At 39.9% G+C, this 57,671-nt stretch carries 42 protein-coding genes, 1 tRNA gene, 1 other RNA gene and 1 pseudogene (1 of these 45 running past the window's edge); 29 read left to right on the top strand and 16 right to left on the bottom strand.

Annotated elements, in window-relative coordinates:
* The 16 genes from FHK88_RS03965 to FHK88_RS03890 all read left to right on the top strand — a co-directional run.
* On the top strand, nucleotides 1–187 hold the 3' end of the coding sequence (locus FHK88_RS03965) for a DUF2799 domain-containing protein (RefSeq protein ID WP_227429470.1). 392 nt of this gene lie to the left of the window's left edge; 187 of the gene's 579 nt are visible here — the last part of the coding sequence; the start codon falls outside the window, past its left edge; it ends in the stop codon at nucleotides 185–187.
* A gap of 92 nt (nucleotides 188–279) precedes the next feature.
* An RNA gene (gene rnpB / locus FHK88_RS03960) (RNase P RNA component class A) lies at nucleotides 280–645 on the top strand.
* Nucleotides 646–745: 100 nt separating this feature from the next.
* Nucleotides 746–822, top strand: a tRNA-Met gene (locus tag FHK88_RS03955).
* 188 nt (nucleotides 823–1,010) lie between these two features.
* Complete coding sequence (locus FHK88_RS03950) at nucleotides 1,011–1,823, top strand: ABC transporter permease (protein WP_227429469.1); 813 nt, start codon at nucleotides 1,011–1,013, stop codon at nucleotides 1,821–1,823.
* Nucleotides 1,824–1,866: 43 nt separating this feature from the next.
* On the top strand, nucleotides 1,867–2,538 hold the full coding sequence (locus FHK88_RS03945; RefSeq protein ID WP_227429468.1) for an ABC transporter ATP-binding protein: 672 nt from the start codon (nucleotides 1,867–1,869) through the stop codon (nucleotides 2,536–2,538).
* A complete protein-coding gene (locus FHK88_RS03940) occupies nucleotides 2,516–3,622 on the top strand; it encodes a capsule biosynthesis protein (RefSeq protein ID WP_227429467.1) in 1,107 nt (368 codons plus the stop codon). The genes FHK88_RS03945 and FHK88_RS03940 overlap by 23 nt, the downstream gene beginning before the upstream one ends.
* A 99-nt stretch (nucleotides 3,623–3,721) precedes the next feature.
* Nucleotides 3,722–5,506 (top strand): polysaccharide biosynthesis/export family protein, encoded by a 1,785-nt coding sequence (locus FHK88_RS03935; RefSeq protein WP_227429466.1) that lies wholly within the window; start codon nucleotides 3,722–3,724, stop codon nucleotides 5,504–5,506.
* A gap of 47 nt (nucleotides 5,507–5,553) precedes the next feature.
* Complete coding sequence (locus FHK88_RS03930; protein WP_227429465.1) at nucleotides 5,554–7,935, top strand: capsular polysaccharide biosynthesis protein; 2,382 nt, start codon at nucleotides 5,554–5,556, stop codon at nucleotides 7,933–7,935.
* Nucleotides 7,936–8,139: 204 nt separating this feature from the next.
* Nucleotides 8,140–9,363, top strand: coding sequence for a capsule biosynthesis protein (locus FHK88_RS03925; protein ID WP_227429464.1), 1,224 nt, complete (start codon nucleotides 8,140–8,142; stop codon nucleotides 9,361–9,363).
* 171 nt (nucleotides 9,364–9,534) lie between these two features.
* A complete protein-coding gene (gene lepA / locus FHK88_RS03920) occupies nucleotides 9,535–11,337 on the top strand; it encodes a translation elongation factor 4 (RefSeq protein WP_227429463.1) in 1,803 nt (600 codons plus the stop codon).
* A 9-nt stretch (nucleotides 11,338–11,346) separates the two neighbouring features.
* Nucleotides 11,347–12,249, top strand: coding sequence for a signal peptidase I (gene lepB, locus FHK88_RS03915; RefSeq protein ID WP_227429462.1), 903 nt, complete (start codon nucleotides 11,347–11,349; stop codon nucleotides 12,247–12,249).
* A 183-nt stretch (nucleotides 12,250–12,432) separates the two neighbouring features.
* Nucleotides 12,433–12,855, top strand: coding sequence for a DUF4845 domain-containing protein (locus FHK88_RS03910; protein ID WP_227429461.1), 423 nt, complete (start codon nucleotides 12,433–12,435; stop codon nucleotides 12,853–12,855).
* Nucleotides 12,856–13,115: 260 nt separating this feature from the next.
* Nucleotides 13,116–13,862 carry a ribonuclease III gene (gene rnc / locus FHK88_RS03905; RefSeq protein WP_227429460.1) on the top strand — a complete coding sequence of 249 codons (747 nt, stop codon included), beginning with the start codon at nucleotides 13,116–13,118 and terminating at the stop codon, nucleotides 13,860–13,862.
* A 103-nt stretch (nucleotides 13,863–13,965) separates the two neighbouring features.
* Nucleotides 13,966–14,955, top strand: a complete 990-nt coding sequence (gene era / locus FHK88_RS03900) for a GTPase Era (RefSeq protein WP_227429459.1) — start codon at nucleotides 13,966–13,968, stop codon at nucleotides 14,953–14,955.
* Between the two features lie 54 nt (nucleotides 14,956–15,009).
* Nucleotides 15,010–15,774: a DNA repair protein RecO gene (gene recO / locus FHK88_RS03895; RefSeq protein ID WP_227429458.1), complete on the top strand. Its 765-nt coding sequence runs from the start codon at nucleotides 15,010–15,012 to the stop codon at nucleotides 15,772–15,774.
* 36 nt (nucleotides 15,775–15,810) lie between these two features.
* Entirely contained in the window at nucleotides 15,811–16,662 is an 852-nt protein-coding gene (locus FHK88_RS03890; RefSeq protein WP_227429457.1) for a pyridoxine 5'-phosphate synthase, read from the top strand.
* A 301-nt stretch (nucleotides 16,663–16,963) separates the two neighbouring features.
* Here FHK88_RS03890 and FHK88_RS03885 read toward each other — a convergent pair whose 3' ends face one another.
* Complete coding sequence (locus FHK88_RS03885; RefSeq protein ID WP_227429456.1) at nucleotides 16,964–17,551, bottom strand: Tfp pilus assembly protein FimT/FimU; 588 nt, start codon at nucleotides 17,549–17,551, stop codon at nucleotides 16,964–16,966.
* A 317-nt stretch (nucleotides 17,552–17,868) separates the two neighbouring features.
* On the opposite strand from FHK88_RS03885, the gene FHK88_RS03880 reads away from it, so the two are divergent.
* From FHK88_RS03880 to mscL, 3 genes are all read left to right on the top strand, one after another.
* A complete protein-coding gene (locus tag FHK88_RS03880; RefSeq protein WP_227429455.1) occupies nucleotides 17,869–19,185 on the top strand; it encodes an OmpA family protein in 1,317 nt (438 codons plus the stop codon).
* Nucleotides 19,186–19,767: 582 nt separating this feature from the next.
* A complete protein-coding gene (gene typA / locus FHK88_RS03875; RefSeq protein WP_227429454.1) occupies nucleotides 19,768–21,615 on the top strand; it encodes a translational GTPase TypA in 1,848 nt (615 codons plus the stop codon).
* 296 nt (nucleotides 21,616–21,911) lie between these two features.
* Entirely contained in the window at nucleotides 21,912–22,343 is a 432-nt protein-coding gene (mscL, locus tag FHK88_RS03870; protein ID WP_227429453.1) for a large conductance mechanosensitive channel protein MscL, read from the top strand.
* Between the two features lie 265 nt (nucleotides 22,344–22,608).
* On the opposite strand, the gene FHK88_RS03865 is transcribed toward mscL, so the two are convergent.
* The 6 genes and pseudogenes from FHK88_RS03865 to cysM form a co-directional block, all read right to left on the bottom strand.
* Nucleotides 22,609–23,034, bottom strand: coding sequence for a hypothetical protein (locus FHK88_RS03865; RefSeq protein ID WP_264480599.1), 426 nt, complete (start codon nucleotides 23,032–23,034; stop codon nucleotides 22,609–22,611).
* A 212-nt stretch (nucleotides 23,035–23,246) separates the two neighbouring features.
* Entirely contained in the window at nucleotides 23,247–24,179 is a 933-nt protein-coding gene (gene mutM / locus FHK88_RS03860) for a bifunctional DNA-formamidopyrimidine glycosylase/DNA-(apurinic or apyrimidinic site) lyase (RefSeq protein ID WP_227429452.1), read from the bottom strand.
* A 73-nt stretch (nucleotides 24,180–24,252) separates the two neighbouring features.
* Nucleotides 24,253–26,508: pseudogene (locus tag FHK88_RS03855) on the bottom strand (RelA/SpoT family protein); the annotation flags it as partial.
* Nucleotides 26,509–27,170: 662 nt separating this feature from the next.
* Nucleotides 27,171–28,673: a 23S rRNA (uracil(1939)-C(5))-methyltransferase RlmD gene (gene rlmD, locus FHK88_RS03850; RefSeq protein WP_227429484.1), complete on the bottom strand. Its 1,503-nt coding sequence runs from the start codon at nucleotides 28,671–28,673 to the stop codon at nucleotides 27,171–27,173.
* A 136-nt stretch (nucleotides 28,674–28,809) separates the two neighbouring features.
* The gene (locus FHK88_RS03845) at nucleotides 28,810–29,658 is read right to left on the bottom strand and encodes a 3'-5' exonuclease (RefSeq protein ID WP_413680431.1); all 849 of its coding nucleotides are present in this window, start codon (nucleotides 29,656–29,658) and stop codon (nucleotides 28,810–28,812) included.
* Complete coding sequence (gene cysM, locus FHK88_RS03840; RefSeq protein ID WP_227429450.1) at nucleotides 29,645–30,613, bottom strand: cysteine synthase CysM; 969 nt, start codon at nucleotides 30,611–30,613, stop codon at nucleotides 29,645–29,647. Before cysM ends, FHK88_RS03845 begins: the two co-directional genes overlap by 14 nt.
* 278 nt (nucleotides 30,614–30,891) lie before the next feature.
* Between cysM and FHK88_RS03835 the strand changes: the two genes are divergently transcribed.
* The 4 genes from FHK88_RS03835 (at nucleotide 30,892) to FHK88_RS03820 (ending at nucleotide 39,902) form a co-directional block, all read left to right on the top strand.
* Complete coding sequence (locus FHK88_RS03835) at nucleotides 30,892–34,365, top strand: AAA family ATPase (protein ID WP_227429449.1); 3,474 nt, start codon at nucleotides 30,892–30,894, stop codon at nucleotides 34,363–34,365.
* A gap of 18 nt (nucleotides 34,366–34,383) precedes the next feature.
* On the top strand, nucleotides 34,384–37,650 hold the full coding sequence (locus FHK88_RS03830) for a response regulator (protein ID WP_227429448.1): 3,267 nt from the start codon (nucleotides 34,384–34,386) through the stop codon (nucleotides 37,648–37,650).
* A gap of 66 nt (nucleotides 37,651–37,716) precedes the next feature.
* Entirely contained in the window at nucleotides 37,717–38,529 is an 813-nt protein-coding gene (locus FHK88_RS03825; protein WP_227429447.1) for a crotonase/enoyl-CoA hydratase family protein, read from the top strand.
* Between the two features lie 197 nt (nucleotides 38,530–38,726).
* Nucleotides 38,727–39,902, top strand: a complete 1,176-nt coding sequence (locus FHK88_RS03820) for a multidrug effflux MFS transporter (RefSeq protein ID WP_227429482.1) — start codon at nucleotides 38,727–38,729, stop codon at nucleotides 39,900–39,902.
* Nucleotides 39,903–39,912: 10 nt separating this feature from the next.
* Here the strand turns inward: FHK88_RS03820 and FHK88_RS03815 are convergent, their stop codons facing one another.
* The 4 genes from FHK88_RS03815 to FHK88_RS03800 form a co-directional block, all read right to left on the bottom strand.
* The gene (locus FHK88_RS03815) at nucleotides 39,913–40,701 is read right to left on the bottom strand and encodes an SGNH/GDSL hydrolase family protein (RefSeq protein ID WP_227429446.1); all 789 of its coding nucleotides are present in this window, start codon (nucleotides 40,699–40,701) and stop codon (nucleotides 39,913–39,915) included.
* A gap of 107 nt (nucleotides 40,702–40,808) precedes the next feature.
* Nucleotides 40,809–42,206, bottom strand: a complete 1,398-nt coding sequence (locus FHK88_RS03810) for a nicotinate phosphoribosyltransferase (protein WP_227429445.1) — start codon at nucleotides 42,204–42,206, stop codon at nucleotides 40,809–40,811.
* 118 nt (nucleotides 42,207–42,324) lie between these two features.
* A complete protein-coding gene (locus FHK88_RS03805) occupies nucleotides 42,325–43,269 on the bottom strand; it encodes a metallophosphoesterase family protein (protein ID WP_227429444.1) in 945 nt (314 codons plus the stop codon).
* A 37-nt stretch (nucleotides 43,270–43,306) separates the two neighbouring features.
* A complete protein-coding gene (locus tag FHK88_RS03800) occupies nucleotides 43,307–44,362 on the bottom strand; it encodes a bifunctional nicotinamide-nucleotide adenylyltransferase/Nudix hydroxylase (RefSeq protein ID WP_227429443.1) in 1,056 nt (351 codons plus the stop codon).
* Between the two features lie 188 nt (nucleotides 44,363–44,550).
* Between FHK88_RS03800 and nfuA the strand changes: the two genes are divergently transcribed.
* A complete protein-coding gene (gene nfuA / locus FHK88_RS03795; RefSeq protein ID WP_227429442.1) occupies nucleotides 44,551–45,219 on the top strand; it encodes a Fe-S biogenesis protein NfuA in 669 nt (222 codons plus the stop codon).
* Nucleotides 45,220–45,288: 69 nt separating this feature from the next.
* Here the strand turns inward: nfuA and FHK88_RS03790 are convergent, their stop codons facing one another.
* From FHK88_RS03790 to FHK88_RS03770, 5 genes are all read right to left on the bottom strand, one after another.
* The gene (locus tag FHK88_RS03790; protein ID WP_227429441.1) at nucleotides 45,289–46,611 is read right to left on the bottom strand and encodes a TrkH family potassium uptake protein; all 1,323 of its coding nucleotides are present in this window, start codon (nucleotides 46,609–46,611) and stop codon (nucleotides 45,289–45,291) included.
* Between the two features lie 7 nt (nucleotides 46,612–46,618).
* Nucleotides 46,619–47,290: a potassium channel family protein gene (locus tag FHK88_RS03785; RefSeq protein WP_227429440.1), complete on the bottom strand. Its 672-nt coding sequence runs from the start codon at nucleotides 47,288–47,290 to the stop codon at nucleotides 46,619–46,621.
* Nucleotides 47,291–47,437: 147 nt separating this feature from the next.
* Nucleotides 47,438–48,454, bottom strand: a complete 1,017-nt coding sequence (locus FHK88_RS03780; protein ID WP_227429439.1) for an adenosine kinase — start codon at nucleotides 48,452–48,454, stop codon at nucleotides 47,438–47,440.
* A gap of 175 nt (nucleotides 48,455–48,629) precedes the next feature.
* Nucleotides 48,630–49,088, bottom strand: coding sequence for a universal stress protein (locus FHK88_RS03775; RefSeq protein WP_227429438.1), 459 nt, complete (start codon nucleotides 49,086–49,088; stop codon nucleotides 48,630–48,632).
* 342 nt (nucleotides 49,089–49,430) lie between these two features.
* Nucleotides 49,431–51,125 carry an anthranilate synthase component I family protein gene (locus FHK88_RS03770; RefSeq protein WP_227429437.1) on the bottom strand — a complete coding sequence of 565 codons (1,695 nt, stop codon included), beginning with the start codon at nucleotides 51,123–51,125 and terminating at the stop codon, nucleotides 49,431–49,433.
* A gap of 471 nt (nucleotides 51,126–51,596) precedes the next feature.
* Between FHK88_RS03770 and FHK88_RS03765 the strand changes: the two genes are divergently transcribed.
* From FHK88_RS03765 to tuf, 5 genes are all read left to right on the top strand, one after another.
* Nucleotides 51,597–52,586 carry an EcsC family protein gene (locus FHK88_RS03765; protein ID WP_227429436.1) on the top strand — a complete coding sequence of 330 codons (990 nt, stop codon included), beginning with the start codon at nucleotides 51,597–51,599 and terminating at the stop codon, nucleotides 52,584–52,586.
* A 235-nt stretch (nucleotides 52,587–52,821) separates the two neighbouring features.
* Nucleotides 52,822–53,196, top strand: a complete 375-nt coding sequence (rpsL, locus tag FHK88_RS03760; RefSeq protein WP_025646352.1) for a 30S ribosomal protein S12 — start codon at nucleotides 52,822–52,824, stop codon at nucleotides 53,194–53,196.
* 222 nt (nucleotides 53,197–53,418) lie between these two features.
* A complete protein-coding gene (gene rpsG / locus FHK88_RS03755) occupies nucleotides 53,419–53,892 on the top strand; it encodes a 30S ribosomal protein S7 (protein WP_227429435.1) in 474 nt (157 codons plus the stop codon).
* A 137-nt stretch (nucleotides 53,893–54,029) separates the two neighbouring features.
* Nucleotides 54,030–56,156, top strand: coding sequence for an elongation factor G (fusA, locus tag FHK88_RS03750; protein WP_227429434.1), 2,127 nt, complete (start codon nucleotides 54,030–54,032; stop codon nucleotides 56,154–56,156).
* Between the two features lie 317 nt (nucleotides 56,157–56,473).
* Nucleotides 56,474–57,664: an elongation factor Tu gene (tuf, locus tag FHK88_RS03745; RefSeq protein ID WP_227429433.1), complete on the top strand. Its 1,191-nt coding sequence runs from the start codon at nucleotides 56,474–56,476 to the stop codon at nucleotides 57,662–57,664.
* Nucleotides 57,665–57,671 lie beyond the last annotated feature (7 nt).

Here is a 57,671-nt window from a genome sequence, read left to right as displayed (position 1 = left end):
GCAGGATTTAGAAAAGTATAGAGAAGAATATCGTAAATTACGTGATGGTGATAATCTCGGCTTTAAAACAGAAAAAGAGGCCAGAGCCTATCTGGTTGGACTTCCTGATAAAATACGTAGAAGTGAGCAGCGTATTTCTGAAATTCAAAGAAATCTCACTCAACTACAGCGTCGTTATGGCTACTAGACAGCATGGTTGTTGGGATAATACAGCCCTTAAATGTGTATTAATAGTAAAATGACGATGTGAGCAAGAAGATTTTCTGCTATACTTGCGCGCTGGTGAACCAGACGATCGCTGTTTTATTATCTAATGGATAATAAAAGGGAGGAAAGTCCGGGCTACATAGGGCAGTGTGCCAGCTAACGGCTGGGCGGGGAAACTCGACGACAAGTGCAGCAGAGAGAAGACCGCCATTTTTTTCTTTAGAATAAATGGTAAGGGTGAAAGGGTGCGGTAAGAGCGCACCGCATGGCTGGTAACAGTCCATGGCAAGGTAAACTCCACACGTAGCAAGACCAAATAGGCATCGATATGGCGTGGCCCGCGTTCGATGCGGGTAGGTTGCTTGAGTGTGCTGGTAACGGTACACCTAGATGAATGATCGTCCTCGACAGAACCCGGCTTATCGGTTTACCATTTCTTTACTTTGGTTTTATACTTTGAACCTCAATTTATTTGAAAAAAATATACTTTTGGGGTTGACGAAGTTAAGATGCTTCGGCATAATACTGAGCCTCAAATGGCGATGTAGCTCAGCTGGTTAGAGCGCACGACTCATAATCGTGAGGTCAAGAGTTCAAGTCTCTTCATCGCCACCATATTTCTATAGAAAAGTCAGTCACTTAGGTGACTGGCTTTTTTTATGCCTTCTCACCACTGAAGCATATTAGCATTGATGTTGGTCGTATGCTTGTAGCGGTTGAGTGTATTTTCAATGATAATCTCTTGTAACTTCTTCTGCTCCCGCTTATTATAGGAGCGACTTTTTTAACCTTAGAAAGATAATATGTCAATTAAGTTACCTCCTTATCGTCCTGTACAACGACGTAGTGGTCTTAAGGTCATGGGTGCTGCTTTTCATGCCTTATTGATGCGGGAGCTACAGACTCGGTTTGGTGGATATCGCTTAGGATATTTATGGGCGCCTTTAGAGGTGATGTTCCAAGTGGCGATTTACTTGGTCATCTTTGGTGCTGTGATGAAGCGTGCTTTGCCTGGCATGGAGTATACATTGTTTTTGGTAGCAGGATTGGTGCCATTTCAGATGTTAAGTCGCATTGCTAATCGTTCGTTAGGCGCTGTGGAAGCAAATAAAGGGCTGTTGATGTATCGCTCTGTACGTCATATTGATGTGATTATTGCCCGCTCATTTCTAGAGTTGATTATTTATTTTTTTACCTTTGTTCTCTTACTAGCCCTATTAAGTTTTTTTGGTATTTATCCGAGCTTGGCACATCTTGATGTTGTGTTATTTTGTTGGGCAACTTTATTTTTATTTAGTTTTGGTTTGGCTTTGATCATGATGGTTATTGGCTATTATGGTGGAGAAATTAGTAAGGTTGTTGGTCTGATTTTTACCGTTTTATATTTTGCTTCAGGGGTGATTTACTCAATTCATATTGTTCCTGAGCCATATCTTAGTTATCTTTTGTATAATCCTTTTATTCATAATCTAGAGCTAATGCGACATTCACTATCTCCAACCTATCCAGCATATCATATTGATATTGGCTATTTTTTGAAATGGATGGTTTCGGTGAATTTTATTGGACTATTATTGTATAAAGCGGTAGAAAAAGATTTAATTCGTTCAAAATAATTTCATATAAACTCAGTGGTTATTAGATAAAATAGGCATTTTAGTGATTGAATTAAGAAATGTAACTAAGTCGTTTATGACCAAAAAAGGTCGTCACTATTTGTTTAAAGACTTGAACCTAACCATTGGTGATAAGCAAAGTGTTGGATTGCTAGGACGTAATGGTGCTGGTAAATCTACTTTACTGCGCATTATTTGTGGGTTGGATGAGCCAGATTATGGTGATGTCATTACAAACTCAACGATTTCTTGGCCAGTAGGTGTGGCTGGCGGGTTTCAGGGTAGTCTCACTGGACGACAAAATGTGCGTTTTGTTTGTCGATTATATTCCAGTGGGGATTATATTGATGAAAAGATTCGCTTTGTTGAAGAGTTTGCTGATATTGGTAAGTATTTTGATATGCCAGTGAAAAGCTATTCATCTGGTATGAAAGCAAGGTTAACTTTTGGGCTAAGTCTGGCATTTGATTTTGACTATTATATGTTAGATGAAGCGGGTGCAGTTGGCGATGCTGCTTTTCGTAAACGTAGTGAGGCGATTTTGGCAGCTCGTCGTGCACAAGCTGGGTTTTTGGTGGTATCCCATAATTTAGGCGATATTGAACGCAACTGTGATATTGGTATTGTTTTAATGGATCAGACCGCACATGTGTTTGATGATACAAAAGAAGCGATAGAGGTGTATAAAGAGCATGTCCATAAAGCGAAAAAATAAAATTATTAACTTCTCGCTGTTTATCGGCTTGGTTATCATTCCATGGGTGTTGATCATTTTTTATGTCATGGTATTGGCACATCCACGATTCGTTTCTACCTCAGAGGTGGTAGTTAAGCAGGTTAGTGAAGCCAATGTGCCAGCAGCTGGTGGGCTGGGTGCACTATTAGGGGTGAATAATACCAGTGTTGAAGATGCCAACTACTTGACAGACTTTATTTTATCTAATGATATGATTAAGCAACTGGATCAGAAGTTTGACTTTCGTCAGGCCTATTATGTAGATGGTAAAGACCCATTGTATGAGATTCCAAAAGATGCGACTCAAGAAGAGTTGTTGAATTACTTTAAAAAGCGAGTGCATATTGCACTTGATGAGAAAACTCATGTTTTGACTGTGACTACCGAAGGGTTTACGCCAGATTATGCTTTTGAGTTAAATAAAGCGATATTGGCTGTGTCAGAGCAGTTTGTAAACCGTATTTCCCAACAAGTTGCTAAAGACCAGCTTGCTTTTGCTGAGCAACAGTTGCAGGACTCTGAAAACAGATTGAATGCCGCAAAAGAGCAACTACTGAGTTACCAAAATCAAAATGAGATTTTTGATCCTCAAGCCAATGCTCAACTGGTGAACCAGTTAATTGGTAGCTTGCAAGCTCAGTTGTCAACATTGCGTACTGAAGAGCGTCAGTTGCTTAGCTATCTGAATCCAGATGCACCACAAGTGGTGTCTTTGCGTAGTCAGATTAGTGCTGTTGAAAAGCAGATTCAAGAAGAGCAGAAGAAACTGACATCACCAAATACAACCAAATTAAACCGACAAGCAGTACAGTTTGATAGTTTAAAAGCCGATGTGGACTTTGCAACAGAGTTGTATAAGTTATCATTATCATCGCTAGAAAAATCTCGTTTAGAAGCACTGCGGAAGATGAAAAATCTTATTGTTATTGCGGCACCCTATGAGGCGGAAGAAGCTATTTATCCTCGTCGTGCTTATATTATCTGGACATCACTGGCACTATTATTGATTTTTTATGGCTTTGTACGTTTAGTGATGGCTGTGGTTCGAGATCATAGAAGCTAGTTTCATTAATAGTATCTCTCTTAATAATATTAGTGATTTTGTTAGACACCCACGATAAATACATTCAAAGTTATCGCAACACATAAAGGAAAGTCGCCCATGAAACGCCAACAACACCTATTGGTTGTCACTATTTGTACCATCATGGGTACAGTTTTGCCTTATAGCAGTACACAAGCTGCCACTGGCTATACCAATCAAATGGCTGGTGTAAACATTGATTCACAAAATAATCGTAATGGTCGTATACAAGCACCCAATGTTTCTACACGGGCGTTTGATTCACAAGTACCAGCACAGGCATCTATGAGTGAGGCAATTGATGCGGCAAGCTTACCGTCTTACTCTATTCTTAATGCTACCTCATCTTATCAAGGTAATCCTGCTCAGGGAAATAATGACAGTAGTCAGGTATTCGGGGCACAATTATTCCGTGGTGCATTTGCAACCACATCTGGCTCTACATTTAATAATAGTTATACCATCAAGCCAGGAGATAATATCTCAGTGCGTATGTGGGGTGCGTATCAATATGCAGCAACGATGACTGTAGATCCACAAGGAAATATCTTTTTGCCGAATATTGGTCCTTTAAAGGTATCAGGGGTAAAAAATGGCAACCTACAGAGTGTGGTAGAGAGTGCGGTAAACCGTATTTATCGCTCAAATGTCTACGTTTATGCATCGTTAGAAGAAGCACAGCCTGTGAAAGTGTTTGTGACAGGATTTGTTAATCAACCGGGTTATTATGGTGGGTTGGCTGCTGACTCAGTTTTATCCTATTTGGATCGGGCAGGTGGTGTTGACCCTGAGCGTGGTAGCTATATTGATATTAAGATCAATCGTAATGGTCAGTTGATGCAGCAGGTCAACTTATATGAGTTCTTGTTGGGAGGCAAGTTATATCCTTTTAATTTTGAAGATGGCGATGTCATCACAGTTGCACCACAAAAACAAACATTCGGTATTACCGGTCAAGTACAAAATCAAAATGTATTTGAATTTAATGTTCCTGATTTGACCATAGGTGATGCTCTGGCTGTTGCCAATCCCAAAGCTGATGCAACAAATGTCAGTATCACACGGAGTGCTGGACGGGCGCAAACATCTGAATATTATACATTGGCAGAAGCACAGAATGTGCCAGTATATAATGGAGATCAGCTGGTTGTGACATCAGACCGTTATGCTGCCACAATTGCTGTGCAGGTAAAAGGGGCTCATATGGGTAATGGTGCAGTTATTTTGCCATATGGAGCGAGATTAAAAGATGTTGTCGCACAGTTGCAACCCAGTCCAATGGCAAATTTATCACATTTAACTATTTATCGTGATTCGGTAGCAGACCAGCAAAAACAGATGATTAATCGTTCTTTAGATCAACTAGAAGCAATGATGTTGTCATCACAGTCATCGACTCGTGAAGAAGCTGCGTTACGTCAAGATGATGCAAATTTGATCAAGCAATTTATTGCAAAAGCGCGTAATGTAGAGACTTCTGGACAGATTGTGGTTGTATCCGACTCATGGCAAGATATCATTTTGCAACAAGGTGACGTGATTGAGATTCCTGAACAGACATCAGTAATTACAGTTAATGGTCAGGTACGTACACAAGGTGCATTGAGCTTTAACCCAGCATTGACAGTTGGTGATTATATTGCGAAGTCTGGTGGCTTTGATGATAATGCAAATACAGATTCTATTTTGGTTATTCATCAAAACGGTGCAAATGAGGTTGTCAATACAGCTTACCGCGTACAACAGGGTGACGAAATTATGGTGTTGCCAAAAATTAAAACCAGACAGATTGAAATTACGCGAGGCATTAGCCAAATTGTTTATCAGTTGGCTGTTGCTGCTAAAGTGATATTGAGTTTATAACTTGATGGTAGCGTAAATGTCAAAGATAAGAAAAAGAGGTAAGCCACTTGCAGCACAAGCAGCCAGCCCAAAATAGCAATGAACAACAGCAGTATATTGCTGTGTTGGGCAAAGGAATGATTCGTAATAATAAGCTATTGCCAATGTTGTTACGACAGCCAGTGTTGCGCTGGTATCCTTGGCATCTTGTAAGTAAGAAGCATCATTTACCAACTCAATTTGCTGGCTGGGGGATAAAAAAGAGTTATCAACGTGCTTCTAGAACAGCTGATAAGTTAGGTATATCAGCAGTAAGTGTAGAGGATGGTTTTTTACGTTCTTTGGATTCAGGCATTCAAAGTCGGTTTGGTTGTAGTGTGGTGGTTGATGATGTTGGCATATATTTTGATGTTCGACATCCTTCCACACTAGAGCATCATATTATGCATCGTCTTGATGTTTGGTCAAATGACATGCAACAAAGAGCCGAACAGTGTATTCAGAAAATTATCTGCAACCACCTGTCAAAATATAACCCACCTGTCCCAGTTAATTGCCCTATTATTGAGGCAATTGCAATACAAAGAACTGAAAATGTTGAGAATGTATTGGTGATTGATCAGGTCGCTAATGATGCTTCAGTTCTAGGTGCGGGTGCAAATAAACAGCAATTTATTCATATGTTGCTAAAGGCTTGTCATAATCATCCTAACGCAAAAATCTATATCAAAGCACATCCTGCTGCAAAAACAGGCTATTTAAATCAGCCAAAGTTACTTAAATTATTGAAGAAAAAAATACTGAAAAAGTATCGTCAGCGTATAGAAGTCATTACTGCGAATGTTAATCCTATTGCTTTATTAAAACAAATGACCCATGTTTATACGGTCAGCTCACATATGGGTTTTGAAGCACTAATGTTGGGTATAAAGGTTTATTGTTTTGGGGTAGCATGGTATACAGGATGGGGGTTAACAGAAGATAAATATGCACCAAAGAAGCTATTAAAACAGGTTCAAAAAAGGCGTATACAGTTATTTAAAGCTTCGGATTCTCTACAGGTTAAAACGCCCATTTCCCAACCTTCGTCATCACGACTTATTCATTCATCTTTAAGGCAACTTTTGAGCGTACCTTTGTGGTCACAAAAACACGATGATTTAAGTTTGCAACCATTAGTGGCAGTATCAATAGAGCAGTTATTTTATGCTGCATATATTGATTATAGTCGCTATGTAGATCCAGCAACAGGAACATCATGTGAAATCGAACAAAGTATTCAGTGGTTAATTAGCAATCGAGAAAAAGCAAAACAGTTAGCAGATTCACTCACTATTTATGAGTTTAGCCGTTGGAAATTACCATTTGTACGTGATTTTTTGACACCGGCTGTAAAAACCTTAAAAGTAAAACCCAAGCCTAGATTGAAAAATCTCCTTCACCCTAAACATTTTAATGTTGATTATGACAATGATTTATTAGTTTGGGGGCTTGCAAAAAAACGGCAATTAGAGACCAGATGTGCTAAGAAAAATAAAGGTAGGGGACATATTTGGTGTATGGAGGATGGTTTTATTCGCTCCAACGGTCTTGGAGCGACATTACTTGAGCCTTTGTCTGTTGTTTTGGATAAGCAGGGTATTTATTATGATGCAACGCAACCATCAGATTTGGAGACATTGTTGTTAACATGTCCTGCTCTTAGTGATGATGAGCTAAAGCGTGTTGAGAAACTGCATCAAAAATTATTGAGCCAGCGTGTTAGTAAATATAATGTAGGAGATAAAAACTCACTGTTACTAGCACATTTGTCAAAACAAGAACAGCAAGAAGTTATTTTAATTGTGGGACAGGTAGAAGATGATCTATCAGTCCAAAACTGTGGCTCTATGGTACGGACAAATGCTGAGTTAATAAAGCGGGTGCGTGCTGAAAACCCACAGGCATATTTGATTTATAAACCCCATCCAGATGTTGAAGCCGGATTAAGAGTCGGGAAAGTAGCAAAGTCGCTCTTATCTTTAGTGAATGAAGTGGCTTATCAGACAGCGATTCATGACTGCTTAGAAGTGGTTGATAGTGTTTACACGATTAGCTCGCAAGCTGGCTTTGAGGCATTGCTTAGACATAAAAAGGTGGTGTGTTATGGTCTACCATTTTATGCTGGTTGGGGATTGACGGTCGATAAAGATTATAAACAGTCACCAAAAGCTGAGTTTTTAGCGAGACGTCAACGTCAGGTACCATTAACACTAGCACAGATGATTTACTGTACTTTAGTGTGTTATCCTTTATATCGCTTACCAGATGGCTATGGATTGGCTCAAGTAGAGCAGGTCATAGACTACCTTTATAATCAATCAGCCCAGCCATTTGCACCCAGCAAAAAACGCCAGCTGATACGAACTTTTATGCAGGTACGTAAGCATTGGTTACAAGCTATGAAGTAATCAAGTCTAAAAAAAGTAACGATGGGTTATGCATTGAAGGAATAAAATAGATGCCATAACTATACATTCTGTTACTTATAGTTAACTAAAGCTTATGTATATCATGACAAACCATGATGGCAAACAACTTATAATGTGCGGTTTGTAGCTCAATATTGTGTGAATTTTCTTATTTTTCCTTTAAGTACGGTGGTATTCCCATTTATGGCAGCATCTATACAACGTCTGCTTACGCATCAACATGTACTGTTATTACAAGGAAAGATGGGGACTTTCTTCCATCGTTTTGCGTCATTTCTAATGAAGTGTGGCGTGAAGGTTAGTAAAGTAAATTTTAATGCAGGTGATGCTTTTTTTTATTGGCACAAGCCAGCTTTTTCTTATCATGGCACTCTAGATGATTTTGCCCCATGGCTCACTCAACTTATAGAAACTCAAAATATTGATGCTGTTGTTTGTTTTGGCGATTGCCGACCACATCATCGTCAAGCAGTGGGCGTCTGTGAGCAGATGGGTATTTCTTTTTTTGTTTTTGAAGAAGGTTATTTGCGACCAGACTATGTTACTTTACAAGAACATGGAATCAATGGTTATTCTCGTTTAGACATGGCAAATATTCAGGCATTAAAGCAAGCTAATGATCATCCTCAATATACTTATAATCGTTTTTATCGCTTAAGTATTGCTGCGACAGTTTATTATATTATTAGTCGGATGTTCCAGTATCGTTATCCTCATTATCAACATTATCGTGGTATGACAGCATGGCAAGAAGCGGCTGCGTGGTTAAAAGCACCTTGGCGTAAGGCAGTTGGTTATTTGCCAGATAAATTATTACAAAAAAAGTTGGTGCGACAATATAGTCAGCAATATTTTTTGGTGAGTTTGCAAGTACATAATGACTCTCAAATTACTCATCATAGTCCCTATCATGATGTCATTGAGTTTATAGATGAGGTGATTGCAAGTTTTGCCCAACATGCACAAAATCATCATTTATTGGTATTTAAACACCATCCTTTAGATCGTGGACATCGTGACTATAGACAAGTGATTACTCAACTGGCACATAACTATGGTATTGGTGGTAGGGTTATGTATGGTTGTGATATGCATTTACCAACATTAATAAAATATAGCCTTGGCATGGTGACGATAAATAGTACAACAGGGTTACAGTCTATCTATCATAGAAAACCAACTAAAATCATGGGCAATGCGATTTATAATATTGAAAAGTTGGTTGATTCCAAACCTTTAAATCAATTTTGGCAAAATCCAAAATATCCAGATCATAATTTTTATGGCAAGTTTCGTGAGTTTTTGATAGAGCAGACCCAGCTGAACGGCTCATTTTATGGTAAGTCACCATGGATGAGAAAGTATTTGGTTAGACAAAGAAGCAAAACTCAGTTTAACACTGACTGAGTGTCCTAAAGCTGATAGAATAAGCAACATCATATTTGTTGTATGATACAGTTTCTAGTATTAGCACTTTCATATAATATGGCTTTATAATGAAACAATCTATCATGAGTTATTGATAGATTGTCTTTCTTACTTTTTATTTACATCACTTTTAATAGGTAGTAGGTACACGTGACCGCATTAGCGAATATACGAAATTTTTCAATCATTGCCCATATTGACCATGGCAAATCTACCTTGGCGGACCGCTTTATCCAATCATGTGGCGCATTGCAAGACCGAGAAATGCAGGCGCAGGTGCTTGATTCAATGGATATTGAGCGTGAGCGTGGCATCACAATTAAAGCACAGTCTGTGACTCTTTATTATAACCACCCTAATGGTGAGCGTTATCAGTTGAACTTTATTGATACACCTGGTCATGTTGACTTCTCATATGAAGTTTCACGCTCGTTGGCAGCTTGTGAAGGGGCATTACTGGTTGTTGATGCAGCACAAGGGGTAGAAGCTCAGTCTGTAGCAAACTGTTATACAGCTGTAGATCAAGGTCTGGAAGTGCTACCTGTTTTGAATAAAATAGACCTACCTCAAGTTGAACCAGAGCGTGTGATACAAGAGATTGAGGATATTATTGGCATTGAGGCAATGGATGCGCCCCGAGTATCAGCAAAATCTGGTCTAGGTGTTGATGAGCTATTACAAACCCTGATTGAGCGTATTCCTGCACCGACTGGAGATCGTGAAGCACCATTACAGGCGTTAATTATTGATTCTTGGTTCGATAATTATTTGGGTGTGGTGTCTTTGGTACGTGTACGCCAAGGTACACTTAGAAAAAATGATAAAATTTATATTAAGTCGACCAAAGAGTCTCATCCAGTTTCCTCAACAGGGGTATTCACTCCTAAGCCCTTAGAAACAGAGGTGTTAGAAGCGGGCGAAGTTGGGTTTGTTATTGCAGGTATCAAAGACATTCAAGGTGCACCAGTGGGTGATACCATTACCCACGCTAAGACACCTGATGTTGACTGTATTCCGGGATTCAAACAAATTACACCTCAGGTTTATGCAGGTCTATTTCCTGTAGATTCTAGTGATTTTGAAAAGTTTCGTGAGGCATTGCAAAAGCTCCAAATCAATGATGCCGCATTGTTTTTTGAGCCAGATACTTCTGATGCACTGGGGTTTGGATTCCGTTGTGGCTTTTTAGGTATGCTACATATGGAGATTATCCAAGAGCGTCTTGAGCGTGAATATGATTTAGATTTGATTACCACTGCTCCTTCGGTTATTTATGAAATTAAGAAGAAAAACGGTGATGTTATCCAAGTAGATAACCCTTCTCGTTTACCTGATGTTGGTATGATTGATGAGTTTCGTGAGCCGATTGCACGTTGTCATATTTTAGTTCCACAAGACTACTTAGGTAATGTTATGACGCTGTGTATAGAGCGTCGAGGTGTCCAAGTAGACATGCGCTTTATGGGGAATCAAGTACAGTTGGTATTTGATATTCCGATGGGTGAGGTAGTAATGGACTTTTTTGACCGTCTAAAATCTGTGTCTCGTGGTTTTGCTTCATTAGATTATAACTTTGAGCGTTATCAAGTCGATAAGCTAGTAAAAGTAGATGTATTGATTAATGGTGATAAAGTAGATGCCTTAGCGATGATTTGTCACCAAGAGCAAGCTCGCTATCGTGGCAACCAGTTGGTCGAAAAAATGAAAGAGCTGATTCCACGGCAAATGTTTGATGTGGCCATTCAAGCAGCAATTGGTAGCCAAATTATTGCACGTAGTACTGTAAAAGCCATGCGTAAAGATGTTTTGGCAAAATGTTATGGTGGTGATGTGTCACGTAAGAAAAAACTACTGTCCAAGCAAAAAGAAGGTAAAAAACGTATGAAGCAAGTGGGCAGTGTTGAAATACCACAAGAGGCATTTTTAGCTGTATTAAAAGTAGACAATCAATAGGGCGGTATAATGGATTTTGATTTTAACCTCATTTTAGTGCCTGTTACCTTAATACTTGGGGTAGTTTGGTTGCTTGATAAGTTTGTATTCAAACAACATAAGAACCGCGATACAAAGAAAGAAAACTTTTTAGTTGGTTGGGCATATGACTTCTTTCCGGTATTGGCTGTCGTATTGATTGTACGTTCTTTTATTATTGAGCCTTTTAATATCCCATCATCATCTATGGTGCCAACCTTATATACAGGTGATTTTGTAGCAGTGAATAAGTATGCTTATGGATTACGTCTGCCATTAACTTATACTAAGTTTTTAGATACAGGACATCCAGAACATGGTGATGTTGCTGTCTTTAGGTATCCTGAAAATCCAAAAATTTATTATATTAAGCGTATTATTGGTTTGCCTGGTGATGTTGTCAGTAATCATGACGGACAGTTATCTGTCAATGGCAAAGTAGTTGCCACAACAAAGGTGAACTACCAACCTGATAATGCATTAACTGAGCAGTTATACTCACCAGAGAAAGATAGAGCTAACCCTAATAGAGAGTGGCGGTTATCTCCAGAGGATGCAAAAAGACAGGGACAGATAGAAGAGCAGTATGCCAGCTATTATCAGCAACAGCTTGGGCAACATACTTATTTACGACGTTATTTATCGGCTCCTGTGTTATCCAATGATTATTCACCTTTTTTACAAAAAAGCATTAATCATAATAGTGATTGGTCAGTAACAGTGCCTCAAGGTGAATATTTTGTTTTAGGTGATAACTCAGATCGGAGTGCTGATGGACGTTATTGGGGTTTTGTACCAGATGCAAACTTAGCAGGCAAGGCTGTATACATCTGGATGCATAAAAAGCCAGGACTTAACTTCCCAACTTTCTCTCGTAATGGTCAAATTGATTAATAGAGTGATTTAAACTGACGAAGTGTTAAACTGACGCATGAGATGTCAAAAATACTGGCAGTATTAGGTCAAATACTGCTAGTATGTCAAATATAATTTTAGTTAAATTTTTATCATGCTTATATATAATATCTTAAAGTTTATATATAACAGAACAGTTAAAGAGCTATGAGAGAGTATATTATGAATTATACTGTCAAGACAGTGGCACAAGCCACTACTTCTTCAGTTATTCAGTCACAGCGTGGTGCTAGTGTCAGTGGGATTGTATTTTTTGTCTTAGCACTGGGTGTCTTTGTCAAGCTGGCGATAGCCATCTTGCCAGCGCAGATAGGTAATTATCAGTTTAATAAAACAGTGGCAAATGAGCTTAAAAAAGCGAATGACAATAAAGAAAGCTCTCGAGAGTTTATGCAAAACTTATCACAGCAATTAAGTTTAAATGCAGATTATAGTAGTAAACCTGAAGAAATGTTGACGTTTACAAATAATAAGACTGGTAGTCTGGCTGTACGTTCTAAATATGAAGTGGTAAATAACTTCTTTGGGAATGTGGATATTGTTAATCGTTTTGAGAAAGACATTACCATGAATGATGCAAAATAGGGTAGATACATACAGTTATATTAGACTTGGTTATTTCAAATAGTATAGATATATCGTTTCGATTAAATTAATATCTCAAGTCATTAGAGTATGCTTTGTCTATTTTCATCTTATTGTTTATATAAACAATATATTAATCTTAATAATATAACATAATGATGAACCATGATGCTTCCTGTCTCACATTGATGAGGGGAGGCATCACTTTATTTCATGATTTGATTTATAGTTTTATTCTCTTTTACTTAAAGTTACATACTATGTCATTACATAAAAAACCGCCAGCTTCTGCGCCTAGCCAATCATTTTATGATTTTGCTCATAGTCTAGAGGTATTATCACATAACTTGGGCTATGTTTTTACAGACCAAAGTTTGCCTCGACTAGCATTAACGCATCGTTCATTTGATAGTAAGAAAAATTATGAGCGTTTGGAGTTTTTAGGAGATGCGCTGTTGGGGGTTATTATTGCAGAAGCGCTCTACTTTCAATATCCTAACCAAAATGAAGGACGACTGACTCGCATGCGAGCTACACTGGTACGTCAAGAGTCTTTAGTCATTGTTGCACAACAGCTAGCTTTATCAAATCATTTAATACTTGGTGTTGGTGAGCGTAAGGGTGGTGGACGACAGCGAGCCTCTATTTTAGCAGATGTAGTAGAGTCATTGATTGGTGCGATTTATTTGGATAGTCAGAGCATTGATGTAGTAAAAGCCTGTGTGCTACGATGGTTTGAGCCATTAATCAATAATGTGAATGATCAGCAAGTACTTAAAGATGCAAAAAGCCGATTACAAGAATGGTTGCAAGGTAAACAGATGCCATTGCCTGTATATCAGCTATTAGAAACACAGGGTAATGCCCCTCATCAGGTGTTTGTGGTGTCTTGTCATGTATCTTTAGAGAACTGTCCGGATGTTGTTGCCTCTGGTGAAAGTCGACGAATCGCTGAACAGAAAACAGCAGAATTAATGATTAACCAGTTAAATAAACTGACTAAATAGCTAAATGTGCAATATATCGGGGTTATGAGTCATAATAGCTTGTAATCCTATCCCATACAATGTTCAATTTATAACATTCAATTTAATATGAGTTTAAGATTATATGGATAACAATACAGTAAATGAGCAAGCCATTTCAGCATTCTTTGATGGCGAATCAGACAGTGCGTTACCAGATGGGTTTAAGTCAGGTTATGTGGCGATTGTGGGTCGACCAAATGTTGGTAAATCTACTTTAATGAATCATTTATTGGGGCAGAAACTATCTATTACCTCGCGTAAACCGCAAACGACTCGTCATCGTATCCACGGGATATTAAGTACTGATAACATGCAAGCGGTATTTGTGGATACACCAGGTATTCATGGTAATGAAGTACGTGCCATTAATGAGAGAATGAATAAAGCGGCTACCTCAGCATTGGTTGATGTGGATTTAGTATTGTTTGTTGTTGATGCTGATCAATGGCGAGAAGATGATTTATTAACATTAGAGAAAATAGGGCAGACAGATTTGCCTGTCGTATTGGTTATTAATAAGGCAGATACGATTAAAGATAAAGGTAGTATTTTACCTTTGATTGAAGACTTTCATGAGAGTTTTGACTTTGCGGATATTGTGCCAGTTTCTGCTTTAAAAAATCAAAATTTGGATAGATTGCGTTTGGTTATTGAGTCGCATCTGCCAGAAGGGATGCCTATTTATGATGTGAATCAGTTAACTGACCGTAGTGAACGCTTTTTAGCCAGTGAAATAATTCGTGAAAAGATTATGCGTCAAGCTGGTGATGAAGTGCCCTATGATTTGACGGTTCAAATCGATGAGTTTAAAGATGAGCCAGCCCATACTGACCCTAAAACAGGTAGAAAGCGCAAGGCTTGTACTTTTATTGATGCCACTATTTTTGTGGAGCGTAATGGACAAAAAGCAATTATCATTGGTGATAAAGGGCAACGTATCAAGCAGGTTGGAATGGAAGCGCGTCAAGATATGGAGCAATTGTTTGACAAAAAAGTCATGTTGACCTTATGGGTAAAAGTGAAGCGTGGTTGGTCAGATGATGAGCGTGCATTGAGTAGTTTAGGATATTAGCCCTTTTAAGATAGGTTATCTAAACCTTAATTAGGCAAAACGGATTATTCGTGCATGCGCAATGAGGCAATCAATGGTTATATTCTCCATCATAAACCATATCAAGAAAAGCGTGCCATCTATTATATATTTTCTCAGGAATATGGCCTGATTCATGGTATTGGAAAAAAGGGACTGCCATTATTTGTGCCACTTACCTTGTTTGCCTCTGGAAAAAAGTCACTAAAAACTCTACAACAAATTAATATTGCACAACTGACCCCGCCGTTGTTTGGGAGTAATCAATATGCTGGGCTATATGTCAATGAAATAACTCTACATCTATTAGCAGTAGAAGACATACAACCTCAGCTATATTGCGCTTATCAACATGTCTTAGCTTTGTTACGCACACCTCTAAACTCTTTTAGCCTGCGTTTGGCATTACGTCAGTATGAATGGTGTCTGTTTAGTGAACTCGGTTTTGCAATTGACTTTGTGCAAGATGCACAGGACGTATCTATTTGCGAAAATAGGAGATATACTTTTGAGCCAGAATCTGGATTTATTGGTATTGCTGAAACAGAAAAAAGCCTTGCTCAAAAGCCTTTAATAAAGCGATCACAAGTACCTATGCAGATTGTTGAAGGCAGTGATATTATTAAGATACAACAGGCTATCAATAACAGCATCCGCGGGGATGTTGATGCATCTATCATTGATGATGGTGCATTAGCTAGTTGGGGGATAGTACATCGGCAAATGATTGACCACTTATTTGATTATAAGCCTTTGCAAAGCCGAATTTTATGGCAACAATTGAGTCGTTATCAAATATAAGAAACCATAGAGTAGCAACCAAATAAAGGACATAAAATGTGTGCCTCAAATCATCAGCTAAAACAACAGCCTAAGACCTCCATTCACACTAAAGAAAAACTCACCCCAAGGCTTGGAGTAAACATTGACCATGTGGCTACTTTACGACAAGCAAGAGGAGTAGGTTATCCTGATCCTATACAAGCAGCTTTAGTTTGTGAGCAAGCAGGTGCAGATGGTATTACGCTACATTTACGAGAAGACCGCCGCCATATTCAAGATAGCGATGTCTATCGTATGGCGAAGTGTTTGAATATCCCAATGAATTTGGAGATGGCAGCAACATCAGAAATGGTAAAGATAGCATGTAGCGTTTCTCCCGAATGGGTTTGTCTTGTCCCAGAAAAGCGAGAAGAATTAACAACAGAAGGTGGGCTAGATGTTGACTCACAACGTGTATGGTTGACAGAAGTCATTAACAAACTACAGGTAGCGGGTAGTCAGGTATCACTATTTATAGATCCAGAACCACGACAAATCCAAGCATCTATAGACTGTGGTGCAGATGCGATTGAATTGCACACAGGGCGTTATGCTGAAGCAGTATTACAAAATGTGGCAGATATGGATAGCAGTGAGTGCTTGGATATACAAAGCCTATTAGAAACTTCAACTCTATTAGCAACTGAATATCAACGTATTAAAGATGCTGTGAATTTTGCTCATACTAAAAAAACATCTTTACTAGTCAATGCTGGACATGGTTTGACCCGTGATAATGTTTATCCCATTTCTAGTATTACAGGAATTCATGAGCTTAACATTGGTCATGCCTTGATTGCCGATGCTGTGTTTTTGGGATTGATGGGCGCAGTTGGTGCTATGAAAGAGGCTATGTGTGGTAGATAAGGTAATTTTTTGGCTACAAGGTAGGGACTGTTGAACTTTCACCCCACTAGGCTAATATCTACAAGGGATATAGTTGCTTTTTACTTTCATGTAAAAATTGGTTCAATTTGCCTTATTCTGTGTTCATGAACTTGTTAATATCCTGCTGTTATTCACAAAAGCTACCTACGTTCATTGCCTTGACTAAGTCACTGTTTGTTAAAATCAGTATCTCAATTTTTCCTATGAAGATGAATGTTTAACAGACTCTAGCTATTGTTAGTCATATATGATTAATTTTTAATATCTTGCTAAGCTAAAATCATGTTGGGCAGTCAGATGGATGTATAGAATTTGGTTTATATTTGATACCACCCAATTTATTAAAGCTCACAATATACTTATAAGTATTGCTAGCGTTATTAGGACAGTATTTAATATGACCAAAATGACCACGTGGTAATCCTGAATCTGCAAAAAACTTAGCATAGTGACGATTAGCGGCAGCTCGTAGATAAACATGCCCATAATTTAAGTTTAATTTTTTTATTAAAAAAAGAGAGTCTCTGCCCGCATCATAAATATGATTATCATTTAAATCACTAAAAACAATGAGGCGATTTTGCGCATTGCGGTTACACTGATTATGTATATTAGCTAGACACATAACGACGTGCTGGTGGCGAATAAAACTCTCTACTTTTGCTGTTCGGATAGCAGAATGTATCTGATTATGAGCACTTTTGGCTTCTGATTTATGTAAATAGTCTTGAAAATAAGGTGTTGCTATCGTTACAATGATAGAAATTACTATGATAACAACTAACATTTCTATTAAGTTAAAACCTACTTGTTTAGATGATCTATTGTGGTAGGAAAAGGATTGATAAATAGGTTTATGTTTTTTCATAAAAATTTAAGAGGGGAAATGTAACACAAATCATAGTAGAAATATAATTGTTATGTCAACTAATGTTTCTTTTAGTATTTTTTTCTAACACAATATAGAAGACAGCAATAAACTATATTAGAATACTAATTGAAGTTGATGAGTTTGGTAACTTTATACGTCACCTAGTAAAAAATAAGTTGTAAACTATATCAATAATCGCTAAGCTATCAGTTGATACTGCAATTTGATAACATAAATTTGTAGCTAAGTTTTGTTAAATTAACAATCTGTTGTTAAAATAGCGAAACAATTAAACTATCCTTTGGAGGACATCCATGAAATTAAATAAAATTGCTCTAGCAATAGTTGCAGCTGCTGCAGCTCCTATGGCAGCAAACGCTGGTGTTACGGTTAGCCCACTGTTACTAGGCTATCACTACACTGGTGAGGCACATGATGAACAGCGTGAAGTATTGCGTACTGGTAAAACATTAGAAACTGGTAAAAACCCTGATATTCCAGTAAATGGTGGTATCGCTCAAGAAAGCGGTTTGTATACTGGTGCCGCACTTGGTATCGAATTAACACCTTCTACTCAGTTCCAAGTTGAGTATGGTGTGTCAAACACTGACGGTCAAGCATCTGAGAAATCAGCAAAAAATCCTCAAAATCGTTTTGATGTAGAGCAAGAAACTATCTCTGGTAACTTCCTAATCGGAACGGATCAGTTCACAGGTTATAATCCTAGCTCATTCCGTCCTTACGTATTAGTTGGTGCTGGTCAGTCAAAAATTAAAGTTGAAAACCAACGTGATTACAATGCTAATGCTACTAGCCAAACTGGTAAATCAGGTAAAATTGACGCAGGTACAGAAGTCGCTGAATCAAAAGATACCATTGGTAACTTAGGTCTTGGTGCTATGTATCGTGTAAACGATGCTCTAAGCCTACGTGGTGAAGCTCGTGCGATTCATAACTTTGATAACAACTGGTGGGAAGGTATGGCATTGGCAGGTCTAGAAGTTGTTCTAGGCGGTCATTTACAGCCAGCTCTTGTTGTACCACCAGTTGAGCCTGTTGTTGAAACAGTTGCTCCTGTAGTACCTGTTGCACCACCAGTTGTTGTTATTGAAGATCAGCCAGAAGTTATTGTTGATACTGATGGTGATGGTGTTATTGATGCTAATGACAAGTGTCCAAACACTCCAAGAAATCTTGTTGTTGATGCAGACGGATGCCCAGTTCCAATCGAAATCACTGAAGATTTAGAAATGGAATTGCGTGTATTCTTTGATAATGATAAATCAAACATCAAACAACAGTTTGTACCAGAAATTGCTAAAGTAGCAGAAAAAATGCGTGAATATCCAAACGCTACTGCGAAAATTGAAGGTCACGCTTCTAAGACTGGTCCATCAGCTCGCTACAACCAGCGTCTATCAGAAGCACGTGCTATGGCAGTTAAGTCAATGTTGACTAACCAATATGGTATTGCTCCTTCTCGTTTGACTACTATTGGTTATGGCTATAGTCAACCAATCGCACCAAACGATACTGAAGAAGGTCGTGCTATGAACCGTCGTGTTTATGCGGTTATTACTGGTAACAAAACTGAAGTTGTAGAGCAAACTAAAGACATGCAAGTTAACTAATCTATTAATATTACTACCCGTAGTATAGATAGTTTTAATTAACAGTCGACTGTAGATTGCTCTTTAATCATCAAGTTGAACTGATGCGGTGATTAGAGATACAACTCCAGCCTATCAAAAAAGACCATCTAGTTTCTAGGTGGTCTTTTTTATTGTGTCACTGTGTGATTTCTATGTTATTGCAACTTTACAATCGGTTTAAATGATTAATTGTTATGGTCAAATAATGATTAAATGCTCATAATTAAATGATAATGATATTGCGCTGTACTACCTATAAAAAGCTTAACAGCCCTTAATAACTGAATATATTTGTCTAAAAATGAACAAAGCATACCGATAGTCATTATTTTGTATTATAAAAGTGATATACTTACCCGCTGAAGAATCCCTCAATATTGCTTTTTCTTTATCTGGAGCTTTATCCTTTCTAGAAGCAATAAAACTCAAGCTAATCGTTCTTTGGGTCTAGTATAGACCACTGCATAGTAATGTTTACATTTCAAATGTCGATGATTTGAAGAGTTTAGAGAAATTCATACAGTTTTATTTTCAACAATTTTTTAAAGTATTAGGTCATTTATGTCAAACAAAATCGAACATTTGCGTAATATCGCTATTATTGCTCACGTAGACCATGGTAAGACTACGTTAGTAGATAAGTTGCTACAGCAATCAGGAACACTGGGTGAGCGCGCAGGTGAGATTGAGCGAGTAATGGATTCCAATGCACTTGAGCAAGAGCGTGGTATTACCATCTTATCTAAAAATACTGCTATCAAGTGGTTTAACCCTAAAGATGATATTGAGTATCGTATTAATATCGTAGATACTCCCGGACACGCCGATTTTGGTGGTGAAGTAGAGCGTGTTATGTCCATGGTTGACTGTGTTTTGCTATTGGTTGATGCTGTTGATGGTCCAATGCCTCAGACACGATTTGTGACCCAAAAAGCCTTCGAAAAAGGGTTAAAGCCAATTGTAGTGATTAACAAAGTTGATCGTCCTGGTGCGCGCACTGATTGGGTAATGGATCAGGTATTTGACTTATTTGATAATCTGGGTGCAACAGATGAGCAACTAGACTTCCCGATTGTTTATGCATCAGCATTAAATGGTGTTGCTGGTTTAGAGCCAGATAATCTAGCAGAAGATATGACACCACTGTTTGAAACGATTGTTAATATTGTGCAGCCACCTCAAGTTGATGTTGATGGTCCGTTTCAGATGCAAATCTCTAGCTTAGACTATAATAGCTTTGTTGGTGTTATTGGTATTGGTCGTATTCAGCGTGGTTCTATTTCAACGAATACACCTGTGACTGTCATTGATAAAGATGGCAATAAACGCAATGGTCGTATTTTAAAAATCATGGGTTATCATGGTTTAGATCGTGTGGATGTGAGCAGCGCTCAGGCAGGTGATATTGTTTGTATTACAGGTATTGATGCACTGAATATTTCTGATACGATTTGTGATCCATCAACAGTTGAGGCGCTACCAGCATTAACCGTAGATGAACCAACTGTTTCAATGACTTTCCAAGTAAATAATTCACCATTTGCTGGTCGTGAAGGTAAGTTTGTGACTTCTCGTAATATTCGTGAGCGTTTAGAGCGTGAATTGATTCATAATGTGGCATTAAGAGTAGAAGATACAGATTCTCCAGAGAAATTTAAAGTTTCTGGTCGTGGTGAGCTACATCTTTCTGTTTTGATTGAAAATATGCGTCGAGAAGGTTATGAGCTTGGTGTTTCACGTCCTGAAGTTATTGTAAAAGAGATAGATGGTCAGCTACAAGAGCCTTATGAAAATGTGATTTTTGATATCCAAGAAGAGCATCAAGGTGCAATTATGGAGCAGGTCGGCTTACGCAAAGGTGAGATGACTGATATGCAACTTGATGATAAAGGACGTATGCGCATTGAAGCAACGATGCCAGCTCGTGGTTTGATTGGATTTCGCTCAGATTTCTTAACCATGACATCAGGTACAGGTATTTTGACATCAAGCTTCTCACACTATGGTCCTCAAAAAGTAGGTGATGTGGGTGGTCGAGTTAATGGTGTTTTAGTTTCTATGACCAATGGTACTTGTTTGGGCTATGCTTTATTCAACCTTCAAGAGCGCGGTAAGCTATTTGCTGAACCACAACTTGAGGTATATGAGGGTATGATTATTGGTATTAACTCTCGTAGTGATGATATGGTAGTGAATCCAACCAAAGCCAAGCAGTTGACTAACGTACGTGCCAGTGGTACGGATGAGGCATTAACATTGACACCAGCAATTAAGCTGACTTTAGAGCAGGCACTTGAGTTTATTGAGGATGATGAGCTGGTTGAGGTCACACCGAAGTCTATTCGTCTGCGCAAACGCTATTTAACTGAAAGTGAACGCAAGCGTCATGGGCGTAAAAAAGAAGCCTAAATGAAATTCGTTTACATTTCTTTACTTTATTGTTAAAAATTTTTTATAGAATACACTATATTACTAATATGTATTAGTAGATTAAGGATTAATGGAATGCCCTTAGTAGTTTTAAGGCGTATTTTGTTGGTCCTTTTTTAGTATAGTGAGATAAATGATAAAACAGTTGCGCACGTAACTTGCTGTCTGTATCTGTATGAAAAATCAGCTACTACTTATGCTTGTTTGTTTGTACCAGTTTTTATATATGTTCCACTATAGTATTAACAATCAGTTATTTAAAGGTAGTAGTTATTATGAGTATGATGTCAGAATTTAAAGAGTTTGCTTTAAAAGGTAACGTCATGGATTTGGCAGTTGGTGTTATTATCGGAGGAGCATTCGGTAAGATTACCACTTCTTTGGTTGAAGACATTATCATGCCATTGGTATCATTCATTGCAGGTGGTGAGTTAGACTTCACTAATATGTTTGTTATGTTAGGTGATGCACCAGAAGGTGTTGCACATACCTATGAAGCTTTGAAAGAAGCGGGTGTGCCTATGCTAGCATATGGTAATTTTATTACAGTATTGATTAACTTTGTTATCTTAGCCTTTATCATCTTTATGATGGTGAAAGCAATGAACAATATGCGTAGAAAGCAAGAAGCTGAGCCTGAAGCACCAGCTGAGCCTTCAGAAGAGGTATTATTACTTCGTGAGATCAGTGCTAAGTTAAATAAATAAGACTTATCATTGATTAAATATATTGATAAATAGATAGAGCATAATAGTAAAAAGGCTAACCTAAGTGGTTAGCCTTTTTATGTTGTCCTGTCCTAATATAAGTATATAGAACAGGATATGGGAATAAGTAGTAAAAGTGGTAATGTGGGTGACTATAATTAAAAAATGACTAAACAGCTGTTACCCTCATACGTTGTATCACTTTATGCTATACAATCGTATTGTCTACCATAGGTCATTTATATTTGTCTTACTGTTTTTGGGGCTATTGTGGTAAGACCACAACGTTGTCATTTGTATTGATTAGTACTTCAGAAGGTCGATCGACCACAATACGAACAACATTATCATTTTTATTTGCTTCTTGCGATTTATAGTAGTTATCTTCAGCAACGGTACATCCAAGACAACGATTCATTGCTTGCCAAGGTTCGACAACAAGTTTTTGCTGGGCTTGTTCATGGTTGCCACCAATAATTGAGAAAGGTAGGCTGACGACATAAGCAGCAGTACCAGCAACAGCATTGACTAATTGAAGAGGCTTGCCGACGACAGTATCAACGACCATGGTGTCATAGCTAGGTCCAAAATCTGTTTCATCAATTTCGATGGCAGCAGTTGCAGGTGCTGTACTAGTAATCATGAGTCCAACACTTAGTAGTGCGGTACTTAGGGTATGTTTTAGGCGCATATTAAATCCTCAACTTTGGAATATATTGGTAGAATGTTGGTTTTTATGTTCTATTGCTAAATTAGGTTAGCTGGGTATGATTAATGATCCAAGTTGCTCTATATGTGTGGATGTTATCAATATTCAGTTATGATTTTGTTAGACAATAGAAATATAATGGTAATAAAGCTATTAAAGCAAGTTCAGCACAGATAATCAAGCATGTTCGATGACTATAAGCTATCTGTTGTTGGATATGGCTGACAAGTGGAGCAAAAAGTACTGGCTCGTCCTGTAATGGTGACTTTATCGATAAGATTGCTACATTTGGGACAGCTTTGGTTGTGTTTGCCATAGATATGTAGTGTTTGTTGAAAGTAGCCAGTTTGTCCACTGGAGACGGTAAAATCTTTTAGGGTTGAACCGCCTTGTTGTATGGCATTTTTTAGGATAGTTTTAATATTATCTACCAGTATTTGTAACTGAGCCAGTGTTAATTGATTGGCTGGAATAAGTGGATGAATACCAGAGAGAAAAAGGCTTTCTGTGGCATAGATATTACCAACACCAACGACAAACTTTTGATCCATGATGACTGATTTGATAGGTCGAGAAACCTCTCTTTTTTTATTGTGTGTGCTTTGAATCTGGGTTGATTGTGGATGAATGAGTGCGTATAGATACTTAGCATTAAACTCTGTGGTTAGGGGTTCGACTGCCAGTGATGATAGAAGTTTATCAGCATATTCATCGTACCAGAGGATAGCACCAAAGCGCCGAGGGTCATGGTAGTGTAGTTGCCTAGGTACATTCTGTGTATCTATAAACTGCATGATGACATGGTCATGTTTGCGTTTTTGGGTATGCTGTGGATATTGTTGAAGACTACCGGACATGCCTAAATGAATGATTAGTCTTTTTTCAAGGGCATCCTGATCATGTGAGCTTGTATTGTTGTGTTGATATGCTTTATTTGGGTGGAAATATAAAATCAGATATTTGGCACGACGGTCAATGTGTACCAAATAGTGGTTTTTTAAAGCATGCAAGTCTTGAGGTACTGCCCAGCGTAATTGTGTGCAATGTAGGTGAATGGTATTCAGTTTTGCACCAAGCAAAGGTTTTAGGCTGGTTTTTGTGGTTTCAACTTCTGGAAGCTCTGGCATAATCTGGTTAGTATTCAATTGAAAGTTATTTTGTAAATGATGCTAAGGGCTGTCATTCTATCTTTATGAGGATTTATACAGCTCGTCTGGCATGAATTACTCCGGGCTGTTGTTCTAGTTTCGCTAGTAGCTTGGATAGTTGAGATAATCCTGTTACTTCTATTTGGAACTTTAGATAGGCAATGTTATCTTCATCGCTATGTGTACCAACACCTCGGATATTGACACTTTCATTATCAATAACTTGCGTTAGGTCTCGTAACAGACCTCTGCGGTCATATGCTTCTATACAGATTTCAACAGGCTGATAGCTGGTGTTTTGGGCAATCCACGCTGCACGGATTTCTCGTTCAGGTTCTCGTTCAATGAGGCGTGCATATTCAGGACAGCCTCTATTGTGAATGCTGACGCCATTACTTAGGGTAACAAAACCTGCAATAGGTTCACCTTGTACGGGTTGGCAACAGTTAGCTAAGCGTAACTCAATATTATCTAGTCCATCAACCCGTATTTTATAAGCATCAATTCGACCTGTAGCTCTAGGATGGACACTGGGTGTAAAGTCTTGTTCGTCTTGCTCCGGGGCTAGGTCAAGTTCGCGTGAGATATGCCCAGTGAGCTGGTGTATTCCAATATCCCCAGTGACCAACCCAACTAAGATATCATCGGCATTGTTAGCATTAAAATATTGGGTGTAGTTGTTTAAATTAACACTATTGGGATGTACAGAGAGACGCCCTAATTCTTTGGCAAGCATCTGCTTACCTATCTCTAGATTCTTATCTCGGTCTTGTTTATTGAACCATTGCCGTAATTTTGAGCGTGCTCTATTGGTATGAATATAACCAAGAGATGGGACAAGCCAGTCTCGATTTGGTTCACGAGATGATTTGGTGATGATTTCGACTTGTTCACCTGTTTTAAGCTGATAGGTGAGAGGGACGTAGCGTTGATTAACACGGGCGGCTTGTGCGCAGTTGCCAACTTGGGTATGTACATAATAGGCAAAATCTAGGACAGTGGCTCCTTTTGGAAGCTCAGTGATATCTCCATCACGACTAAAAACATAAATGCGCTCTAGCTCACTAAAATCAACAGCTTGTTCTTCTTCATCAAGATTTTGTTGCTCGTTATTAATATTTTCTGGGTCATTGTCGGGATTTAGGAGTTTATTATCCCCACTAGAAATTAATAGTTGGCGTAGAGAGCTGATTTTTTGATTAATATATTGATTGTTTTTATTTTTTAATCCCTCTTTATAGTTAACATGCGCACACATACCTAATTCAGCTTCAAAGTGCATATCATGGGTGCGAATTTGAATTTCTAAGGATTTATTTTCAGCAATGACGGCAGTATGTAGTGAGCGATAACCATTTGATTTGGGATTAGTAATGTAGTCATCAAATTGATCAGGAATATGTCGCCATAGACCATGTACTAACCCCAAAACATGATAGCAATCTGCTGTGGTATTTACGAGTACACGCAATGCGCGGATGTCATACAGTTGCCCAAAGGAAAGACCTTTGAGCTTCATTTTGCGATAAATGGAGTATATATGTTTGACTCGTCCGCTTACTTCTCCCATGATGCCGGCATTATCTAGTGCTTGTATGAGCTGTTGTTCGACACGTTCAATATATGCTTCACGCTCACTGCGTTTTTCAGATAACAGGTTGGCGATTTCTTTATAACGCTCAGGGGCAAGATAACGAAATGCTAAGTCTTCAAGTTCCCATTTGATTTGTGCAATACCAAGCCGGTGTGCAAGTGGTGCATAAATGGTCATGACTTCACGTGCGACACGTTGTTGTCTCTCTGGTGTGGCAAATGATAACTCACGCATGGCAAAGGTGCGCTCAGCAAGCTTGATAAGTACAACGCGAACATCATTGGTCATGGATATCAGCATGCTATAAATATGCGAGAGTTGTTCACGTTGATTATTAACAAAGTGATCTTCTAGGCGTTTGTTATTTTCAAGGCTATCGGACAGTCTTCCCATAGCTAGTGTATTATCTACTAGGGTAGCTACATCATCGCCAAAATGTTTTTGAATTTGTTCTAATGATACCAGTTCAATACGGGCAGCACGATAGAGCATGGCTGCGATCAAGGCGTTTACATCCTGATATAGATAGGTCAGAATATCCGTCATGCCAATCCCTGTTAGATAGGCACTTGAGCGTTGACTTTCACTAAGGCTGGTGTGAGTTTGGGCTTGTATAAGCTCACAGGCCTCAGCAAGTTGAGGTATTTCGGTCATATTTACCCGTTGTGCAACAGCAGTAAGCCAAGCGGGTAAATCTATCATAATCTCATGAGCACCATAATCACTATCGCCGTCTGGGCTAGATGCAATATCTGAGTCATCTAAAGGTTGAGAGCGGTCTATTTTGGTAGTGAGCTTGGTGGTGCTAAGCTGTTTTTTGACATCTTCATGAATATTTGACGTTAAGCTATGCCACTGCGCTCGTTGGTTGGCAATGGCTTGAGCAGCTAAACTGGCGCTATCCTCTGAGGCGGTTTGTCCATCAACTAGGGGAAGACCTTCCCGAATTTTGACCACTATCTACTCCTTTGGGGCAGTAACTTATATAAGTATATTCATTCTAATGCTTTTTCAATACTAAACTTGCTAGTTTTGTGGCTATTTATATGAATGTTATTATCATTTTTACTTGTGTTTGGAACATGATATTTAGATATTTAAAGATAGGGTTGCCATAATATTCATAAGTTTAGCATTCAATTATTCTAAATAGTTATACTAACTGTACTCAGAAATGAGTTCAAGGTTATTGATGTGAATGAATGTTAGGAAAATGTATGTTGCATCTAAGAGATGGTGATGATAACGATCAATTTCAAGGCTTTTTATTAATGCCATTTTTGAATAGTAAAAACAAAATAAGCAGGATAATGAGGTAGGTTAGATTTATCCATTACCATTAAGCCACTTATTTTGTTTTTATCTGTCAGTTTTGTCTATTCTACTTTTTCAAAGCGTGCAATGGATTCCACATGCCCTGTGTGGCAAAACATATCCATCACCCCTGCGTGAGTAAGTTTGTAACCTTGCTCAAGTAGGGCTTTGGTATCGCGAGCAAGGGTGGCAGGGTTGCAAGAGACATAGACAATGCGTTTGGCGTTAAAGTTAGGTAGATATTGCATGACTTCCCACGCACCAGAGCGAGGCGGGTCAATTAGCAAGGCATCAAAGCCTTGTTTTGCCCAGACTTGTTCGGAGAAGTCTTGGGTCAAATCTTGGCTATAAAATTCGGTGTTGGTCAGTCCGTTGCGTTTGGCGTTATCGCTGGCACGAATGGTCATGGCATCTGAGCCTTCTACGCCAATTACTTTACCTGTTTCTCCGACTAATCGTGCTAAAGGTAGGCTAAAATTCCCCAAACCGCTAAATAAATCTAGCACCCGTTCACCTGCTTTTAGCTCTAATAAGTCGCAAGCCAGTTTGGTCATTTTACGATTAACCGATAGATTAACTTGGGTAAAGTCGGTAGGAATAAATTCATAAGTCAGGTCAAAGTCAGGCAGTTGATAGTACAAACGCCCAAACTGCTGGCTCATGTTGTCATCATCGGTTAGTTGTACTCGCTGGATACTGTCTGCCCCTTTAGGCTGTAGATACAGTTGCCATTGACGCTCGGTAAAAAAGGCTTTAAGTTTGTTAATGTCAGCATCGGTTAGCGGTTCAAGGTGGCGGACAATGAGGGCGACAGGTTGATTACCATCAGGTAAATCAGGCAAATACTCTCCCATTGCCAGCTCTAGTTGGGCGATATGGTTGCGAGCCTCAAGGGTGGTAATGAGCTGTTTTAGATTTTCGATTTCAAAGCCAATGCGTGGGTCAAGGATATGACATTCGTTTAATTCAGCAAGAAAGTTGCTTGAGCGTTCTCGAAAGCCAACCAAAGCGGTGTCTTTTTTCACCACATAACGCACACCCATACGGGCTTTGGTACGGTAGCCTAGACGGTCGCCAATGATGGGGGCAAGCCAGTTTTCTGGGGCAATGTCGGCTTGATGTTGTAACAGTTCGGCTAAAACGGATTGTTTAAATTTGATTTGCCCATCGGCTTGCCAGTGTTGCAGTGAGCAACCGCCACAAACGCCAAAATGTGGACAAGGGGGTGTTTGCCGTTCAGGATTGGGGTTGGCAATCACTTCGATTGCGTCACCTTCCTCAAAACTTTTTCGGCTATTGGTAAGCTGTACTTTGACCGTTTCATTAGGTAGGGCAAAGCTAACAAAGACTTTTTTGCCATGTTTGTCGCTTTGGTGTTCAGGCTGTGAGCCATACACTGCCACGCCACGTCCATCATGCGATAGCCCATCAATGTCAAAGGTGACGGGGTCAGCGTCTTTTAAGCGTTTGCGTACCCGAGCAGAAGGCTTGGATTTTTTCTTGCTGGGGGGTAGGGTGATGTTTTTTGCATGGTGTGCAGGTGGGGTCGGGGCTGTTTTGGTCATAGGGGCTGGGCTGTCAATCATGATGGCTTGGCTTTTGTTAGGGTGAGTAAATGTGTTAGCTAAAAGCTGTGCGTATGATAACTGAAAAAAAGTTATTTTAAAGGGTTAATTTTGGCTGGTTGCAATACGATATCAATTACATTTGCCAACTGTCCAAAAATCCTTGATGGGTTAATGAACCGTCAGTATTGGTCAGAGTTTGCAAATATTGCTGGGTAAGGGCTTGCCACTGCTCAAAGCTGTCGGGGGTGAGTGTGCCTTGCAATAATTGCCAGCGTAAATACAGTAACCATGTATTAATGACATCACTTTCACAATAGGTAGTCAGTGTGTGCCAGTCTTGGTTTTGTACTAAGTCCACCACCATTGAGCCATCAACGTCTTGTTTTCCTGCCAGACCACAAAGGCTTGCGACCACATCAAGCTGTTGACGGGTCGATGCCCCATACATGGATAATTTATCCATCAAGTCGATATGACGGGTATGATAGCGGTTGGTGTAGTTGTTGTATTTGTAGCCATCATGGAACTTGTCATTAAAAAAGGCAGGGGCGGTGAGCTTATGGTGCATGGCTCGGTATTGCATGACAGGAATATCAAAACCGCTACCATTCCAACTGACAATATCAGGCAGTTTGTTGAGGTCTTTTTCAGGGTCAAAAATATTAAAAAAGGTGCTGATAATCTCAGCCTCGCTATGCTCATTTAAGGCAAACGACTTTAGGCGAAATCGTTGCTGTTTGCTATCAACCCATAATAAAGATAAACAGGCAATTTTATGCAATGGCAGACGCATAAAGGTGCTGTTTGCCTCCTGCTGACGGATGGCTATCAAGGCGGTAAGAGCGTCTGCCTCTGATAATGAGGTAAGCTGTGGGTATAAGCGTTTGCCAGAGTCCACATCAGGTATGGTCTCAATATCAAAAATTAAGATAGGCTCTGGCAAGTTAAAGCGTGAGTTGTTATAAGAGTTATTCATCATCATTCACACTATATAACCCTGTAGATAGATAACGGTCACCACGGTCGCAGACGATAAAGGCAATCACTGCATTGGGATTGTCCTGCTGGATTTGTTTGGCAACTTGTAAGGCTGCCCAAGTAGCGGCTCCTGATGATACCCCTGCCAGAATACCTTCGGTTTTGGCAAGTTTACGCATATATACTTCGGCGGTGTGTTGGTTGACATCAATCACACGGTCAACCACACTGGCGTCAAAGATTTCAGGGCGATATTCTGGTGACCAACGGCGAATCCCTGCTATTGAGGCATTTTCATCAGGTTGCAAACCAATAACCTGAATGTCAGGGTTTTGCTCTTTTAGGTATTTTCCTGTGCCAGAGATGGTGCCTGTTGTCCCCATTGAGCTGATAAAATGGGTGATCTTACCGTCAGTTTGTTGCCACAGCTCAGGACCTGTGGTTTCGTAATGGGCGGCACTGTTATCAGGGTTAGAAAATTGGTTTAGGATAATGCCTTTGCCTTCAGCTGCCATTTGTTCGGCTTGGTCACGTGCCATCTCAATGCCACCATCGACTTCAATCAATGTCGCCCCATACGCTGCCATCGCGTCTTTACGCTCTTGGGTTGAGTTGGCAGGCATAAACAAAATCATCTCATAGCCACGCATGGCAGCCACCATCGCCAAAGCAATGCCTGTATTGCCACTGGTTGCTTCAATTAAGGTATCACCCGGCTTGATGTCGCCACGTTTTTCGGCTTGCAATATCATATTAAAAGCGGGACGGTCTTTGACTGAGCTGGCAGGATTGTTGCCCTCAAGTTTGGCTAATAAAGTAACACTATTCGCAATCCCTTCACTTTGGGGCAGACGCTGTAGAGCGACTAAAGGTGTATTACCCACGCAGTCTGATAAGGTAGTGATTTGTGAAGTGAAGTTTGATAATTGCTTATTAGTTGCAGTGTCATTTTGTGTCATGGTAGTCATGTCTCAGTATGTTCAATGTGTGTTTTGGGCATTTGGATACATTGCTACATTGCCCATATATAAAGTAACGATATACATATGTACTAGAATATATGTATTGGATTGATGGTTACGGATTGACTATAATGAGGTGGATTATAACATTTTGCAGTCGGCTAGAGGATAGCTGTAACACATTAAATCATTTAGGAGAAATACATATGCTCTGATATTCAGACTCTATATTTCATCTGACTCATCGTAAATAGTACATTAAACTGAGAAAATTAATGAAGACATTGAAAGTAGGTAACGGTTTTCTATCTCTAACCCTAGATAAAGCGTTAGAGAGAGCCACTGATGGAGACTACATTCAGTTAGCTGCTGGACAATATCAATTAAATACCACAATTACGAAGAGTGTTACATTTCTTTCTGAGAATGAAGACGATATTGCAACTATAACAGGGGAAGTTGTTGTTGAGCTGGCTGAATGTGTGTTTAAGCAGATTCGCTTTAATAGCTCAAAGCTTCAAGATGAAGGAGAAAAGAAGTTAATCTTGGCTAATAATGCTAGGATTGTGTTTGAACAGTGTTGTTTTTTTAATACAGGAGCAGTATCGGCATTAGGTATCAGTGCTGTTGGTTCATACATTCAGATAAGTAATGGTCATTTTCTTGGATTAAATAATCACTGTGTGACTGTGGGTGCTGGAAGTGAAGTATATATTGAGCACACTGTGTTTGATAAACAAGCTGAGATGCCTGCCATTTATATTGAAAGTTCACAGCTTAATATTAGCCATTGCCAATTTACCCATAATGATAGCAATGCCATCAAAGCGGTAGGAAATAGCCAGCTTAGTATTTTAGGTTGTGAGTATGAATCACTAAACTTTCCAGCTTTGGCATTTCATGCAGGCGTTCATGCTCAAATTGATTCATGTGGCTTTGAGGGAAACCAGAGCAATATTTTTTGTGAACAGTCTCAGCTGGTGATAAAAGACTGTCAGTTTGTTGGTATTCATAATAGCAGTGCATTGAGTGTGGTTGCTGGTAGTGATGTGCTGATTGAAAAGAGTAAGTTTCAGCAGTTGCACTTTAAGTGTGCTATCTGGGTGGATAACTCAAGTATTACGGTAAATGACTGTCATTTTGAAGACATCAAGACCAATACATTAAATGGGGTTGGTGACTGTCGCATTACGATTAATTGCTGTCATTATCAGGTACAGGGCTATCCTGCCTTTATTTTACATCAGCAAATGGCATTGTCAGTCACTGACTGTGTATTTGACCAAGTATTCTCCGTTTTGTTTGCTGAGCAATCACGACAAGTACATTTTACAGGCTGTCGGTTTGAGCATATTACGGAAGCTGTGGGTATTGAGGTTATCGGCAGTGAGCAGTTGGTTATTGAACAATGCTCATTCAACGATATTCAGAACTTTCCTGCCATAGGTGTTAGACATACACCTATCGAGATGAGCCATAGCCAGTTTTGCAATATCACCACCAATGCGCTTAATGTATCAGGTGCTTGTCATGTCATCTCTCATGATTGCCAGTGGAGTAGTGCGCAGTATCCTGCTGTATTCTTGGAAAATCAGGTAACCGCAGAGATTTATGACTCTGTGTTTAATGGTGATGCAGCCAGTATTGCTTGTAATAATGCTACGGTGATAGTGAATCACTGCCAGTTTTATGAGTTAAGTAGTGTTGCTTGTGTTTCTGTAGAAAATAACGCCAAGGCAAATGTTGTGGCGTGTCAATTTGAACACACTCCTAATGTCTATACTTGGGTAGCGATGAAAGATAGCTACATACGTATAGAAGACTGTACATTTCCAAGTAATGACTATTTGATTTATGCCTCAGAACAGTCCAAGGTAGAAGTACTGGGTCATGTTCTAGAGGATAGGCGTTATATTGAAGATAATGGTGGTCAGGTAATATTTTTATCCAAAGGCAGTATATCTAGCTACTTTGGCGATATTACGGAAGATAATTTAGCACCACAGCCTGATGATATTGCGACAGATATGGAGTCTCATTTCTCTAAAAGTGAAGATGTAGATAGTAAAAATGAGCTTCTTAGACAAAACTTGCAAGCACTAGATGAGTTGATTGGACTTAAAAGTGTAAAAGATGAAGTTAAGAAAATCATTGCATCTGTCAATTTTCAGCAGCGTCGTAAAGAGCAAGGCATTACTAGCTCGGTGATGAGTTGGCACTTAGTATTTACAGGCAACCCAGGTACAGGCAAAACCACCGTCGCTCGTATTATGGGGCAAATTTTCTATAGCTTGGGTGCATTGCCAGAAGATACCGTCGTTGAGGTGGATAGAGCGGACTTGGTGGAAGGCTATATTGGGCAAACAGCCACCAAAACTTTATCCAAAATTCAACAAGCAATGGGTGGTGTCTTATTTATTGATGAGGCCTATACCTTAGCAAAAGGTGGCAATGATTTTGGGCAAGAAGCCATTGATACTTTATTAAAACAGATGGAAGATCATCGTGATGAGTTTGCAGTGATTGTTGCAGGCTATACCAAACCAATGCAAAATTTTATTGAGTCAAACCCTGGGTTGAAGTCTCGATTTACACGCATGATTGAGTTTGAGGACTATAATGCCGAAGAGTTGATGCAAATCTTTGAAAAAATCCGTGAGCAAGAGTGTTTTGATATCTCTGAGGAAGGAAGACTGAAAGTTAAAGCGGTGATTGAAGCCATGTATCAAAGTCGTGATGACAGCTTTGGTAATGCACGAGAAGTACGCACATTGTTTAGTAAAATATATGAAGCATTAAGTTTAAGAGTCTTTCATCAAGGCATTGCTAATGACTATGATTCAAGTAAGTATGATACAAGCAGTCAGGATAATTATAAGATAGAAGAACAAGATGTTGATGCAGCCATTGCAGATATGGATATTGAGCTGGATGATAAAGAAGCACAAAGAGAAAAAATGCTGGATGAGGGTATGCAGGAGCTATCTGCCTTGATTGGGCTAGAGAATGTTAAATATGAAATTCATAAGTTGACTAATTTTATTCAGACACAAAAGCGTCGCAAAGAAGCTAACCTACCAGCATTGCCCATCAGTCTGCATTTGGTGTTTACTGGCAATCCGGGAACAGGAAAAACCACCGTCGCTCGTATTATGGGTAAGATTTATTATGGTTTGGGTCTACTGAATGCTTATCACGTGATAGAAACAGATAGAGCAGACTTGGTTGCTGAATATATCGGACAAACAGCGCCCAAAACTTTAGCAAAAATTAAGGAAGCAATGGGTGGGGTATTATTTATTGATGAAGCCTATTCTTTGATTAAAGCAGGTAGTGATTTTGGGCAGGAGGCAGTCGATACTTTACTAAAACAGATGGAAGATCATCGTGATAGTTTTGCAGTGATTGTTGCCGGTTATACCCAGCCCATGCAACGGTTTATCAAGTCAAACCCCGGACTTGGTTCACGTTTTACCCGTATTGTGGATTTTGAAGATTATCAGCCAGAAGAGTTGTTACAGATCTTTATTCATTTTAGCGAAAAAGGGTTATATCAGCTTAGTGAAGACGCACGCCAAAAAGCCTTGGATATGTTTACACAAGCTTATCAGTATAGAGATGAACACTTTGGTAATGGTCGCTTCGTGAGAACAGTCTTTGAGCAGACGATTGAAAAGCATTCAATGCGTATTATGAGTGACCCTAGTGCCGACTTGCAGCTGATTGAAGCGGTAGATATTCCTGAGTAATGATTCTATGGACAGATAATGGCTTATAAAAAACGCTTTGATTTTAGTAGTGCATATGGGCAGTTGATCTTATTGGTGTTTCTGCCCATCTGTGTATTGGCAGGTGTCGGTGCGATACTGGTCTTTTCTGAGACTAATGAAGCCGTCCGCTCAGAGCAAAGGGCATTGGCTGAGGCAGCGCTTATTCGCTATGAACCCATCGTGCAGCAGATGATGCCCATATTGGTTGAACAGAGGCACATAGAAGATGAGCGTAGTCAAAACCAAGAGCAGATACATAGCCTTTCGCACGGGTTGTCTGATGACTGGTTGCCACATTTATCAACGCCACCCCAAGAACAAAAAACCTTAGCCTCTACATCAACATCAGATAGTAATCATAGTGTGCAGAATGACGATGATGCTTCAATATCAGAAGAGCAACAGGCAACCATTAATCGCTTCCAACAAATCTTAGCCAATATTAATAAAGAAAACCATTTGCAACGTATTGCTGTTATTAGTGAGGCGGGGGAAGTATTGATTAGTACGGGCTATAAAAAAGATAGTCCTTGGGGAATATTTCCAACCAGTAGCACCTATGTTGAGAGTTTGAAAACATCAACAGGAACAGGCTATGGTAGCTTACTTGGTGAGTATGGTCAGCAAAAATACTGGTTGTTTGTGGATATGGATGATGAGCCGTTACTGATTGCTCGTTATCGCATTATTTTAGCACTGGTAGTCACAGGCTTATTTACTATTTTGATGTTGTTATTAAGCCTAAATATTTATGCTAAACGCTGGATAACGCCAGTTTATGAAATGCGCCTGTACTTGCAACGCTTAACCACCGAAAACTTATATCAGCCTATAGAGGTAGAGTCTAGCGGTGAGCTGAATCAATTACAACAAGACCTAGTTAAAGCACTACGGCGGATTCACTCAAGCTTTCAAGATCTTAAAAATCATGCTGAACAGACGGAAGATGATTTACGCTTAGCATTTGATGAGATGGAAATGCAAAATATCTCGATACGAAATGCTCGGGATGCGGCAGTTTCTACCAGCCAAGCAAAGTCTGCTTTTTTAGCGAATATCAGTCATGAGCTGCGCACACCACTAAATAGTATTGATGGCTTTATCAATCTTTTGGCTCGGCATGGCGACTTATCTGCTGAGCAAGACTTATATGTACAAACCATTCGTAAATCCTCAGCACATCTATTGGCGCTGGTGAATGATGTCTTGGACTTTTCAAAGATTGAAGCAGGTAAGCTGGTCTTAGATAAGCATGAGTTTAATCTATATGAAGCCATATATGAAGTGATGGATATGCTCTCTCCTGTAGCAGCTGAAAAGGGATTGCGCATGGCAGTGATGTTTTATGATGATGTCCCACAACATATTATTGGCGATGCGTTACGAGTCAAGCAGGTGTTGACTAATTTGGTGGGTAATGCGATTAAGTTTACAGATATGGGTGAGGTCGTGGTTCGGGTTAGTCTTGATGAAGGGATGATGACTACTGGACGTAATACAAAACCGATGGATAATCAACTGCTAATTACTGTACAGGATTCAGGAAAAGGTATTTCTGAGACTGCGCAAAAACAGTTATTTCGTAGTTTTAGTCAAGGTGATCCTTCCATCACTCGGCAGTATGGTGGAACAGGATTAGGACTGGTCATCTCAAAGCAATTGACTCGTATGATGGGTGGACATATTGGCTTTTATGATAATGAGCAAGCACAGCTTAATCAAAACTTGTCCAGAGACTTAATACATAATGGTCATAAGCTGACTCAAAAAGGATCGACGTTCTGGTTTACACTTCCTGCTAACTTAGATGTACTAGAAGCAGTTGAAAAAGAAGATAGCCAAAAAAGACAGTCTTTACCGCAACTGCGTCCATTGAGCGATAATATTGATAATCCCTTGCAAGTATTGATATGGATTGAGCACTTTGCCAGTCATCAGGTACTCAGCGCCTATCTACGTCCCCTGAATGTGACAGTCACACAGGCCAGCTCTTTGGCAGGTGCGTTAGAGTGGTTAAAAGAGAAAAATAATGCGTGGGATTGGGTAATCGTTGATGGTGGCAATGGTGAAGCTCAAGAAGACATGGCCGCCTTACTTAAACAAATTCGCTTGCATTACCAAGGTAAGCTGGCGATGTTTGGTTATCAAATTGCTCTGGATAACAACCTGTTGACCCGTTATCGGGCGCGTGCATTATATCAGCCACTTGATAAGCGCCAATTATATGCCATGCTAGATAGAAAAAGTCGTGGACAACAAGTGGTTGTTGATACACCTCGTTGGCAAGGCATCAAAGTATTGGCAGTTGATGACCATCTGCCTAACTTATTGGTTCTAGATGCTTTATTAACAGAGCTGGGTATAAAAGTCATCACTGCAAGCAGTGGCTTTGATGCCATTGAAGTCATTAGTAAACAGCAAGCCAGTGGTGCTGAAAAAGAGCGGATTGATTTGATTTTTATGGATATTCAAATGCCACGTATGTCAGGGCATGAAGCTGCACAACAAATTCGTAAAATTGAAACATCAGGAAAGCAGATACCTATTATTGCACTAACCGCACATGGACTGTCTGATGAGCGTGATAAGTTGATGAAAGTTGGCATTAATGACTATGTGGGGAAACCCATCAGTCAGCCACAGTTATTACAAATTTTGCAAAAGTGGTTGGGTCATGAGTCTAATGACGCAAATAAGCTGGCGCAAGAACCTCGCTTAGCTTCCCTGACAGAGACAGAGTCATTATTAGGGAAGTCAAGCAATCTTCAGGGTGATGCTAATAAGGCTAGGATAGCAGTACAATCTGGCAGTAATACCAGAAAAGATGAGAAATCCAGAAAGGATGATAAAGAAAGTTTAGCGGTATTTGATTGGCAAGATGCGCTGACTCGCTCGGCAAATAAACCTGAATTGGCAGCCAAACTGGCGTTAATGATGATAGATTCTGTTACGGATGAAATAAAGGCCTTGCAAGCAGCTTGGGATGAGCATGATAGGGCTGAGTTGGCACAAATTGCACATCGTATATTAGGTGCAAGTCGTTATACTGGTGTACCACAGTTACGCCAGTATAGTCAGGACTTTGAGGATAAGTGCTTACTGAATGTGCAACATACAACACCAGCCCAATTTACCATGCTACAACCCAAGTATGAAGCATTACTTGAGGCGTTATATCGCTTACAAGACTTGGATATTACAGAGTATAAAGAGCTGAGCTATCATAAGCTTAGTGAAAATGATATGACATGGAAAATGATTTAACTCAATGTTGTCTCAGTATTTTGATGACATCATGAGTATCACTAATGAATAAATAATAGGACATTTATGAAGAAAGTTACCCAGCATAGTTATCAGACATTAGCACTACAGCAAAGTGATGCGGTTTTGACCGTTACGCTCAATCGCCCTGATAAGAAAAATGCGATGAGTTTTACGATGGTTGATGAGCTGATTGCCGTTGCAAAGCAAATAAGACAACAAAAAGACATTCGTGCTGTGATTTTGACAGGTGCTGAGCAGACGTTTTGTGCTGGATTAGACTTGAGTGATTTGAATAATCCTAAAAATCAGCTATTTGCTGCTTGGGAGTTGATTAAGCCGTGGCAAAGTCTTTTTCAAAAAGTATGCCTTGTTTGGCGTGATGTGCCTGTACCAGTGATAGCTGCTTTACAGGGGCATTGTCTGGGTGCAGGGCTACAGTTGGCATTGGCAGCAGATATTCGGATTGCAACGCCAGAGTGTCAGTTGGCGGTGATGGAAGCCAAATGGGGGCTGGTGCCTGATATGGGGCTGACTCAGTCTGCCTTGGGCGTGGTTGGTGCAGATGTCCTCAAAGAGCTAGCGATGAGTGCGCGCATTATTCAGGGTGATGAGGCAAAGCAGCTAGGGTTGGTCACTCATATTGATACTGAGCCAATGGCACATGCACAGCAGTTAGCTGATGAGCTTTTGAGTCGCTCTCCTGATGCTGTGCTGGCAAGTAAGCGAGTGATTAATCGTATGTATGCGCAGTCAGCATGTACTTTATATCAAGAAAAAATGTGGCAGTTAAAGCTAATGCTGGGCTATAACCGTAAGCTTGCCCTAAAAAAAGCAAAAGATGCCGCCACCACTTTTCGACAACGTCAGTTTCATTAATATGCCATCATAGCTTTTATTAGATAGGCAGTAGACAACCAATTGATAAACGCTAATACTCTTAGGTTTGCTTTATGCCTTTAGAAGATTCTAAAAAATCTACTGAGATACCTACTCAGATAGACCCTTCTCAATCTACAGCATCTCCTACTTCTGATGCACCTTCTGTACCTACTAAATTTCCAGTAGTATGGGTGATGATACTGGGACTGATTATTGCCATTGGTCCTTTATCTATTGATATGTACCTGCCTGCGTTACCTTCAATGGCGAAGGACTTTGGTGTAACAACGGCTGTCATTGCAAATTCTGTCCCAGCTTATTTTGTGGGATTAGTGGTTGGTCAACTATTTTATGGTCCATTAAGTGATCGGGTAGGTCGTGTAAAGCCTTTATATTTTGGTATGACAGTGTATGTTATTGCCTCTGTTGTGTGTGCAACGACCAACAGCGAGTATGTCTTATTTGCTGGACGTACGTTACAGGCACTCGGAGCTTGTGTTGGAGCAGTGGTAACACGGGCTGCGATACGTGATACACTGCCACCAAAACAGACCGCAAAGGCGTTTTCTATCATGATATTGGTGATGGGTATTGCACCAATTCTTGCACCATCATTGGGAGCTTTTTTACTACAGTTTTTTGATTGGCATGCTATTTTTTGGTTTTTGGCAGGTTTTGGGGTATTTAATCTATTACTGACGAAGTTCTTTTTTACGGAAACTCTCACTGCTGAAAATCGTAACTACCGACCGATTAGTACATTACTAAATCAATATTGGGACTTATTAAAAGACCCTAAATTTGGTTATCCTGCTATTGGAGCAGGGCTATTGATGGGGTCAATGTTTGTTTATATCAGTGCTGCTTCTGAGTTAATTATGGACGGTTATGGGCTGACTGAAGGACAGTTTAGCATCATCTTTGGTATGAATGCCGCAGGGTTTATTGGCTTGACTCAGGTCAATCAGTGGTTAACAAATCGCTTTCGCTTAGTGAATTTATTGCGTTTTGGTGCGTTAATGCAGGTAATTGCTTCAGCTGTTTTATTTTTACTGGGTGCAACTTATGGCGCTCAGGCTTGGCTACCTTTGGTTCTAGCCAGTATTTTCTTTTGTATTGCTGGGTTAGGGCTTACACAGCCAAATGCCGCTGCCATTGCATTGGCATTTCAAAAGCATCGTGCAGGTATGGCGAGCGCTTTACAAGGCTCTTTAATGTTTGCCGTGGGAATTTTTGGTGGTTTACTCTTAAATCTGATACCTGCGAACCCAGTGATGAAGCTAGGACTAACGATGTTTGTTTTAATGAGTTTAGGCACCTATTTGGTCTGGCAAATTGATAGCCATTTAAATTTAGATGATACGAATTAATAAACGAGTGCTATGGGCTATTAACTAATGTTGCAATTGTTTGAGCCAGACGTTTTCCCCAGATATGATAAGTAAAAGCACTGGGGTGAAATCCATCAGTCGCAAACAAAATCAGTGGATTTTCCTGTGCTTTTTCTCCCATATCATTAAAGTCCATAGCTAAATAGTAGACCCCATCGTGCTGTTGGCAAGTGTGTTTTAGAATGTTATCTAAAGCTGTGGCTTTTGCACCAATAAAAGCATTTAGTGGCGTTGGTAATGCTGGCATTAGTGCCATTGGTGGTAATGAAGAAAATATCAGCCAGCGTACGGCAAACTTGCGTTTAGCAATCAAAATAATTTGCTCAATTTGTTCTTGCCAGCAAGCATGAGAAATATTTTGTGTGGTGTCATTAACCCCAATGCTCACCACCATCACATCAACGGCTTGCTCAGGTTTAGGCAGTACATACAGTCGATGTAACAAATCAAAACTGGTATGTCCTGTTGTTGCATGCAATGACCAGTCAATCACATCATATTTATTCATTAACTGTGGGTTTTGACATAGTGCCTTGGGTAGTTGACCACTTAACGCTTCATCTTGAGAATACGCCCCAACACCTGCTGCTGCAGAATCACCAACAATCATTAAACGTAAGGCCTGAGTATTATCTTGGTAGGCATCTATTTTTTTCTGATGAGAAGTTAATAAGCCAAATCGTTGTCCTTCTGGCTCAGGCAGGCGAGGGGTATTGGCTTTGACTTTTTTGCCTTGATAAAGATAAATAGGGGCAAGCAGTATGTCTTTTGGTGTCATAGGTTTTTACTTTATATCATGCTAAAAAAATGACCTCCATCATACATAATGAAAGCCATTTTTAAAATGTTTAAGTTATCAGAACTAAATCGCAAGTATGGGCTTGATTACCAACCCGTCCGCTTACGAATGGTGGTCAATGATTCATCAACCAATAATTGACCATCAACAAACACATCACGCAATAAGTTGCTATCATTATCGGTTAAGGTATCTTCTCGAACGGTGTTTATCTGACCATTATCATTTCGAACCAATGCCAAACGTCCTTTTTTCGAGCGTTTAGAACGGCTAGTAATCGGGTCTTTAAACACATCTTTCCAAACCCCGTTAATCTGCACAGCACTGGCTTTCATCGCCCAGCTCATGGTATCACGATTAACCTGTTGTAATAGCCCGCCACCCATACCGAAAGTGACATTGTCAGCACTAAAGCCTGCTTGCATGATGGTGTCCAAGATTTTCCCTAGACTTTGTGGATTGATACCGTCACCTTGTATCAAACGTACATAATCAGGCAATACGCGATAGCCTTTGCTATTGGTATGCGTGCCGAATTTGACCGCCAATCGCTCTAATGCCTCACGCACCACTTTGGCAGGGTCGCCACTGTCAGGGCGTATCACCAAAGTGCCACCCATGTTTTCCACATCAGATTTTAACGCCTCACCCCAAATATGGTCGATGGCATTCCACAAATCATAACTATCAGATACCACCGCGACCAATTTGCCCTCACCACCAAACTGTTTAAGCATATTGGCATAAGCGTCTTGCTCACCCTCACGCCCCCATGAGGTCATGGTGCTATGCTCGGCAGCAGGGATTGAAAAGGCGGGCATGTTATCATTCATACCATACCAACGGCTAGCAGCCACCAATGCGGTCATGCTGTCAGTACCAGAGAAGTTGACCAAATGAGCCAAACTGCCCAATGCCACCGTTTCCATACTTGACGCACCCCTTGCTCCAAAATCATGCAATTTAAAGGGTAAGCCATCTAAGCTATCGGCAGACTTTTCAAGGGCAGAACGTAATACATTTTTGCAATAATAAGACAAACTTGCCACCGTTGAAGGATACCAAATCGCCCGTAATAAAGCGGTTTCTAAATAGCTGGGTAACCAATAAAACTCAGGGTCAGTATTAACAATCTGGCAGACCACATTGGATACAGGTACGATACTGCCTTCAGGGACGGCTTGAATGCGTATGGGCAGATAACCGCCATGTTTATTGACCAGTGTTTCCCAGCCTTGACGGTTAAACGGCAAGCCATGAGCGGTAATCACCGCCTCTGCCTCATCAATATGAGCATGGGTAATGGGGGCGTGTAGATATTCTTTAATAAATGCCTGCAAGCCAAAAAACAAAGCGTCATAATCGCCTTTGCGGGCTTCGACATAGCTGGACATATATTCGCTATTGGGCGGATATTGCAACCAATGCGAGGCTTTGTAGCTGTCCGAATTTAGGATAAGATTGTTAAAATTACTGGTGAACATAACAGAACTCCTCTGTTGTTAAGGTCATGATAAATGGTGAATAACTTATCATGACAGTGATGCCCGTACCGTCTATCGGTTGGGGCGAAAATTAATAGAAAAATTAATAATTAAAAACTTACATATAATGCCAAGTACTTTTCATAAAGCCAATAATATCATTTAATGGCACAGCAGTGAGTGAAAATTTATCGTCTGACTTTTCCAAAATCAGCATACAGCCTGTCTCTAATTTGCCATGATGGTTAAACTCAAGCTCTTTGACTTTAACAGATTGGGTAATGCCATTGTCAGCCAAAGTCTGCGAAAATGGCTCACCTGTATGCCCATAAAAATGATAGGCAAACGCCACTTGATCAAGTAGTTCTTCAATTTCTGCTGAGCCATAACCACGTTGGCTATCTGAGCTTTTATCATGGGTAATGAGTACATCAAATTCTTGATGATGTTTAACCAGTTTTTTTAAGGCTTGGCGTTCATAATCTTGAATAAATTGTGGGTGAGTACGCCCTTTTCTATCACCGATACGCCCTACGCCAACCATCGTTAGACTTGTATGCTCAGTGTTTTTGTTAGCTTTACCTTTGTTTGTTAAGGCGACAAAGTTTTTTGACTCTTTTGGCGTATTGGCTTTGCTTTGAATAAGCTTACTTTGAATAGTTATGGGCATACCAGTACGACACACCCAAACCCGATTGTAAGCATCAATCGGGTAGGCAGGTTGCTCTAAAAATGTTGCCTCGTCCTCTAATTTATCTAAAAATTCATGGTCTTCATGATTGCCACGCACACAGAGCATATCAACGTTTAAATCATTTAAACATTGGGCAATTTCAGGCTGAACAAGAACAAACTCATCTATAAACCCCAATTCATCTCGGTCATTTTTGGCATGGCGAAGGGTCGCTTTATCCATACGAGATTTATCAGGAAATGCCCCCATATCACCACATTGCAAAATCAAATCAATGGATTTGCCAGTGGTTTTTTGATAATGGTCAACCAATTTAAATGGCAATAGAAACTTACCATGAATGTCTGCAAAAATAGCAACTCTTAACAAATTTGCTTTCTCCAAACTGCTAAAAAACTTCTAAAACTTACAAGCCAACCATTTTACAAATAATCGCATAATGGTCTTCAAATATCATTTTTGGGTCAAGCTCTGCCAATGGTAGCCAAAACGCCCGTGACGCATCATCGCCTCCTTTGACTTTTGGCAAGCCATTGGGGTCATTTTTTAGCTGAAAATAAAACGCTTGAGTAATGGTGCGACCACGTGCTGAGCGGTAGGGGTCATCAAAGGTATGCTGACTATGACGTGAGCCACGTAACACAGGCTCTGGCACTTTTAAGCGAGTTTCTTCTCTAAGCTCACGAATACAAGCGTCAAATAGTGTTTCTTTAGGGTTGATAAAGCCACCGGGCAACGCCCATAATCCTTGACCGGGCATGCTACGGCGTTCCACCAATAAAATATGCCCCGATTGTACCACCACCGCGTCTGCCGTCATAAAGGTCGGTGGATAAGGGGTATTTTCCCATTGTTTTTTATAATTATCGACAAACCATGCCTCTTCATGCAGTTTTTTATATTCAGCGGTTTGTTTAAAATCATCTAAAACTTGCCGAGTGGAATTGGGTGTGCGTTCAGGCGTTGGCGTTGCCCCAAGCAAAAAGCCATCACGAATGGGGGTGGCTGACAGATTTTTATAATTGGGAACAGAAACGGACGCCCAATTTGGAAACAAAGACAAATAATAAGAGGAACTGTCTTTGGAATGTCCAATAAGTCCAATATTGGCATGCAAATCACCAGTGACCGATTTTACCGCTGACTGCACATATTGTAGCCAACGGGTGTCATTATAAAGTGCGTCATCTAAGCCCACGCAATAGATACGCTCGGCATCATCTTTATCATATGCTCCTTGAATCATCTGCTCACGTTCGCTCACCGAAAAGGGATTGCGTAGGCTACGGGGCAGATTAGCCGACCCCAATAAGATAATTACCTTGTCAGCACGCTTTAATGCCTCATCAATGACGGCTTTATGCCCCATATGAAAGGGCTGAAATCGTCCAATAAATACCAAAAAATCATAATGGTTATTATCATTAGTAGTTGTTGAGGTGGGGGCAGATACAGCATTCATAACGCAAACTCCTTGCGGTAAATAATGATACTAAGGTTAGTATTAAGGCTAGATTGTAGCATATTGAGGTGGATAGGCGAGCGTTGATGGCATTGATAAAGTAATACACCTTGATTATTTAATAAATACCACCATAATAACAGCAAGCCAAATCTACCCATCTTTTATTATTATAGTGAGGTCATCTTATGTCTGACGCGACTCAACCCAATGAACAACAGCCTACTTCGGCATTAGATACTGAACAAACCGAGCTAAAAAGTAACATTACCATTACCGAATCGGCTCAAGGTTATTTAGCAGAACTGCTTGCCAAGCAAGAAACCGATGGTATTGGTGTGCGTATTTTTGTTGAACACCCAGGTACACCTCGTGCAGAGTGTTGTATGGCTTATAATCAGCCTGGCGAGGAGGATATGGCGGACTTGCGGTTGGATTATGAGCATTTTTCTGCCTTTATTGATGCAACCTCAGTGCCTTATTTAGAAGATGCGGTGATTGACTATAATAAAGACCGCTTTGGTGGGCAGTTAACCTTCCGCGCGCCAAACTCTAAAGTACCCAAAGTTGGGGCAGATGCCAGTGTAGAGGAGCGTATTAATTATGTGTTGCAGTCTGAGATTAACCCAAATCTTGCCTCACATGGTGGCATGGTTGAGCTGTTAGAATTGATAGAAGAAGAAGGCATCGGCTTGACCGCTGTATTAAAATTTGGTGGTGGCTGTCAAGGTTGCTCAGCAGTGGACATGACTTTGCGTCAAGGGGTGGAAGTACAGCTAAAACAGCAAATTCCTGAGCTAACGCAAGTGGTTGATGAAACTGACCACACCCGCACTGAAAATGCGTATTATAAGTAAGCATACAAGCTATCTATCCAACCATCTATAAAAAAAGTGAGGCTGTCAAAGCCTCACTTTTTTATTGTTTTAGCCAATTAGGATGTTAGTTTCAGGATAACGTACACGAGTAGATTTTGGCATAGCAATTAAGTAGGCTAGCGTTAATGGTCCTACTCGTCCTGCAAACATCATAAACATAATAATAACTTCACCAGCAGGACTAAGGTTTGAAGTCAAGCCTCGTGATAGCCCAACCGTACTTAATGCAGAAACAACTTCAAATAGTACATCCTCTAAAGCATGTTTGGACTCAATCACTGAAAGTATAAATACACTTAAAAATATAAGAACCATGGTAATACTAATCAGTGCCAATGATTTGTGTACCTGACGTTCAGGAATACGACGCTCAAAGCAAGTGACATAATCACGTTGGCGTAAAAATGAGAGGGTCGTTAATATAAGTACTACAAAAGTGCCTAGCTTAATACCACTAGCAGTAGAAAGTGAACCACCACCAATAAACATTAAAAACATGGTTAATAAGGTACTGGCATCAGTTAGCTGGTCAATAGGTAATGTATTAAACCCTGCGGTACGTGGTGTAATTGCTTGAAACCATGCTGCAGTGGCCTGTCCTGTGATGTCCAGACTTCCTAACGTCTCAGGATTATTATGCTCTAATAACCAAAATAAAATAAAGGCAATAAAGTTCAGTAGTATGGTTGCAGTTAATACCAGCTTTGTGTTTACATTAACTTTACGCCAACTGCGATTATCAATTAAATCTTTAATGACTAAAAATCCTAAACCACCAATGATAATCAATGCAGTGATGATAAGGTTAATTTGCACATCACTGACATAAGGCATGAGGCTATCGCCATCTAGTGCAAAACCAGCGTTATTAAACGCTGAGATAGTATAAAAGAATCCATGATATAACGCCTCTTGCCAAGGTAGATAAGAGGAAAAAGCCAGAGACAGAGCAATAAACCCGACCAGCTCTACACTCAGTGCAATTGTGACAACGGATTTAGCTGTAGCAATGATATCACCAAAGCTTGTCCCACCAAGTGCCTCACGCGCAATCATTTGACTGGTTATATTTAATCGGCGTTGTAAGCTAAAAAATGCCAACACTGCAAAGGTCATAAAGCCAAGACCCCCTAACTGAATTAGCAGTGCAATGACAATTTGTCCAAGACGAGAAAAAGAGCCAGTATCCACGACACTGAGCCCTGTTACTGTTACTGCTGAGGTTGCAGTAAATGTTGCCTTTAACCAAGAAATTTCAGTAGGGTGACAAATGGGTAGTTTTAGTAGACAAGTGCCAATGATGATTAATACTAAAAATCCTAGTGCCAATGTCAATGGTGGCGATATTGCTATGCGGTTACGTAAAGCCACAAGTAATCTACCACTTATCAGGAGTGCGAGGTGGGATGAAAGATTTTGCCAGTCGTTTTAAGTCAGGCAATAAACCACTAAATACCAAACTATCTGGATGTTCTACTATCCAGCTATCTTCAAAGACACGAATCATCTCTTTTGCCCGAATAATCATGACCAATGATGTGCTGGGGTGATTGTTACGGATAGAAGCAATACTTTGCGGTGTCCAATCTTCAGGAATATCAATACGTACTAGATAAGACTCACCATTTAAAGACAGGTATTGCTTCATTACTGGATAGTTCATCGCTTGTGCAATGCGAATACCCATGTCCTGCTCTGGATGAATGATATTTTTGACACCAAGGCTTTCTAAAATATCATGGTGGGCGTCAGTTTTTGCCTTAACCCAAAGATTGGGAACAGGTAAGTTAATAAGGTTTAAGGTACATAATAAGCTGGCTTCAAGATTATCACCAATACATACCATTACCCCGTCAAGCTGGGAGAAATTAAGCTCTTGTAAGGTTTCTTTATCTGTGGCATCAGCAATCACTGCAAGGCTAAGAACATCACTGACTTTATTGACTTCTTTTTCATCAAGATCAATACCCAGCACTTCATTACCTTGGCGCTGTAGCTCAAAGGCACAAGCCCGCCCAAACACACCCAATCCTATTACAGCAAATTGCATCTGGATTCCTTAATCATAAGACCATCTACTGATAAACAACCATAAGTTATATCTTGCTTAGATTGAGTTTAATATATGTTATTACAGAGTTATCAGCAACCAGTAAGATATTGTTTTTAATGAGCCAGCAGTTGTCCAATGCTCAAATTAGGCGACCAGTACACGACGTGCAATGTCTTGATATTCTCCTGCTAGTAGGCGAGGACCAATACGACGCACGACCTTACTAGCAACCTCACCTGCCAAGCGACCACTTTCTGTTAGTGAGTACTGTTGGGTCAAACCATATAAAAAAGCACCTGCATAGTTATCGCCTGCACCATTGGTGTCAATCACATCCGCGACAGTTGGTGTGGATAGCTCAATTAGCTCAACGTGATTATCTTTTTCACGCTGACAGATGACCACACCATGAGCGCCATTAGTGACGACAGCAGTACGACAATATTCTGTTAATGCTCGAGCAGCCGCTTTGTGCTGTTTTTTTCCAGTAAAGAGTTGTGCTTCTTCAAGGTTGCAAAAAATTACTGCAACACCGTGACCCAGCATATTCTCTAACCCTTTTTTGGCATATTTAACAACAGATGGGTCGGCAAAACTCACAGCCACCCGCACATTATGGATACCTGCTTGCTGACGCAGTTTGGTCATTGCTGGCTGGATACTTTCAGACATGGCTAAATAGCCTTCTAGGTATAGCCATTCACTTTGGGCTAAGGCATCAAAGTTGATATTCTTTTCATCAATCTCGCTAGAGGTGCCCAAGTAAGTTTGCATCGTACGCTCACCATCTGGAGTAACACAAACCACACATGAGCCTGTAACGCCATCAGTTTGGATGGATTGTGGAGCAGTCATGACGCCTGCTTGGTGTAAATCATGTAAGTAAAAGTTACCTTGACTATCATCACCAACACGGCAGGCATAAAAAGGCTTACCACCTAGACTGGCTAGTGCATACATGGCATTGGCAGCAGAGCCACCGCCTGCTTGTTTACAAGAGCTAATATCTGTACTGGCAAGCTGAGACAGTAGTTTGTCTTGCTCTGCAAAACTAGCAAGGGTCATATTGCCTTTTTCTAAGTCTGTTAAATTCAACATATCGTCAGATATTAGATATTCATGATCAACCAATGCATTTCCAATTGCCATTACATCATACATATACTGCTCCAACCAGTTTGTGAATTTTAATCTCAGACCTATAAACAAGACGAGAATTTACATTATTCTTAACTAAGTATTAAGATATATAGAAATATTTTAAAAGTTTGAGTGCTGATTTTACGCCACTTTTAGTGTGTTTTGTCAATTTTTTGTTTTTGTTCTTATATTTCATTTATTTAGATACAGGTGTTCCTAGTTTGACTACCAAACAGTCACAATGAATATTAGGTAAGATACTGTCAACTGTTGCACCGTTAATCCATGCAGAGATTCCATGACGTTCATGTCGTCCAATAACCAGCAAATCGACTTCATGTTTACTGCAATAATGTACGATACCTTCACTACTTGAAATAGCCGTACTGACATCAGTTTGAGTTGCATTAATGCCATTACGCTCTAGCATCGCTGATAAGGCTTGTTTTGCATTGCTACAGCGATCTTCGTTGACATTATCATACAAGGCGGATGCAGGGACTAATTCATAACCAAATCCGACCATGGTATCTTTAACAATATGTAAAACAGAAAGTTTGGCATTATGATTGTCAACGATACTTTTTGCTTTTTGGGCGACACGATCTGCGTCAGGGCGTAAATCTGTCACTAATAAAATATGTTGATAATTCATGAGAAGTTCCTAACCAGTATTGATGAAAATGAAGAAGTAGGAAGTGCTAAACCAGAGGTTATGCTTAAATAATATACCGTTTCAACTGGGTCGTCTACGTTATTAGTCCTATTTTATTTTGATTTATCTTAATTATAAAACTACTTTTTTTAGTTTAAATACAAAAAACTTTAGGAATTATCTTTTAGTTGTATCTATTGATTACGACTTCTGTCCTTCTTTTTTTGGACAATCTTTTACCTTAACCTATTTAAAATACGTTGACAACTTTTTATCTTCAACATCTATTTTGTTTGTAATAGAGTGAAGGCAAGATTTGGGGTCATTGACAGCTCATTTTGGCTATGATTGAGACTGTGCCAATATAGAGAGTAAATTGCCCACTTTATCCCAACATTCTTGATATTCAGCTTGGGATTGTGATGCAACTGTGATGCCACCACCGGCCCAAAGTGAGACAGATGATGTGTTAGCGGTGGGGGTTGTCACTGCCTGTAAGGTACGAATAAGTACATTAAACTCACCAGTACCATCAAAGTTTAGAAATCCCAAACTACCACAATATGCCCCCCTTGCATATCCATGTGCGCCATATTCTAGCTCATTGATAATTTCAACGGCACGTTTTTTGGGTGTGCCAGTAATTGAGCCAGCAGGTACGCTACCAAATAGCACCTGTAATGGGTGCGTATCTGGTTTTAACTCTGCCTCAATGGTACTGACCAAATGATGAACATTACTAAAACTCTCAATGGCAAATAGACTGGGAACATGCACAGTACCAGTTTTGGCATATTTGCCCAAATCATTGCGTAATAAGTCTACAATCATCACATTTTCAGCACAGTCCTTTTCAGAATCTGCTAACTGTTGTTTATTATTTTGGTCTTCATCAGGGCTTTGTCCACGAGGTATCGTTCCCTTAATAGGTTTAGCACAGACATAATGAGTATGCTCATTTGTTGTCGTAAAGCGTAAAAACAACTCAGGTGAACAGCTTAATAGCTCAAAGTTTGGCAAGTATGGTTGTATTGCGTCAGTTTCTACTATGGATATTTTTTGGTTAGGGTGTTGGACGTATAAATAGCCTGCATATGGTGCTTGAGTATGTGCATGTAAGCGGGGCAGATAGTCTACCAAAGCATGCTCATTAAGTTGACCTATCCACGGCTGAGTGAGATTAATTTGATAGCAATCTCCAGCGTATAAATAGGCTTGTGTCTGTGCAAAAGCCTGTTGATACAGTGCCTGTGTGCATACAGGTTGTAAATATAAAGGTGGTGGATTGGTCATTGTTTGTGAGCAACAAAGGTGGGAGTTATCTTTATCAGCTTGAGTCTGTAGATAAGCATCAAACGCTTCTAAGCAGTGTGATAAATAGTGATATGCTCTTTCATTATCTGCATCTGCATTGTCATGTTCTAATTTTTTCCCAATCAGTTGCCAGCCAGTATTAGTTGTGTCATTTTGGGTAGAGCTGTGAGCAGGAATCAGATAGATATCATAATGACCAAAAAAGGCACAAGGCTGTGGCGCTTGCCCAATGGCAGGTTGGCTGGCTGGCTCAATACTTGGGCTAAGTGCATGCGCACTGATATCATAGCCAACAAATCCCATTAACCCATGATGATACACATTAAATGGATGTGAGTGCTGAGTAGATGGCTCTTTATCTGCAAACTTATGATTATAACTAACTAGTTCATCACACCACTGCATCATATTTTGTGAATATTCAGTTGTTTGATAACAGACTGTCTGCTCTATATTATCAGTTTTATTAAGAGAATAATGACGCTGAGAGCGTATGATACGGTAATCTTGCAAATTTTCGCTATCCAATGGATACACTGTCCATGCACATTTAGGTAGTAAGCCAATTACGGGCTGGTGCTGATTCTCAAGCCAACATACTTGCCATGTAATCTTGGCATCATATGCTTGTAAAAAATGAACCAATGATGGTATGAGTTGATGTGCTGGTAAGTTTTGCAAAAAAAATGGCGTTGATAAAGGCAAATCAGAATTTACAGTCATAAAAATACATCATAAAAGGCTGATGAGTGAAATGATATGGAGTAGCAATATTGTAATATAGCTTGTGAAGTCAATATTATACAGTGATACGGATTGAAAGTTATATAGGTTGAATAAGCCATCAGCAGAATTTAGCGTAATCCCATCGTCAAATAACGAACATAACCTTACACATTTCTAACTTAAATATATTCCTAGATAATGAAAAGAATATTGATAATGGGCTTTCTTGACCTAATAACAATGTTTGCACTGACAGACAGTCGTTAGTTTTATACAATATAGAAAATAGACCTTAAGTGTTATTGGGATTATGTCTAATATCAGAAAATATTGGACAATTATATATGCGTTTTGACACATGACTAAAGTTGGAAAATCTTACAACTTAACCTGTAGCAAGCTGGCTTACAATTCACTTAATATATAATTCACTTAATATATAGAGTTAAGTCAAAATTGGGAGGAAAGATGAAAAATAATAGTAAAATAAAACAAGGAATGAATGAACTTGGACAAATTACCCGTCATAATTTAGAGCGTCTTGGGGCCTTACTAGATACTTTACATATAAAATCGGTTAAAACCAGTAAATATCACTCAGTAAATCTTGCAGATCTTATTAACAGTGATAAGACTCATCAAGAAGACCTGTTTCGCCAGCAAACCATAAAAGCTTCACAGCAGTTGATGGGAAAACGCTTTGCCCGTTATGGTACTTATGCCAAGAAAGTCATGCCAGATAGCATGCTACAAAAAGCGATAGATAGCTCATTCATACAAATTGCTAAACTTGCCTCAAGCTGGAGTGAAGTAGAAGTACCAGAGAATTATAATAAGGCAGGGTTAAATCAGCTTGATGAACAGCAACGCCAAGCACTGGCTAATGATATTGCAAATCAAAACCGTGCATTAGCTACATTGGGTGGAGTGACGGGTATAGCTGGTTTGGCAGGGATGCTTGCAGATAGTTTATGGCTTCTGCTTATCTCATTACGAGCAGTTTATCAGCTTGCTGCAGTTTATAATACACCATTGACTGGGTCACAAGGGATTAAAATAGCATATGATATATTGGCACATGCTGACCTAAGCAAAATGCAAGAAAAACAGACACTATTGGCAGGTCTTGGTGTAACCAAGGGATTATTGGATAGAGCAGGTCAACAAGGACTGCGTAGTGAGCTCAATAATGTCACTATTTTGGACAGTAACGTTCAGTATTATGCTAAGCAGGTTGATAAGGTTGCTGAACATCTAAACCTAGACTTAGATAGTATCAACTTTAGCTGGATTAATAAGCTGTTACCACTAAGCTCAGTATTGGTTGGTATGCACTACAATAACTATCTGATTGATGAAGTTATTGGTGTGGCTCAAGCCACATTTGGACCTGAGCCAAAACTGACAACAAAAATTTTAGAAGACAATAGTGTCAATAAAGATAATAGCCCAGTGTAAACATAAGTAACTCAAGCAACCAAAAAACAGACACATCAATAGCTTTTTGAAGCTGACAGTCATAACATGACTCAACATCAAGCCCTAGCCTCAATGGGTTGTAATCTTGAGTCGTCAGCTGTATAATGTAATGTCTTAAAAATGGGTGAGCGAAACGTCACATTTAAACTTTGAGTGTTGACATGCTTAGATTCCCCATTTTTTTGTTTTTTAATGAACGGGAGAAGGATGCCTTATGGCAACAACTAATCAATTGATTCGTAAGGGTCGCAAAACAATCAAGGAAAAATCAAAAGTTCCTGCATTGCAAGCTTGCCCACAACGTCGTGGTGTATGTACTCGTGTTTATACTACTACACCAAAAAAACCAAACTCAGCCATGCGTAAAGTATGCCGTGTACGTCTAACCTCAGGTTACGAAGTATCAAGCTACATCGGTGGTGAAGGTCACAACCTACAAGAGCACAGTGTTGTACTTATCCGTGGTGGTCGTGTAAAAGACTTACCAGGTGTGCGCTATCACACAGTTCGTGGTGCGCTTGACTGTGCCGGTGTAAAAGACCGTAAGCAAGGTCGCTCAAAATATGGTGCGAAGAAGCCAAAAGCTTAATACACCATAAAGTCCAATGACTTTGGTCAGTGACTTTAATGCTTTAATGTTTATTACTTTCATAAAAGTAACATGATTCAAACTTATAATGCATGGGATTGGTGTAAATAAGTTACATACCACCATGCAGTAAGGCTGGCTGATAACTATCTACCATTGATACATTTAGTCAACACATGAAGTTATGAATGCCAGACAACCCTGAAGACAAGGAAATATATTATGCCAAGACGTCGCGTCGTCGCTGCCCGTGAGATCCTACCTGATCCTAAGTTCGGCAGCAAAACAATCGCAAAATTCATCAATCACGTTATGATTGATGGTAAAAAATCTACTGCAGAACGTATCGTATATGGTGCGTTAGAGCAAGTTAGTGAAAAGCGTAACATTGAAGATCCAGTCGAATTTTTCGAAGAAGTTTTAGAAAAAGTTCGTCCAATGGTAGAAGTAAAAGCCCGCCGTGTTGGTGGTGCAACTTACCAAGTGCCTATGGAAGTACGCCCCTCCCGTCGTACCGCTTTAGCAATGCGCTGGTTAGCTGATGCTGCCTCTAAGCGTTCTGAAAAGTCAATGGCGCTTCGCCTAGCTGGTGAGCTATCTGACGCTTCAGAAGGTAAAGGTGCTGCTATGAAAAAACGTGATGAAGTGCATCGTATGGCAGATGCCAACAAAGCATTCTCTCACTACCGCTTCTAAAATTAACTTTTTAGATGTGTGTTTGTATTTAAAAAAGATAAGCATAGTGGCAGTCTCTAAGACTGCCATGATGCCATCATAAAATATACAAAACGTAAGACACTCAATAAATAAAGATATTCCATTAGGAAAATATTATGGCTCGTACAACCCCCTTAAAACGGTACCGTAATATCGGTATCTCAGCACACATTGATGCTGGTAAGACCACCACTACCGAGCGCATTTTGTTCTATACAGGTATCAGTCACAAGATTGGTGAAGTTCATGATGGTGCTGCTACTATGGACTGGATGGAGCAAGAGCAAGAGCGTGGTATTACCATTACTTCAGCAGCAACTACTTGCTTCTGGTCTGGTATGGCGCAACAATTTGACGAACACCGTATTAACATCATTGACACCCCCGGACACGTTGACTTTACAATTGAAGTAGAGCGTTCAATGCGTGTACTAGATGGTGCTTGTATGGTTTATTGTGCTGTAGGTGGTGTTCAGCCTCAGTCAGAAACAGTATGGCGTCAGGCAAATAAATATAAAGTACCACGCTTAGCGTTTGTTAACAAAATGGACCGTGTTGGTGCAGATTTTTATCGTGTTATCGACCAAATCAAAACTCGCTTAGGTGGCAACCCTGTACCAGTTGTTATTCCAATTGGTAAAGAAGATGACTTTGAAGGTGTGGTTGACTTAATCACCATGAAAGCTATCTATTGGGATACTGAAACTCAAGGTATGAAGTTTGAAGAGCGTGATATTCCTGCTGAGCTACAAGATAAAGCTCAAGAATATCGCGAGCAATTGCTTGAAACAGCAGCAGAAGCTTCTGAAGATTTGATGAATGAGTACCTAGAAAATGGTGACTTGTCAGAAGAACAAATCCATCAAGCAATTCGTCAGCGTACTATTGATAACGAAATCATCCCAATGCTTTGTGGTACTGCCTTTAAAAATAAAGGTGTCCAAAAAATGTTGGATGCAGTGATTCAGTATCTACCAGCGCCTCAAGACGTACCTGCTATTAAAGGTGTTCTTGATGATAAAGCTGAAACTGAAGCAACTCGTGAAGCATCAGATGAGCAACCGTTTGCTGCACTAGCATTCAAAATCATGAATGACAAATACGTTGGTAACTTGACTTTCGTACGTGTTTATTCTGGTGTTATCAAACAAGGTGAAAGTGTTTATAACCCTGTTAAGATGAAGCGTGAGCGTGTAGGTCGTATCGTACAGATGCATGCAAACTCACAAGAAGAGCTAGAAGAAATCCGTGCTGGTGACATCGCTGCATTGGTTGGTATGAAAGACGTAACAACTGGTGATACGCTATGTGATGAAAGCAACATCATTACCCTAGAGCGTATGGAATTCCCAGATCCAGTTATCAGTCTAGCTGTAGAGCCAAAAACCAAAGCTGACCAAGAAAAAATGTCAGTTGCATTAGGTCGTTTGGCAAAAGAAGACCCTTCATTCCGTGTGCATACAGATGAAGAGTCTGGTCAGACCATCATCAGTGGTATGGGTGAGCTTCACTTAGAAATTCTTGTAGATCGTATGAAGCGTGAATTTAAAGTAGAAGCAAATATCGGTCAGCCACAGGTTGCTTATCGTGAGACAATTCGTCAGTCAGTAGAGCAAGAAGGTAAATTTGTTCGTCAGACTGGTGGTCGTGGTAAGTTTGGTCACGTTTGGTTACGTCTTGAGCCACTTGATCCAGCAGGTGAAGTTGAGTACGAATTTGAAGAACAAATCGTTGGTGGTGTGGTACCAAAAGAATACCACTCAGCCGTTGATAAAGGTATTCAAGAGCGTATGCAAAACGGTGTACTTGCCGGTTACCCAGTTGTTGGTGTTAAAGCAACTTTATATGATGGTTCATACCATGACGTTGACTCTGATGAGTTATCGTTCAAAATGGCTGGTTCTATTGCCTTCAAAAAAGGCTTTATGAATGCAAACCCAGCATTACTTGAACCAGTGATGAAAGTAGAAGTTGAAACACCAGAAGATTACATGGGTGATATCATGGGTGACTTAAACCGTCGCCGTGGTATGGTTCAAGGTATGGAAGATCTACCTGGTGGTACTAAACAAATCCGTGCTGAAGTACCATTAGCAGAGATGTTTGGTTATGCTACTCAGCTTCGCTCAATGTCACAAGGTCGTGCAACTTACTCTATGGAGTTTGCAAAATACGCAGAAACTCCTAAGTCAGTAGCTGATGCCATTATTTCAAAATACAATGGTAAAGATGACGACGAGTAAGCACTTATAATCATAAGTACAGTGAAATATATAGTAAAACAGCGGTGAGTTTTCTTGCCGCTACTAGCAGTCTGTTAAATGGAGATATGCTAAATAGAAAATAAAAAGAGTATGAGATATTATTTGTTACTTGATTAGTAACAAGTGATATATAAAATTACTTGTTATTTATACCTATTTTCTTATATCATTTGGCAGATTGCATTTGCAACAATTTCCTAAGAGATTTTGTATTCATAAATTTTAATGTGGTTACTACAAAAACTATCATTTTAATAGTATTTTGTTTTGACCCCTTTATAAAAGAGGAACAACCCATGGCAAAGGCCAAGTTTGAAAGAAACAAACCACACGTCAACGTAGGAACCATTGGACACGTTGACCACGGAAAAACAACCCTAACAGCAGCCATCGCAACCGTAGCTGCAAAACACTTTGGTGGTGAAGCAAAAGACTACGCCTCAATTGACAGTGCACCAGAAGAAAAAGCACGTGGTATCACCATTAACACCAGTCACATCGAATATGACACCGAAGCACGTCACTACGCACACGTAGACTGCCCAGGACACGCTGACTACGTTAAAAACATGATTACCGGTGCTGCCCAGATGGACGGTGCAATCTTAGTTGTATCAGCAACAGACGGCCCAATGCCACAAACACGTGAGCACATCCTACTATCACGTCAGGTTGGCGTACCATACATCATGGTATTCATGAACAAATGTGACATGGTAGATGACGAAGAACTACTAGAACTAGTAGAAATGGAAGTACGTGAATTACTAAGTGACTACGACTTCCCAGGTGACGACACCCCAATCATCAAAGGATCTGCCCTAGAAGCCCTAAACGGCTCAGACGGACAATATGGCGAACCAGCAGTAGTAGAACTACTAGAAACCCTAGACAGCTACATCCCAGAGCCAGAGCGTGACATCGACAAAGACTTCCTAATGCCGATTGAAGACGTATTCTCAATCTCAGGACGTGGAACGGTCGTAACAGGACGTGTAGAATCAGGCATCATCAAAGTAGGTGACGAAATCGAAATCGTTGGTATCAAACCTACCACCAAAACAACCTGTACTGGTGTAGAAATGTTCCGCAAACTGCTAGACGAAGGTCGTGCAGGTGAGAACTGTGGTGTACTACTACGTGGTACCAAACGTGAAGACGTACAACGTGGACAAGTATTGGCTAAACCAGGCTCAATCACCCCACACACCAAATTTGACGCAGAAGTATACGTACTAAGCAAAGAAGAAGGTGGACGTCACACGCCATTCCTAAATGGCTACCGTCCACAGTTCTACTTCCGTACCACAGACGTAACAGGTGCTATCACCCTACAAGAAGGCACAGAAATGGTAATGCCAGGTGATAACGTAGAAATGAGCGTAGAGCTAATCCACCCAATCGCGATGGACAAAGGCTTACGTTTCGCTATTCGTGAAGGTGGTCGTACTGTAGGTGCTGGTGTTGTTTCTACAGTAAAAGACTAAGCTGTTA

The sequence above is a fragment of the Psychrobacter sp. I-STPA6b genome, from assembly GCF_020662265.1.
GTDB lineage: Bacteria > Pseudomonadota > Gammaproteobacteria > Pseudomonadales > Moraxellaceae > Psychrobacter.
Note: the sequence above shows the minus strand (reverse complement) of the source record. Positions and strands in the feature narration are given on the sequence as shown.

Excerpts from the sequence above, each read along its gene's own strand:
- FHK88_RS03950 (WP_227429469.1), top strand. The coding sequence starts at position 1,011 with ATGTCAATTAAGTTACCTCCTTATCGTCCTGTACAACGACGTAGTGGT.
- FHK88_RS03940 (WP_227429467.1), top strand. The coding sequence starts at position 2,516 with ATGTCCATAAAGCGAAAAAATAAAATTATTAACTTCTCGCTGTTTATC.
- FHK88_RS03935 (WP_227429466.1), top strand. The coding sequence starts at position 3,722 with ATGAAACGCCAACAACACCTATTGGTTGTCACTATTTGTACCATCATG.
- FHK88_RS03925 (WP_227429464.1), top strand. The coding sequence starts at position 8,140 with ATGGCAGCATCTATACAACGTCTGCTTACGCATCAACATGTACTGTTA.
- lepB (WP_227429462.1), top strand. The coding sequence starts at position 11,347 with ATGGATTTTGATTTTAACCTCATTTTAGTGCCTGTTACCTTAATACTT.
- FHK88_RS03910 (WP_227429461.1), top strand. The coding sequence starts at position 12,433 with ATGAATTATACTGTCAAGACAGTGGCACAAGCCACTACTTCTTCAGTT.
- rnc (WP_227429460.1), top strand. The coding sequence starts at position 13,116 with ATGTCATTACATAAAAAACCGCCAGCTTCTGCGCCTAGCCAATCATTT.
- era (WP_227429459.1), top strand. The coding sequence starts at position 13,966 with ATGGATAACAATACAGTAAATGAGCAAGCCATTTCAGCATTCTTTGAT.
- recO (WP_227429458.1), top strand. The coding sequence starts at position 15,010 with ATGCGCAATGAGGCAATCAATGGTTATATTCTCCATCATAAACCATAT.
- FHK88_RS03890 (WP_227429457.1), top strand. The coding sequence starts at position 15,811 with ATGTGTGCCTCAAATCATCAGCTAAAACAACAGCCTAAGACCTCCATT.
- FHK88_RS03885 (WP_227429456.1), bottom strand. The coding sequence starts at position 17,551 with ATGAAAAAACATAAACCTATTTATCAATCCTTTTCCTACCACAATAGA.
- FHK88_RS03880 (WP_227429455.1), top strand. The coding sequence starts at position 17,869 with ATGAAATTAAATAAAATTGCTCTAGCAATAGTTGCAGCTGCTGCAGCT.
- typA (WP_227429454.1), top strand. The coding sequence starts at position 19,768 with ATGTCAAACAAAATCGAACATTTGCGTAATATCGCTATTATTGCTCAC.
- mscL (WP_227429453.1), top strand. The coding sequence starts at position 21,912 with ATGAGTATGATGTCAGAATTTAAAGAGTTTGCTTTAAAAGGTAACGTC.
- FHK88_RS03865 (WP_264480599.1), bottom strand. The coding sequence starts at position 23,034 with ATGCGCCTAAAACATACCCTAAGTACCGCACTACTAAGTGTTGGACTC.
- mutM (WP_227429452.1), bottom strand. The coding sequence starts at position 24,179 with ATGCCAGAGCTTCCAGAAGTTGAAACCACAAAAACCAGCCTAAAACCT.
- rlmD (WP_227429484.1), bottom strand. The coding sequence starts at position 28,673 with ATGACCAAAACAGCCCCGACCCCACCTGCACACCATGCAAAAAACATC.
- FHK88_RS03845 (WP_413680431.1), bottom strand. The coding sequence starts at position 29,658 with ATGATGATGAATAACTCTTATAACAACTCACGCTTTAACTTGCCAGAG.
- cysM (WP_227429450.1), bottom strand. The coding sequence starts at position 30,613 with ATGACACAAAATGACACTGCAACTAATAAGCAATTATCAAACTTCACT.
- FHK88_RS03835 (WP_227429449.1), top strand. The coding sequence starts at position 30,892 with ATGAAGACATTGAAAGTAGGTAACGGTTTTCTATCTCTAACCCTAGAT.
- FHK88_RS03830 (WP_227429448.1), top strand. The coding sequence starts at position 34,384 with ATGGCTTATAAAAAACGCTTTGATTTTAGTAGTGCATATGGGCAGTTG.
- FHK88_RS03825 (WP_227429447.1), top strand. The coding sequence starts at position 37,717 with ATGAAGAAAGTTACCCAGCATAGTTATCAGACATTAGCACTACAGCAA.
- FHK88_RS03820 (WP_227429482.1), top strand. The coding sequence starts at position 38,727 with ATGATACTGGGACTGATTATTGCCATTGGTCCTTTATCTATTGATATG.
- FHK88_RS03815 (WP_227429446.1), bottom strand. The coding sequence starts at position 40,701 with ATGACACCAAAAGACATACTGCTTGCCCCTATTTATCTTTATCAAGGC.
- FHK88_RS03810 (WP_227429445.1), bottom strand. The coding sequence starts at position 42,206 with ATGTTCACCAGTAATTTTAACAATCTTATCCTAAATTCGGACAGCTAC.
- FHK88_RS03800 (WP_227429443.1), bottom strand. The coding sequence starts at position 44,362 with ATGAATGCTGTATCTGCCCCCACCTCAACAACTACTAATGATAATAAC.
- nfuA (WP_227429442.1), top strand. The coding sequence starts at position 44,551 with ATGTCTGACGCGACTCAACCCAATGAACAACAGCCTACTTCGGCATTA.
- FHK88_RS03785 (WP_227429440.1), bottom strand. The coding sequence starts at position 47,290 with ATGCAATTTGCTGTAATAGGATTGGGTGTGTTTGGGCGGGCTTGTGCC.
- FHK88_RS03780 (WP_227429439.1), bottom strand. The coding sequence starts at position 48,454 with ATGTATGATGTAATGGCAATTGGAAATGCATTGGTTGATCATGAATAT.
- FHK88_RS03775 (WP_227429438.1), bottom strand. The coding sequence starts at position 49,088 with ATGAATTATCAACATATTTTATTAGTGACAGATTTACGCCCTGACGCA.
- FHK88_RS03770 (WP_227429437.1), bottom strand. The coding sequence starts at position 51,125 with ATGACTGTAAATTCTGATTTGCCTTTATCAACGCCATTTTTTTTGCAA.
- FHK88_RS03765 (WP_227429436.1), top strand. The coding sequence starts at position 51,597 with ATGAAAAATAATAGTAAAATAAAACAAGGAATGAATGAACTTGGACAA.
- rpsL (WP_025646352.1), top strand. The coding sequence starts at position 52,822 with ATGGCAACAACTAATCAATTGATTCGTAAGGGTCGCAAAACAATCAAG.
- rpsG (WP_227429435.1), top strand. The coding sequence starts at position 53,419 with ATGCCAAGACGTCGCGTCGTCGCTGCCCGTGAGATCCTACCTGATCCT.
- fusA (WP_227429434.1), top strand. The coding sequence starts at position 54,030 with ATGGCTCGTACAACCCCCTTAAAACGGTACCGTAATATCGGTATCTCA.
- tuf (WP_227429433.1), top strand. The coding sequence starts at position 56,474 with ATGGCAAAGGCCAAGTTTGAAAGAAACAAACCACACGTCAACGTAGGA.